We start from the raw sequence: 57,671 nt of genomic DNA, 5'->3' as shown, positions 1-57,671 counted from the left end.
AAGATTACTTTCCCTTGGCATGGCTGCCGCAATGGTTTCCATGGGAGCCTGTGTCCAAGACGATGATGTAACACCTGAAGAAGAGGAAGAAGTAGAAGCTGATCGCTGGGTGACCCTAGCGGGAGCTTTTATGGGAGAAACTGCCGGAGATGGAAATGGCGGAACCAATATATACGCAGTTAGCTTTGAAGATGCCATCAATCCAGAGACAGAAATAGATGTATTCAATGATGGAGAACCGGTAAAATCAAATAGAACTGCCAGATTGCAGGTTTCTCAAGATGGAGGTACTCTATTTAATATTGCATATGGTGGAGAAAATGGCGGAGAATATTCCAAATTTGATATACGTGGTGGTGCAAACTTTGTTCAGGAAGATGTTACAGTTAATATTTCACAGTATGCAGGAACTTCACCAAGATGGAGTAAACTCTACAATGGAGATAAAAATGGAATCGCTGTAAACGTAGCCAATATTGCTGCTAATAATTCAGAAGATGGAAATCCCGAAGAAGAATTTAAATATTATAGAGGAACAGCTACGGTTTTGGATTTGGATTTGCAAGAAACCCTTATCTCCGATTATAAGACCTATGAATTGCCTTTAACGGAAGAAGAAGAACTTGCCGGTCATGTAATCTTTAGGTTAGATGCTCCTGTATTGAATCAAGCCGGTGATAAATTGGTGATAGGTACTTGGATGAGAAAATATAATCCTGCTACAGGTTTAACTGAATCAGAATGGGATAGATTAGGTACCAAGTCCCTTGTTGTAGATTACCCTTCTTTGGAGAACCCAACTCTTATTACCTCAACTCAAGCCAATGGAGATTGCTCCGGCTATAGAAGTAATGTCAACCAACTTGCTGATGATGGTTACATTTACCAAGCTACTACCAGAGATACCAATGGTTCTCATATCTTGAGAATTGGTTCTGATAACCAATATGACAATACTTATGCCTTGAGTCTTGATGATGCACTTGGACTTACAGATACTTATGTAGATGCTTGGAAATATGTAAGCAACGGTATTGGTTATGCCTTGATACGTCATGGTGAAGAAGATCAGGGATATGTAGTTAGAATGGACCTTAATCAAAAAACTGCATCAATTGTTCAGGGACTTCCTGATGATCCTGATGTAAGATTTAATCAGTTCCAAAGTTTCTTGGTAAGTGGAAATGACTTGATTTTACCAATTTCACCACTTGGACAAGATGGAAACATTTATATCCTTCACAGTCAAACCAATGAGGTGACCAAAGGTGCTAAATTAATCAATCAACCTGGTAACCATTTTATCGGAGCATTTTAAGAATTAATTTTTTATCTAATAAAGGACCTGCATCTCCATTAGGATTTGCAGGTTTTTTTGTCCAATTTCCCCTAAGGAAAAGCAGTTGGTTTACCTCAAAATAGGCCATAAAACTTCTATTGTAGATAGAGCTCGCTTCAATATCAGTCACTGCGTGGTTACTTCCGGTTTAACCATAAATATCCTAGGCTAAATCCTATAGAAATTAGATTTTCTTGTGATTCCAAGCCTCTTGAAAGAACTCAGGGTATTGTTAACTAATCCGGGAATAAGAGCGGTTTCATGCCTTGAATAGGGTTACTTACCCTAGACTTTTTCGGGCTTAATGATTTGTATAGGCCAATAAATGGCACATTCCATTAATTTCACTATTAAAGTTTGAACTTTTTGCTACTTTCTCGGTAAAAATGTTATTTATTTGTCCCAATTGACGATTTCTTTACCTAAATTAATCTCGGATTTATGGTGTAACGGAAAATGAACCGTTGCTGAACACCTCAATGAAAGAATTTATTTCCATTTTCTAGGGTTAGAGACAAGGCTATTGCCTATTTTCTTTATTGTTAATACTAAGAAATAGCATAGCGGAAGAATTGAAGCCCAAACATAGGTATGGGCTTTTTCTTTCTTAGCTGCTATACTACTAACAACGAAAAATGATTAATCTGGACCAAATGAATACTATACCAACGGAATCAGTAGGAAGTGTTCCTCGATCCCAAGAATTACAAGAAGCTATAGTTGCCTTTTCGGAAGGTAATTTATCTGTAAGAGATATAAATACCTATTTAGATGAGGCGGTAAAGGAGACTGTCGAAGCCTTAGAAAATACAGGTTCCACCATCATTTCTGATGGTGAACAGGCCAAAACAAGCTTCGTTACTTATCCATTGGATGGGCTGGATAATTTGGCGGCAGGAGGGATTAACATTCCTTTTGAAGATGGGCACAGTCGTCAACTTCCAAAGTTGACCAAAGGGCCATTTTATTATTCCACCTTTGCGGGAAACTACCTTCCTCGAGCAAGAAAGTTTACCAAACTCCCTCTGAAACAGGCAGTAATTTCTGCTTCAGCACTTAGTCTCTTGTATCCCCAAGAAGGATTAACCGATTACTCACAATCTCAGTTTATTGAGGATTTAATAAACCAGTCAGAAGCAGACATAAGGAGCTGTTTTAACAATGGCGCCTATCATGTGCAGGTGGACTTTACCGAGGCAAGACTTTCTCTGAAATTGGATCCTTCAAAAGCACTTTTGAAGCAATTTATAGATCTGAACAATAAGGTTTTGAGTAGATTTACACATGAAGAAAGACAGCGGATTGGCTTTCATACCTGTCCCGGAGGTGACCATGACAGCACCCACAGTGCAGATGTAAGTTATACCGAATTAATTCCACTTTTTTTATCCCTTAATTGTGGAAACTTCTACATGCAAATGGCCAATGAAAAAGATGCACCGAAAGCCTTGAAAATGATAGGGGAAAATCTTGGTGCCAACCAAAGAGTGTATATTGGGGTCATTGATGTAATCAATGAAGTCGTAGAAACCCCTGAAATGGTATGTGATAGGATAATGACGGCTGCTGAATACATACCTGTAAGCCAATTGGGAACTACGGATGACTGTGGATTTTCACCTTTTGGAGATGATATAGCCACGAGTCGTGAGACTGCGTTTGCTAAAATAGCCGCACGGGTGGAAGGAACCAAGATGGCTTCGGAAAAATTAATGGTAAGTGCCTGAGTAATGAGTGGTTTATAGTAGTGGGAAGACTATAGTCGGATTACACGCCACAGTAAGTTATCCGGGTAAACCCTATTTTATTTTACAGAATCTTCCAAACTAAAAAAATCCAAATATGAAATGTGTTAATGTTTCATTTCCATGTTTATGAACAAGTTTGTAGGAAGGTTTTACCTCCATTTTAAAGAATAAAGAAGATTAAAAGGCTTCAACATTAATATACGTGCAGTGTCAACTTGCGGAAAATGGAATCAAACACCCATCGATTTTGGCGGTATTGTTGCCTTTTTTCGCAACAATCCTGACAAAATCACTACCTACCCATTCCCTATAGAAGACACGAATAAAGTCCTATGAATACACCAAGCCCCATAGTGGCGTAATAAATCAGCCAAGGGTGTCAGCCCTTGGAAAGTAAGATTATCCACATCTTGATTTTGGCGGTATTGTTGCCTTTTTTCTGCAACAATGCTGAGAAAGTCACTACCTACCCATTCCCTATAAAAGACGCAAATAAAGTCTTATGATATCACCAAGCCCCACGGGGCGAAATATCTCAGCCAAGGGTGTCAGCACTTGGTAAAGAAGATTATACACCTCCTGATTTTGGCGGTATTGTTGCTTTTTTCGCAACAATACTGACAAAATCTCAACTGAACTACCTTTAAAGGAAATCAAACGTTTATCTTGACATCATCCGAAAACCCCTTTAGAGGTGATATTTTTGTAGCCGGTGGCATTAGCCACCGGATTGATGATCTAAACGTAATCGATTTTGGCGGTATTGTTGCCTTTTTTCTGCAACAATGCTGACAAAATCACTACCAACCCATTCCCTATAGAAGACACGAATAAAGTCCTATGAATACACCAAGCCCCACGGGGCGAAATATCCTAGCCAAGGGTGTCAGCCCTTGGTAAAGAAGATTATACACCTCCTGATTTTGGCGGTATTGTTGCCTTTTTCGCAACAATACTGACAAAATCTCAACTGAACTACCTTTAAAGGAAATCAGACGTTTATCTTGACATCATCCGAAAACCCCTTTAGGGGTGATATTTTGTAGCCGGTGGCATTAGCCACCGGATTGATGATCTAAACGTAATCGATTTTGGCGGTATTGTTGCCTTTTTTTCTGCAACAATGCTGACAAAATCTTCTCGTTGTAAAACTTTTAATCATGTTTATTCGAAAAAACTTCCGGAATTAAGTCAACTTAATTAATTTACAAGAGATTTTTTGGTGATCGCTTAAATAGTGGATTGTAATAGGAGCAATCTAAAAAGACAACATAAAATATTAATCCTATTGATACATTTTTTAACCAAACTAAAGCACAATAATAATGGCAACAGATGAATCAAGAATTGAAGACAGTATGTGGGGCAGGTTATTGCCATGGGTATTAACAATTGCATGTTTGGCGATTTTATACATTATCGGTGATTTTTTAATTAAGAACATTGAATGGTACAAGCAGACTCTATTTGCCATAGAAATAGACGGAATTCAAGAACCAACCTATAGGATTCATGCTTACCATATCCATATGAGTATGATTAAAAGGTCTGTAGGTTTGTTTTCCGGTTTTGCCATTATGTTTTTAGGCTTAGGCGTTACGTTTTATAGTTTGAGAAACAAAACTGACTTAAAGCTATCTTCAAGTATTTGGTCATTAAATTTAGCCACAATGTCCCCGGGTATATTGGCCTTGGTAATGGGGGCTGTTCTTATAATGTATACCATTGGAAGCAAGGATGATTTTGCTCCTTATCCTATAATCTATAAAACTGTCAATGATTCTACACTCAATCAAGATGGAACCAATACCGATACTTTAACAATTGTAACCTCACCTTTTTAATATTTCAATACCATGAAAAACTTAATGCTATTATTTTTCATCTGTGTAAGCTTCAAGTGCCTTTCCCAAAATAATACAGAATTATTATCAACAGTAAAGGTGTTGGCACAGTTAAGTGAAGCAGCGCAGCGAGAAGGTGATAAGTCCTCAGTCTTGATTTACCAAAATACTTTCTATCAAATTTGGGAAGCCAATGTAAACCTTCATGGTTCTGATACCTTCCAAAAAGCATTTCAATTTTTTGACACCGTCAAAAAAAACAATCATTCGGCCATAAAAGAACAATGCTTTTCTTTAAATGGGAAGCTTCCGAAGGGAAGTGAAGGATTACCGAATATAGTTGTAGTGGATACTCCATCCGATGGATTGGCCAATAATGAGATACCATCTTTGCTCATAGAAAATTTTGACAAAGGGCTTATTTCCTCTTCTGATATAGAATATTTCACAAGTCTTAGAGCCATTAATGAACCAAGGAATAATGAGCAGGATTACCTGAAAAAAATAAAATTCTTCAGGATGCAATTTTACTTAGGGATAAGCAAATTAGGCTGAATAGTAATTTGAAGAAAAACGAGCTTAAACCCTATGATAAATTGATTAAATCGATTGAGGAAATCGAAAAGTCATCGATAGAACTTAACCATTCAAAACCTTAAATTTCTTGGCTGCAATGGTGTAGGTCAGGGAAAGAAGTGGTGAAGTAGATCAAGAAAAGCATTAATCAACTAACCAGTATTTACAATGGAAGTAAGGCTGAATAAAATTTTCATTTTGTTGCTTGTTATTGGGGCCTTTCTTGGGTCCAAACCCGGATATTCACAGCAAAGAGATGGCCCTCCGGAGGTAGCGCAAGAAGAACAAATAGACACTGTTGAAATTGATTTTGAAAATCAGAACATTGGATTTGTTTCAACCTTCGTCAGGACACCTTTTGTGATTTTTGTGTTTTTGGGAACGTTTTGCGGTGCTTTTTTCTCGATCGTTACTGAATTTCTAGTCAATATTTTTCAAGGGTTTGACAATGGTTACCCAAACACCAATTTGATTTGGGAATTGGGCTGGAATAAAATTATAAGTAGTTGGTGGTGGCAACCAAGTGTCTGGTGGCATTTGGCCATTGCTATTGTCTTTTGGTTACGAGTGATCAAAAGGTAAAATTTCTAAACGCAACCGATTGATCTATAGGTAGTAGAATGGCAGATGGTCAAAAAACTTGGTAGGAGTTTTAAAAACCCAATTCAGAAACTTCCGAATTCCATAACACCACAGGGGTACTTCAGAAGTACCCCCTTGCTCTTTCTTACTCCAATTTACTGACAGAGAACGGCTCCGGAGTACCTAAAACTGACAAGCTTGAATGTTTTTTATGGATCTTTGCAGGTAAAACCTTATATTTTCCACCTTAAACCTGATAATTTCGACCAAAAACTGACAATAAAATGCCCTAAAAACGGAAAATATGACAAAATTTCAGGAAAAGTCCGGAGATAGGCTCAAATTTTTGGTGTTCGGAAGTGGGCTGGGGTACTTCTGAACTCAATGATTTCAGCTTTTTTATTCAAGCTTCCATCTTTTTGCCGGAAAATATTAGGTTTTAACTGATAATTATTAGGTTTTTGCCGAAAAATTCCACCTTTGTGGCAGCTTTTATTAAGTTTTAGCTGATCAATTCGACCAAAAACTGACAAGAATTGACCTTTTATTCAAAACATTTTACCAATAGTTCGAAATAAAAATGCTGAGAGGTCGGAATTAAATGATTTTCGGTGCAATTTTTCATGTTTTCGAATGTTTTTAAACATCGTTCTGCTGAGCTTGAAATATACAATGATGCGCTTTTGCCTTTCGCCGACTTTTATGCCCTCTATTAATTGGAGTAGAGTAAGATAATATTTCAAAATTTCACAACACTTCATCCGGGGTATCCGTAATTAGCTGGGCATAAACTTTTCTGTTAATGTTTAAAAGGAATTGTTTACCTTTTGTAACATTATCCCGCATCGTCCAAAAGGATATTCGGGAGATAGCTAAAGGTAAGATAGTCAGTTTGCTTGAGGTGGTTTCAGCAAGAAAACCAAGCGTTTTTGTCTATATAGTGGTTAACCGGGGAAAGTAGTGTAGTCAAGCATAAATAGGATCCATGAAATTAAATTTTCGTAAGGCCGGTTCAGGAGACTTGGAATTTCTCCTGAACCTTGAGAGGGAATCATTTCCTGAATTCCAGCAAACCTCCGCTTCAAACCTCAAAAATGGACTGAAAAGTTCTTTTCAGGAGCTGATTATTGCTGAGAATGCAGCGGACAATCAGCCTGTGGCTTCGGCTGTGCTGTTTAAGTACAAGCACATGCTTCGCTTGTATTCTATCAGTGTAGCACTTCAATACAGAAAGGAAGGTATAGGCAATGCAATTATGGAATACATCAAGGCTTTTGCACTTTCTAATAACTTCAGGAGCATTACCCTGGAAGTGAGGGAAAGCCAAAGCAAGCTCACCGACTGGTATTTGTCCAAGGGGTTTGAAGTGATCAAAACATTGAAGAACTATTATCAGAACGGTGAAGATGCCTTGAAGATGGGCATGAAAATTAGGACAGAAGCAATAGATAAGGGAAATAAAAACCTGATCGTAATCGATCAACCTTACGTCTGGCAAAATACGGGATTAAAAGCCACCATAGTATCTGTAAAAGAGTATATCAATAATCCTTTGTATCAAAACAATGCCAATTTCAGGATTTTTAATCTCTGTAGTTCTTACAAATACCAAAGTTATGGTTACTATGTCTCTCTTTTGGCGTCCGCTCGGGGGCAAAGGGTGATACCAAGTACTTCTACCATCAAAGATGTGCAAATTGCCAATGTGGTGCAGGCACTTTCCTATGAGTTGAATGAACAAGTAAACCAAATCCTCAGCAAAGAAAAAGGCACTAACCTGTCTCTTGATTTGTATTTTGGACAAACGCCGCTGAAGGCTTACAAGGTGTTGGCTGCCAGGTTATATCAGGTTTTTGAAGTGCCCTTATTTACCATTAACTTTATTAAGGTAGATAAATGGATCATAAAAAATATTAAGGTCCTGACCTTCAAAAATCTGGATGAGGCACAAAAGGAAACCTTGTTTTATGCTGCAGAGCGGCACTTCAACAAAAAACGGTACAATTTCCCCAGACTTAATAATTACAGGTATGACCTGGCTATATTGATCAATCCCTTTGAAGCCAATCCGCCTTCAAACAAGGAAGCCCTTGAGAAATTCCGTAAGCTTGCCAATAAAAAAGGGGTGTACGTTACTTTTATCGGCAAAGAAGATATCAATAAAATCAACGAATTTGATGCTTTGTTTATCCGGGAAACCACCAATGTCAACCATTATACCTATGAACTCTCCCGCCTTGCTTTTGCTGAAGGTCTGGTGGTGATAGATGATCCCTGGTCTATACTGCGCTGCTCCAATAAAATTTACCAGCATGAATTGTTTAAGAAAAATAAAATCCGCACGCCTAAATCTTTCACTTTAACCAAGAACATGTTTGAAGACAATCTGCTGGACAATATCAGGTACCCGGCAGTACTCAAACAACCCGATAGTGCATTCTCTCTCGGGGTGATAAAAGTAAACAATAAGGAGGAGGCAAAGCGTGAACTAGGCATGCTCTTCAAGAAAACCGATATGGTAATTTGCCAGGAGTTTTTGTATTCTGCCTATGATTGGCGGATAGGGATACTGGACAATAAACCCATCTATGCCTGCAAATATTATATGACACAGGATCATTGGCAGATTTACAATTGGAACAGTGATGCGGAAGATAAATCCGGCAACCATGAGACAATAGCCATAGATCAGGTGCCGGAGGAAATAGTAAGCCTGGCAGTGAAAGCTTCTTCCCTGATAGGGGACGGACTCTATGGCGTGGATCTCAAATTTGTGGAGGATAAAGTATATGTAATTGAAGTCAATGACAACCCTAATATTGACTATGGTGTGGAAGATCAGGTGCTGGGAGATAAACTTTACCAGCTGATCATCGATTCCCTGATCAACCGCATAGAGATTATGAAAAATATCAGACACATCAACCTGATCAATAACAAACAGATCAATACCGGTAATCAGAATAAATAATGGATAAGCCAAACCTGTAAGGTTTTATATCTAGCAACTTTTTATTCATCACCTTAAATCCCCAAACCTCCCAGGTTTTGTTGATCATAAGATTTAAATGCTGGTAAAATTTGGTTTATTTGGTCAAGCAGTTCCCTCCCTAAAATAGACACAGAAAAAGCAGATAAGGTAAATCCCCTTTCTCCAAATGGGGACTAAAGGGGATTTTATCGCAGCCGCCACTAAAAACCAATCGATTAAAGAAATAGGCTACGGATTTTTAGGTGTTAACCTTCGGTTTCACCGGATGTTCTGGATTTTTGAAGGCGCTGTTTGAGGTCTTCATAGATGATTTTGGCATCGGCCACATTCAGTTTGGAGGCGTATTTTACGGAATTATAATAGCTCAGCGCACCCAAATAGGCTTCAGACCCAGCCACCATCACCGTGTCGTTGAGATTGCTTTCTAATTGCTGTATATCCCTAAGCATAGGGACCAAGTGCTTAACCGCATTCCAGTCTTTATGGACTTCATCCAAATCAGTATAGGGAGGAAGAAACTGTGCGTCTTCCCGTGCATAATCCATGGCCTTTTCCACAAAGGGAATGGTGCCATCACTCATTTTGGGTACCGCCTGCCGCTCTGAGGGAGTAATGGCAATCAAGTAAGGAGAGAGCTTATTTTTAAGGGTGGCAATGGCGTTATTGATTTCATTCCTCAAAGCGTAACGGATGTTTCTTACCAAGAATATATAGAAATGATTCCTAAAGAATTTTATTAATATAAGTAAGTTGCTATTTACTTAAAACCTTTCTAATCTAAAATATCATTTTGTAGAGGTGCTATTAAGGTTCGTTGAAGGTTTAAGATGGAGGTGGTTATAAGTATTTATTCACGCAGTTCTATCCATTTTATTATTTACAAAATAATTTTGTGAAAATTTCCATTAAGCCGGTTTCAGATTTGAAGCAGAAAAATTTTTTGTTGTTGTGGTATTAATACCTTACTGGAACCAAGTTGAATTAAACGTTAATAATCCCAACAATTCCCCTCCCCCAACTAGTCATAAACACCTCTTTTTGAGTAGTAAAAAGAAAAAGTTATGCAAATCAAGTTGTTTTCCAGCCTCTTTTTGGCATCCTTATTTCTAATAAGTTCATGTGGTAAAAATAATACTTCTGCAGAAGTACAAGAAACTGAGACCGAAACCCCGGCCAATTGGGCGGAAAGACTGGGGTATCCGGCAGGGAAGAAAGTCATCATGCTACATGCAGATGATATTGGCATGAGCCCTGAAGCCAATATTGCAGCCAAAGAAATGCTGATGGCCGGAGATATCCAATCTGCTGCTGCCATGCCTCCTTGTCCTAATTTTGAAGAGATCATTGCCTGGGCCATTGAGCATCCTGAAATAGACCTTGGTTTGCATCTGGCATTGACCAGTGAATGGAAAACCTGGCGTTGGTCTTCTGTTGCTCCGGCGGAGGAAGTACCCGGGCTTATTGATGATGAAGGCAAATTATGGCGCTCTGTAGAAGAGGTGGTTGCCCATGCTTCCGCCGAAGAAGTGGCTACAGAAGTTAGGGCACAGATCGAAAAATCCCTTGCCCTGGGTTACCGTCCTGATCATATCGATACCCATATGGGTACCTTATACGGCGATCCCAAGTATGCCATCCTTTACCTTAAAATGGCCATGGAATACGGTATTCCTGCCAATGCCATTGACCTTTCAAACCCTGAGGTGGTTGAGATTTTTAGACAGGGAGGTTACCCCATCACCGATGAGGTAGTAGATTTTATGGCTACTTACACCTTGCCCAAATTGGATTTCTTTACCAGTGCACCAAAGGCAGATACCTATGAAGAGAAAAAGGAAGCTTTTAAAGAATTGATCCGCTCACTGAAACCCGGATTGACAGAAATCATTTTCCACCCTTCTGCAGATACGGAACAGTTGAAAACCATCACCGGTTCTTGGCAACAAAGGATTTGGGAAGCGGAAATGTTTGCTGATCCGGATTTGAAACAATTCTTCGAAGATGAAGGTATCATCTTTACCGATTGGAAAGAAATCATGAAGCGTTTCAAATCCTGATCCTTCGAAAACTTTCCTTACCGGAACCAAGAAGTAATCTTTTATTAAAGTATTAAAACATGAGGTATTTAATCTAAATCATTTGCCTTACGATTACTCGGGACTTTGAGGTGAATATTTGGTGAAAATCCACTGATACTGAAGATTCAGACAAAATCTTCAGATTATTATCCGGATTTCTTTGATTGCTGATTAATGTATTCATTTTCATTTGTTTAGTGCTTTATAAAAAAAGTGTAAATAACATAGCTAAAATTATTCTATACTATCCAAATAACTTCCATAATCACAATAACTTAATTAATTTAGAGGGAGAGAAGGTGAGTTGGGTGCACAATGGACATGGTTGGTACGTTGTACTTCAGCTAGGTAGAATAGAGCTTTAAACTAATAATTACAGACATACCGCATGAGTTCACTCAGAAATAAGAAGGCGAAGATTAGACTCAATGTCGCAGTGTATGCGATACTTTTTGTATTAGCAACATCACTTTTTTTGGCCAGTTGGATTGAAGGAATGGACTCAACATGGATAGGCCTCTTGAATGGACTTTCAGTTGAGCTTCTGGGAGCTGTTGTTCTCTTCATTATAGCACAGTATTTCTTCATCTGGAATGAGGATTTAGAAGTAAGAAATGAAAGGCTCGACCAATTCTTGACAAGGAATGAACAAGACAGCTATAGTTCGGTATTTGTAATAGACAAAGATTCCAAGTCTAATGATAAGTTCTATGATTATTTAAATGATAGGATTAGTAGAGCTAAGTACGATATTTACGTATCAGGTGAGGGTTTTGATAGTGTGGGAAGTGAACCCCTTGCGGAAGATTATACTCAGGCAACTAAGGCTGCACTGAAAAATAAAGTGAGTATAGTTAGGCTTCAAACATCTTCAGAAATTTCAGTTTACTGGGCAAGACACCTCAGGGAGCTCTTAAAGGATGAATGTTTCACTTTGTATCTAACTGACAGTTCATGGAGTCGAGGTTCACTATGTAGCATTGACTACGTTGACCAAATAAATAACATTACTGAATATATGCTTTCTGTGTCGAGAAGCAGTGGGATGAATGAATCTAATATTGCGGGTTTGGCAGTATTTGTAAGGAATAATCACGACCTTGCTACGGATGTAATGCAAATGATAAAGACCAGATGTAAGGATGAAAATCTCTCCAAATGCATAACTTTAGAAAATTTTGACAAATACCTTAAAGTGAAGTGAAAAACAACTACGTACTATATTTTGCTTTCGGATCCAACATGCTCGAAACAAGGATGCTCAAGAGATGTCCCTCTGCTCTGTTGATAGACTCTATTGCAAAACTAGAAGACTACCAACTGGTTTTTAACAGGCAAGGTGACTATGAAGATGGGGGAGTAGCCAGTATCGAACAGAAGGCCGGAGCTGTAGTCTATGGACTTCTCTATGCGATGATTGTACCTGATATTGAGAATCTCGATAAAATTGAGAGCCCGAATGATGATGCATATAATCGAGAGGTAGTTACAGTTTCTACCCTTTCGAATCAAAATGTGGATTGCTTCACTTATATCGCCAGTCCTAAAGGGTCTTTTCTACCAACCAAGAAATATTTGGACTGGATTATTGAAGGGGCAACTATTGCAGGACTACCAGCTAGTTATATAAAAAAACTGCGAAATATTAAGTCCATATGATTGCAATAATGCAAATTCCTGACAGGCCAAAACACAAAAATGCTCAGGCTGACCAATACGAAATGAATCAGCCGGATCATTAATCTTTGGGTGTAGCCATCGTTGGGATTTTCTAATAATAGAGCAGTTCGAGGCCAAATACTCATTCCGGTTAGAGTTTAGTATCCCAGGACAAAAATAATAGGTTATAAGGCCAAAATTGATATGGATGTTATTATCGATAAATAAAGGAGCCCGCCAGGGCCCATATTCCTACCACGTTGGTCAGCCTGGGGATTTGTGAAATTTTCTTCCTTTGATTTTGGCGGTACTGTTTCTTTTTTCGCAACAATGCTGAAAAAGTCATTCTGATGACTTTTTTCTCCATTTCATGAATTGGCCTTAACACCTAGATTTTACGGGGATGGGGTGATTTTTCTGTATATCCATTGTTCATTTTTTTTTGATAAAAAAACGACCAAAAAAATCAAGGCTGTCAAATCTTATTTCAAATGATGGACAAGGTGTATGGAATATATTTCATTTACTTTACCATCATTTGATTTTTGGTGCAGAATTCCACGCTAAAAATGAGTGGATCTCCTTTTTGGAGCTAACTCATTTTTTAACGCCTTCCATCCTGCACCAAAAACCATAATCTTTGAAGGCCGAAAAATGTCTAAAATAACATGCTATCGTAAAGTTTAAGTCAACCAAACCAGCAATGTACTGGCTGAACCCTTAAACCATAAATTACCAATTCTTAATCAAAGAAGCGCACCAAGTCTTAGGATTACACCAAGCCCTGACTGGGCCCAATACCACAGCCAAGGGTATCAGCCCTTGGTGAGGAAGATTATATACATTTCGATTTTGGCGGTATTGTTGCCATTTTTTCGCAACAATGCTGACAAAATCATTCTGATGACTTTTTTCTCCATTTCATGAATTGGCCTTAACACCTAAATTTTACGGGGATGAGGTGATTTTTCTGTATATCCACTGTTCATTTTTTTCTTGATAAAAAAACGAACCAAAAAAATCAAGGCTGTCAAATCTTATTTCAAATGATGGACAAGGTGTATGGAATATATTTCATTTACTTACCATCATTTGATTTTTAGTGCAGGACTCCAGGCTAAAAATGAGTGGATCTACTTATTGGAGCTAACTCATTTTTTTAACGCCTTCCATCCTGCACCAAAAACCATAATCTTTGAAGGCCGGAAAATGGCTAAAATACCGTGTTGTCGTAAAGTATAATTTTACCAAACCATCAATTCACTGACTGACCCCTGAAACCATAACCTACCCATTCCTTACCAAAATCGTACACAAAGACCTATGATTACACCAAGCCCTGACGGGGCGCAATACCACAGCCAAGGGTGTCAGCCCTTGATGAGGAAGATTATACAAGTTTTGATTTTGGCGGTATTGTTGCCATTTTTTCGCAACAATGCTGACAAAATCATTCTGATGACTTTTTCTCCATTTCATGAATTGGCCTTAACACCTAGATTTTACGGGGATGGGGTGATTTTTTTGTATATCCACTGTTCATTTTTTTCTTGATAAAAAAACGAACCAAAAAATCAAGGCTGTCAAATCTTATTTCAAATGATGGACAAGGTGTATGGAATATATTTCATTTACTTTACCATCATTTGATTTTTGGTGCGGGACTCCAGGCTAAAAATGAGTGGATCTCCTTATTGGAGCTAACTCATTTTTTAACGCCTTCCATCCTGCACCAAAAACCATAATCTTTGAAGGCCAAAAAATGTCTAAAATAACATGCTATCGTAGATTTCAAGTCTACCAAACCAGCAATTCACTGACTGAACCCTGAAACCATAACCTACCCATTCCTTAGCAAAATCGTGCACCAACCTATAATTACCCGAAGCCCTACAGGGGCGTAATATATCAGCCAAGGAGTCAGCCCTTGGAAAGGAAGATTATACCCATCTTGATTTTGGCGGTATTGTTGCCTATTTCTAGCAACAATGCTGACAAAATCACAACGTTTCCATTCTCTAATTATACCAATAATAGCCTTTAAGAAACCAGAAACCCAGGTAGGGGTGATATTTTTGTAGCCAGTGGCTTCAACCACTGGTTTAGAAATGTAACGCCAAAATCTTCTTTTGCGGCTTGGTTTTAATATTTCTATTCGGATAATTACAATTTTAAATTTATTGTTCGGAAAAAACTGAAACAACAAGGTTGCACTAAAGGGCTACTTTTGTTATATTTAAGATGTGAAAAAGAAGCGTAGTATAGTCTTTTACGAAAACCACTTTCATGATTTTTTCATCAAACAAAATCAGAAAGTTAAGGATAAGATTATTTGGACCTTAGGATTGCTTGAAGAGCTGGATAGAATACCGGATACGTATCTGAAGTTTATCAAAAACACTAAAGGGCTTTATGAAATAAGAGTACAACAAGGGAACGATATTTTCAGGATATTTTGTTTTTTTGATGAAGATAAACTTGTTGTTTTAATGAATGGGTTTCAAAAAAGACTCAAAAAACGCCAAAGAATGAGATACTTAAGGCACTTAGTATAAAGATAGATTATGAAAGAAATAAAAAATGATTTAATGACGCTTGAAACGTTCAAGGAGGTGCATTATGGTAAAACCGGAACACCAAAAAGGGATGCACTCGAGGAAGGGTATAAGTCTTTCAAAATAGGAGCAATGCTTCATCAAGCAAGGATTGATAAAGGAATGACCCAGCAAGAATTAGCCGATAAGGTCGGAACTACTAAATCTTATATATCTAAGATTGAGAATAATTTAAAGGAAGTAAAAATATCAACACTCAAGAGAATTATTGAAAATGGATTGGGTGGAAAGTTGGAACTATCTGTAAAACTTTAATCAATTGTGTTGGTTGTTATTGTACCAAACGACTATTATTTACAGTTATTATTTTGAGAAAAAATGTTCGAGGGCTTTAAGTATAACGATAATGCCAGCACTAATAAGTCATTGCAAATGAACTTTACAAAATGATTTTTCTAAAGTTCGTGGCCATTGATAGAAAGGTGTAATTGCAAATTGCACCGAGTTGAGTATTTAAATGCATGATGCCAATTCATTCTCGAAGACTTATTATTTAGCATTATGGTATAACCAAGCCATGAGGGGCGCAATAAATCAGCCAAGTGTGTCAGCCCTTGGTATAAAATGATCAACTCATCTTGATCTTGGCGGTATTGTTGCTTTTTTCTGCAACAATGCTGACAAAATCTTCTACGACTTTCAGACCTATAAATTAATATTAATTTCTTACCGCTTTTGTATTTTAATGAAAACCTACCCCTGATTAAAAATGTTCGCCTTATTATTGTAAATTAATTTAATTCTATTACCAAAGGGAAAATACAATGAATATCATAAAATTATATCGTGCAGTGGGCTTACTATTAATTTTTCTCCTACAATATACCCCTATTGTCACCGCAACAACAAATCAGCTTAAAGACAATGAGCTTAGGCTTTATGTAGCGCCAAATGGAGATGACAAGAGTCCGGGCACCATAGACCAGCCGTTGGCCAGCCTTATAGGAGCTCGTGATTGGATAAGAAAGCACAAGAAAAACAATCCGAACTCTGGTTCGGTTACCGTACTTATTAGAGGGGGTGAATATAAGATGCTAGCAGCATTGGAGTTATATCCCGAAGATGGAGGATCAGCAGAAGCACCTGTAGTGTATAAAGCTTATGAAAGTGAAAAACCAGTATTTAGTGGTGGGGAAAAACTAAGTGGGTTTAAGGTAAACGACAAAGGAATCTGGGAATTGGATTTACTTGAAAGTCGCCTATACAAATGGCGGTTTGATCAACTTTATGTCAACGGTAAAAGGGCCACCTTGGCGCGTACCCCTAACGAAGATTTTATGTACATAGGGGCAGTGAAGCAAAATGATTGGATCAAGGGTTCAGGCAGGGTAGTAGAAAAAGCACAGCAAATCCTTACTTTTGATGAAGATAATTTCTCTCATCTTATGGGTATCCAAGCGGAAGAGTTAGGGAATGTGCGTTTCAGGGCCTATCATAAATGGGATTTCACTATGCGACACATTGATAATCTGGATAAGGATAGTGCCAGAGTGTATACCTCAGGAAAAGGGATGAAACCTTGGAATCCACTAAAGGAGGGAGGAAGGATCGTATTCGAAAATTTTGCTGCAGCACTGGATGAACCCGGAGAATGGTATCCAAATCCGAAAGGCACCCTTTTTTATATGCCACGACCGGGAGAGCGGCCTGAAGATGCGGAGGTATTTGCCCCTGTACTGGAAAATTTGATTTTGGTAAAAGGAGATCCTTCAAATGGTAAACCTGTTGAACATGTTCGTTTTGAAGGCCTTTCTTTTATGCATTGCCATTATGCAGTTCCTCCAACAGGTTCTGAACCTAATCAGGCTGCTGCCTTGATCAATGCCGCCGTGATGCTTGAAGGTGTAAATCATGTTGACTTTGTAGATTGCGAGATTTCAAAGACCGGTCAACACGCCTTATGGTATGGCAAGGCCTGCCATAATTCTACAGTGGAACACAGTTATTTACATGACCTAGGAGGAGGTGGGATTTACCTTGGGGACTTTAAGTCTAGAGAAGGGTTAGACCATACCTCTCATATTAAATTGCACAATAACATTATCCAATCAGGGGGCTTGGAATATCCTTCTGCAGTAGGGGTATGGGTAGGACATAGCTCAGACAATGAGGTTAGTAACAATGACATTGGAAATTTTTATTATACTGGAGTCTCTGTTGGTTGGGTGTGGGGATATGCTGAAAGCACTGCCAAAAGAAATAGGATCGCCAATAACCATATCCACCATATAGGTTGGACTTTGCTTAGTGATATGGCAGCCATTTATACCTTAGGCAAATCAGAAGGCACAGTAATCAGTAATAATATTGTTCATCACGTTCATGCCTATTCGTATGGTGGCTGGGGATTGTATACTGATGAGGGTTCATCTGATATTGTAATGGAAAATAACCTGGTTTACAGTACCAAAACAGGTGGTTTTCATCAGCATTACGGTGTAAACAATATCATTCGAAATAATATTTTCGCCTTTGCCAAGATGTATCAGGCGCAGTGTACTAGGGTGGAGGATCACCGATCTTTTGATTTCACCAATAATATCATCCTATTTGATGAGGGGGTAGTTTTGAAAGGTGCTTGGGAAAAGATTGATATTGCCATGGATAACAATATGTATTGGAATACGGGGGAGAGGAGTATGACTTCAACGGTAAAAGTTTTGCAGAATGGCAGAAGTTTGGGCACGATCAACACAGCCTTATTTTAGATCCCCGTTTCAAGGATGCGGAAAACTTCAATTTCGAGTTCAAAAACAAGCGTGCCATCAAACGCATAAATTTTGAGGTTTTTGACCTTGACAATATTGGTGTATATGGAGAGGATTCCTGGAAACAAAAAGCCAAGCTGCCTTCAAGTATATTGGAAGCCTTTGATGCGCAGGTAGCGAAGAATATGGAAAAGGAATAGAAAATCATTTTATCTTCTTTTCTAGATATTAGGTCTGAAACCTAAAATTGCTATAACCAGATTTCGGTGTTTTCAAAGGTTGGCGAGTGTCGTAACTGACCTTAAACTGAGGCAGCTCGTTTCAATTTCACCCACTCAGCATTCAATTTTAATTTCCACAAGTCTCCAAATGGTTTAGGGGGTATACGGAAAAGTAATTCTATTTCAACTTGATATTTTAGAAAGTTTGGGTCTGAAATCACTACTGACTTAGGTAGGGACAATCCCTTTACCCCTTTTTTTGGGTATATTTAGATTATTCTAAGGTTGATAAGTATCATTACAATAAAACAAAAGCCCTGACTACTTCTTAATGTAATCAGGGCTTTTTTGTGGAGCTGGTGGGAGTCGAACCCGCGTCCAGATAGGGAAACACCGTACCGTCTACATGCTTAGTTAACTATTGAATTGTAGACCGAAAGCCGTTGGTTGACACGCCTACTTCCAGCTTAATCACTAATCTTAGCCCTGCTTACTAGTCTCACAGGGAGCATCACTGTCAAGTCGACACCCAAGTCTTCGAATTCGGTTTTAAAAGGTAAAGTTCAGAAACTTTAGGAAATGGATTTAATTTTTTCGATCGATAATATATTAATCACAGGTACAGACATTAGAAAAATAGGCACATCATTTGGAGCTGGTTGAAAGATGTCTTCCTTTTTATCCAGGATTTGAAATTTGATGTTTACAGGTATGGGTTCCTGAGATACCACCCTAAATTCTTCTGGTAAGTTTTCAGGAAAATAAAGGTCGCCGTCGAATTCGATGAGAAACTGATACCCTCCCCTTGAAGCTACTGAGATGGCCACCTCGGCGGTACCCTCTCTATTTGGGCCAACGTTGTTTTCGCAGGAGAAAATCAGCAAGAGAAAAAATAGTAACGGTTTAACTTTATAAATCTTCATACATTTAAGACGAATGGTACCGAGAAAATGCTACAGTTTTCTCAATTGATTTAATCCCCTGTATAAACGGTGATGAAGATTACCGGGCATGCCGATTACAAAAATTTTCAACGGTATATTAAAGTTACTGAAGAAAGAAAATCAAACGAGGTGAAGAAAGCTTGGGGAGATCCTGAATGAATTAAGTAACCATGTGATTGAAAAGTTCGACACCAATACCCTTGTAACTTTTAAAAGATCCAAAAATAACTGCCAATGTTTGTTCTTAAAAGGTATGAAAAAATGGAACCATAACTTTTAAAAAAGAAACTAATGTGCAAAAAGAGTGCTATTATGTGATATTTAAACCATGGTAAAATACTCACTATCCTAAACAATCTCTTCTAATGCTGATTTCCATATTATAAATCCTTTTTTGTTATCTGAATAATCGTGCATAATTCTAGTAAAGTTTTCAGGATTATTTTCCAAAAATGCCTGTCTTCCTTTTTTCTAATAGTGCTTAATTGGCTGTCAATTTGTTTGACTTCTTCAATTAATGACGATTTATTTTTAGGGGCATGCCAAATGTAAGTTGCCTCTTCTGTGTCCAAGGTTTCCAAAACAATAAAATAACTTTGGTCTCCTGCAAGCAAAAATACAAATGAAAATGGATTGAGGACAAAACGAATTTTCATTATTGAACTCTCGTGTCTTTCTGCTAAATATTGAATGTGTTGAGAATGTTTGTATTGCTTATTTTTAAGAATTTCAGTCAATACCTCTTCTGCGTTTGAATAAATTTTATCCTGCTCTTGTAATTCATCAGAAGTCAAAATGTTTTGATTTTTGGTACTGAATTGTTTGAGCAAGCTTTTATTCAAAAATTGAAATTTCACTCCCTCAACCACTTCTTTATTGATGCGGTCAATATCAGTTGATAGTGCTAATTGAGAAACCAATTTTCCGTTTTCAAACTCGGCTAACAATTCTACGGTAATATTTTTTGACTTCAATCTTTTGATGAAATAGGGTTTAAGTACCTCAAATTCTGGTCTAATTTCAATGTTTTCAACTTGAAATTGAAGTTCGGTATTCATCTCAACAACTGCATATTTGAAGGCTAGACTTCCATAATGAAACTCCAATTCCTCAATTGGAACTTTAATTTTCTTTTCTATAGTTAAAACGTGTTTTGAAGTTGTGATTTCGTCCGTTGGTTCATCAAACAAGGTTGCCTGCTTGTCAATTTTTCGATAATAAGTATTTCGCTTTAAGAAAAGTTTGTTGAGATAATCAATCTTATAATCTCGATAATCATAAATGGTCGGATTTATTTCCGAGCGTTGCACCCTGCCGATATATTGGATTAGTTTTCCTTCAAAAGAAAACGGATAGACCAAAAACAAACAGCTAATATTTTGTAAATCTGTTCCTTCCCCAAAATATTGTCCTGTTGTAATTAAAACCTGAAAGTTCCCTTCTTGTAATGTTTTCCATTTGGCTTTCTTAGACGTTTTTGAATCTTCTCCGCTCAGCGTAATAGCTTCATACGATTGTTTTAAATATAAATACAGCGTATCAATATGCTCTTTTCGTTCGGTGATGATAACCGCTTTCTTACCCTGATTCAGTTCTGTTTTTACATCTTCCCATATCAGTTTGTTTCGAGCAGTATCGTGAACTAAAATTTTTGACAATGTTTCAAAACTATCTGTCTTAGAATTATATGGAACATTTAATGCAGTGTTGCGGATGATGATTTTCGCCTGTTTATAATTTTCAATTTCAGTGGGTTGAATATTGGCAATAATTTCTCCCAAATGGGTGAAAATCATTTTCCCATCATTGTACTTTCTGAAAGGGGTAGCAGTCAATCCATACAGATAATATGCTTGTAGTTTTTCAATTGTTTTCCTGAAAGTTTCGGCAGGAACGTGGTGGCATTCGTCCACTATGATAGTTCCAAATTGATTTTCAACAGATTCTATTTGTTTTGGCAAACTTTGAATTGTTGCCACGGTAATTTGTTTGCCTATTTTAGATTTTCCTTGACCGATAACTCCAATATCTCTTTTGGGAATGCCCAAAAATGCTTCAATCCGTTCTGTCCATTGCTCCAACAACTGTTTTCGGTGAACAATAATGAGTGCAGGTTGTCCTTTATCCCCAATTATTTTTAATCCAATCACTGTTTTTCCTGAACCTGGTGGTGCGACTATTACTCCGTAGTCCTTTTTAGAAACCGATTCTATTACTCCAAGTTGATGATTTCGCAAAGCAGCTTTAAACACAAAAGGAATAGTTGGTTTTAGCTTTCTTTCATCAACAAACCCAAATTCCATTTGTGATTCCTTGCAAAAGCGCAGTAGTCTTCCGATAAATCCTCGAGGAATGAAAACTTCACTTTCTGATTCCTCAATCAGTTTAAAATAACGAACTGTTTCCAAGGTGTTTCTTCTTGATTTCTTTTTGATGAAAAACTCAGAGTTTGCAAAATTTAATTCTTCTTTCAGAAAATGAGTAAGCGTTGGGGTTAATCCATTTCTGCTGATTCGAATCGTATTGTTTAAAGAAATGCCAAGTTTTTCATTTATTGGCTGCGATTTTATTATCGGAACATTAGGCGATAATGTTTTGCATAGCTCGTCTAAAAAATCTGTGGAAACCCTTTGAATATTTTTTAGGAAACCCCATTGGTCTGTGAATGGTTCAAATGTTTCTGGATCAATAAAGCAATTATTTCCCTTTTCAAAAGTTGGCTTAAAAAGCGGCAATGCAATCAAGTTTCCAAAACCTTTGCCTGAAAGAAAATCCTGATTGGGAAACAATCTATCAAAACTGGAGCTTTTATCAAACATTGAAAACGCTCCCGATTGTTCTAAAATTGAAATGAATATTTTGCGACTTCTTATGGCGGGATATTGTTTATCAAAAAATATCCAAACGTGTCCACCGTTACCTGAACGTGAACGCTCCAAGTAGGCAGGGATTTTTTTCTTTACAAGTATTAAGGAAAGTAACGGCTTCATCTTGCCAATTCGCTTTATCAAAATCTGCAGCTAAAAACCAAGTGGTATTGTCTTGAAATAGAGGGTAAATTCCAATATGATGAAAGCCGTCCAAATGCTTTTGGATTTGTTCATCTGTATATTTCAGATAAGACTTTTCGGTAAAATTCTGAAACGTCCCTCCATTCATTTTATGCGCCCTTAAACGATAAGGGTCATAAAAATAGGCTGGCATATAGCCTGATTTGTTTCCTTTCTCCCAACGAACGGCAAATATATCTTCACGCCCTTTGAATAGGGAGCGTAAAAGGTTGATATTTTCGTGATTGGAAACCATTTTATTGATAATACCTATTCCCAATCTTCAAATTCCCGTTGCTTCATTGGTGTTTTTCTGATTTCAGCAATATTGGATAGGGTTATGTTTAAAGTTTTTCTGAACGCATTTTCATTTACTTTTTGCCCAAAGAAAATACCATCAATAATATCTTCAAAATCATTCATTTGAAGCCAATCTTTTATTAAGGCTTCCGCTTGATTCAAATAGTCGTCATCATCTTTACAACTGGACACCAGAACACCAAATTGCAAAGTCAACTCGTGATTGAATTTTTCGGCTTCTAAAATGATTCCTTTATAAGTTGGTATTGATAAATCGTCTGTATCCATAGTTGATTATTATATGTCCCAAAATGTTCCACGTTTTTGTAACGTGTCCTAAAAACGTATAAATTGTCTCACGTTTTCAGGACGTGTCCCAAAATGTCCCACGTTATTTTTAGCCATTTTTCAGTAAATTATACAGTTTTTCATTTACGTATATAACCTCTTTTCCCTTTGAAAGTGACTTTAAAACGTCTATTTCTTTTAAATTATTCAAATGTCTGGAAGCTGCTTTACGTTCTAAGTTTAAATTTTTCACCAAAAACTCTATTTTACAATAAGGATGAACGAAAAGCTGCTCTATCAAATCTTTCGAATAGATTCTAGGTAATTTCTCCTGCACCAATTTTTGTGTTTCGTTGAACAGTTGATTGATTTTATTTATTTGCTCAATTGTACTCAGCGCTGTCTGCTCAATACCTTTGAGTATAAACAAAATCCAATCTTCCCAGTTATTTTTAGTCCGAACCTCCTGTAATAATCGATAGTAATCTCCCTTGTTATGGATAATATAAGAACTCAAATACAATACAGGTTCGTTTAATAAACCTTTCAAAATTAAATACAAGACATTGATAATCCTTCCAGTTCTACCATTACCATCATAAAAAGGATGGATGCTTTCAAATTGATAGTGTTGCATGGCTAACTTGATTAATGGAGAAACATCATCTTCATCAATGTTGATATACTCTTCAAGATTTTTCATTAAGCCACTAATCGAATCAAAATTATCAGGTGGTGTATAAATCACTTCATTAGTCAAGTCGTTGATTAATGCCGTTCCAGGAAGTTTTCTTAGTCCAGCATTATTTTCTTCCAATTCTTTCTGAATTGTAATTATTCCGTTTGTATTAAGAAATCTTTTTCTTTGATTAAAAGCGTACCCATCAGAAGTGCTTCTCTGTATCGTAAAACCTCTTTTGTTGCAACATCTGGTTTTGCTGATTTGGCGTATAACGCCTGATAAAGTTTGTCTTGGGTTGTAATCACGTTCTCAATTCCTGAACTCGCTTGAGCTTCTTTTAAAATAACAGCATTGATGAGAATATTTGGATTCGGTAATGTACTCGTAAGACCTTTTAATTCTGCCAGTGCAACTGCAGATTTACTTTCCTGTTTGAGAATAGCAATTGTCTCTACCAAAGATTGTTTTGGAGGAAGAAGAGGTAAATCGTTAAATGCTTTATGTGATTTTGTTGCCATAGCCTAAAATTAAAATGCGTATTCCTATATATTACAACTCATTGATCTCCTTTTCAATTAGCCGGTATTCATCCTTTCCATCTTCTCCTGAATAAAAGTCTCGCAAGTCCTTTTTGGTTAATTTTCATTATAGGATTTATTTTTCCAATTTTTTTAAAATTTCTTTGTTATTGTCAAATATCTTTGTCGATTTTGACTTCCTTCGTATTTAAAGCAATATTAATTCATTTACTATTGTAATTATACCTTTTCTTGATTTCATTCAAATAGTAACTTTCCTTTGCTGCTGAACTTACCAACTCTTCAAATACCCTTTCCGGTACATCAAAATACTGATAAACAGCCCATGGTTAAATTCTATTTCTAAAACCTTCTTTTCTGCATCATAGTCTACCGAGGCAATATTGGAAGACACTACAGGAATGCGTCCGGTTTTTCCTGTATTATCTTCTAAAATTAATAACAATTGCTTACCAAGTTCAGTGCTAAGATATTGCTGGTCTCTACTCCTGAATTTCTCAAGAACTGTGAGTTGAAGCCAAACTGCATCTATCAACAGGTTGAAATGGTCTCGAAAATTTTTGGTGTTATTGTATAATCCAATTTTATCGATAATTGCCTTCCTATACTTTGGTTCTATGCAATATTGAAGCAGCTGTTTGGCTTTAGTGGTAATGCTGTTTTTAATGGCTTCGTTGTCTCTGTCTCCAATTTCAGAGACAGAGAGCCTAATTTAAGGATTAATGTCAATTAAGCTATTGAATTCAATTGTTGACATAACCTTTGTTGACATACTATATCTAAAATTGGAAAAGATTTTTGAGATGTCATCACTTATTTTCTGTTATTTTACACAACAGTTGCTCTAACGTTTTGTTTATATCGCCCTCCCTGAGATATCGGTTCTTCTTGGGATCGGAGGAATTGAAAACTTGTTACCGTTTTCAAGGCTTTTTTGCAGGAATAATCTCTACTAGTAAAGGTGGGTTTTATTTGCTACTCTTTCTCTGGAAAAAGGGATACCTGCAGAGACGGTGATGAAGATTACCGGGCATGCCGATTACAAAAATTTTCAACGGTATATTAAAGTTACTGAAGAAAGAAAATCAAACGAGGTGAAGAAAGCTTGGGGAGATCCTGAATGAATTAAGTAACCATGTGATTGAAAAGTTCGACACCAATACCATTGTGACTTTAAAAACTCCAAAAATACCTACCAATTTGTGTAAGCGGTTCCTAAGAAAGATGGCCAATGAAATTAATAGATGCTTATTTTCTTCCTGAAAAAGAGGGTATTAAATCAAAGAATTAACTGATATCTATTTAAAGTACTTTTTTAGAGGGTATTCCCTTATGAGCCATTCTGCCGGTATTTTCAGTAACTGACTGAATTTTCTGATCATTGTCAATGACAGGGACTGCTTATAATTCAACACTTTGCTGATGGTCCCCTTGTCACCGTAGGCCTTTGCCAGGGTGGTAGCATTATAACCAAAATCGGCCATGCGGATTTTGATCATTTCGACAGGGTCCACTTCCGGCAAATCCCAAAGCTTTTTTCGTATTGGGCTATCAGATGGACCAAAAGCATTTTTTCTTTATGTGCTCCCGTACCTTTTTCTGCATCTTTCAACTGCTCATACCTTTTGCTTGCGGCCTCAAAATCAGCTTCTGATTCCAGTAAGAACCAATTATTATTTTTAAGCGTTTTCATTTTTGCTAAAGTTTAAATTGTTGTGGCATCTATCTTATCATATTGATCATGGGTTCCGATAAATCGAACTTCTACCGTTTTATCCTCAAAATTAACTTCGATGATCAAACGGTATTTATTTCCCACAATTTTAAAGCGTGCCCTACTGCCTTTAATGATCTTAGCAGTTGGGAAACTATCCAAAATATCCTGGTTTTTTTCCCAATTGGCATTTTCTACAATCACCTTCCAGGTGGTCAGACTTTTGGCCGAATCGGAATGCTTCTTTGTAAAAACAATCAACTTGGTCAAGTAGATAATTACCATGTTTTTTTATTTACTGTAAAATTACAAATATGTTGGTAAAATGCCAACATGTTAAATACCGCTCTTCACTTTTTTTAATGCCATTCACAAGATTTCTCTAAAACTTTCGTCAATTTTTTCTTATCAAATCAAAATTTTCTCTAAAAAGGGGTATAACATTAAACACAATCAACCTACTATTAACTACATATAGGTTTCAAATTAAAGAAAATCATGATCATCTCTTACATTTTTTATCGCGGCCAGTAAGCCTGAAGAAATGGGAACCGTGAAGAAATTAATTATTAGTGTGTGCTGAATAGAAACAGGTAATTGCTCCTCTTGAAATATTTTTCCAATTTTTTTGATCGTCGAAATTATGGAACAATAAAAAACCTTAGTCGGACCGTTAAAAACTGAAAATCCGCCCCATGCTTAAAAATAAAAACCCTAAATTACTATTTTTCAAGTATTTAGGGTTTTAGTTTGTGGAGCTGGCGGGAGTCGAACCCGCGTCCAGATAGGGAAACACCGTACCGTCTACATGCTTAGTCAACTATTGAATTGTAGACCGAAAGCCGCTGGTTGACACACCTACTTCCGGCTTAACCACTAATCTTAGCCCTGCTTAGTAGTCTCACAGGGAGCATCACTGTCAAGTCGACACCTCAATTCCATCCGGACAGCGCAACGGATGGTGAGATGTGGCCGGGGAGCATCTATCGAAGCTCAACCCTTTAAGCATTATCTAGTCCCCTAAGGGTAAGATTAGGCAGCCATGGCGTAATTAGATTCGCCAATTAGGATTTGTATGAATCTTTCAAGGCCGTACATACTCCAGCCTGCATGCGAGCCCAATCTTCACTCCTACTGTCAAAACCGGTCAGCCCCATTTGAATTAAGTTGACAAAACTAACACAAATTTGGTTCCAAAACCTAAAAATTTTTAATCAACAACTTTATCCACAATTTCTAGTGGTAAGTATAGGTCTAAAACTAGACCTATTATCGAATTTCCCTCTTCTTTTTAATCCAAAGAAAAAGGCCATGGAGTCGTAGCCATGGCCTTTGAAATATAAAGATGAAAAAATGATACTATCAGAAGTGTTATTGGAAGAGTTTTAAGCCTGTTAATTTTCCTATCACTACTGTTTTATTGAATATTTGATGACATGTACGCAGACACCTTGCTGTTTAGATTTTTCTTGTCTGTTTTTTTAATAATTTTTTTATTCGATCGGTACTTTAATAGGGTTTATAAATATTGGAAAACCTCAATGATAGGATAGTAGACCTTTGCGGTAAAGCTGTCGTAAGGTACTATGAAAAGTTACATTGCACTATAATTCCAAATTCAAAAGTATTACTGGCGTTATTCGTAAAGGGACTATTTATACATGGGAGATTTGTCTTGATTTTTTGTACCTAATCGTTTATGTATTCCACTTTTAGGTTTAAATTGCCACGTGGTTATCTCGGATCCAATTGGATATATCGATTACCCGCTCATTCGTGGGCTTAACCTTTTTTCATAAATTTCTAATTGAGCATGTTTGAAGCTGATTCTAGAAGTGGTGCCAGAAATCTATATAGGAAGCTTAAGTTGAATTGGATTTTCAGTACTTCTACATTTGTTGGGAATTTTTTAATTGCACTAATAATCAGCTATTTTTTTAGCAAGATAGGTTACGAGGCCCCAGTTAATTTTGTGTTTTTTATTAGTATTTTGGCGATAGGCTTATGGATATCCGAAGCTTTACCTCCTTTTGCTGTCGGAATCTTTATTATTGCTACCCTTTTACTAGGGTTCAGCACAGACTTCTTTTTGATAAAACCATGCCGCCGGAGCTCTATGTGAGTACTTGGACCAGTAATGTGATTTGGCTTTTACTCGGTGGTTTTTTTAGCAAAAGCCATGAGTTTGGTAGAATTAGATCGACAGCTTTTTCAGTTTACAGTTAGTAAATTCGGCCATAAACCTGAAGGTTTACTATTAGGGATGATGATGACCACGGCCATTGCCAGTATGGTCATGTCGAATACAGCAACCACTGCAATGATGATTTCTTCCATTTTACCTCTTGTTCGGATAATTGGAAAAGATTCAGCCTATGGAAAGGCTTTATTAACGGCAATACCGGCAGCTGCCTCGGTGGGAGGAGTTGGTACCATCATTGGCAGTACACCAAATGCAATTGCAGTAGGCGCTTTACAAGAGAAAGGCATAAACATTACTTTTATAGATTGGATGGTAGTAGGTTTTCCTACCGGGTTGATTTTGGTTTGGTTATTTTGGAAATTCCTTTGCAAAACCAGAGACTTTTCGAGGGTAACCCTTGACCTTTCTCTTCTTCCTAAAGCCAAAGGCGAAGTCAGGCCTTTTGAAAAAAATGCTGTTATTTTCACTTTAATGTTTACTGTTTTGATGTGGCTGACTGAGCCATTGCATGGCATACCTGTTGCAGCTACTTCTGCCATTCCCATTGTCCTCCTCACTATGACCCAGGTCATCCACTCAGAACATGTACGAAGCCTGCCTTGGGATACACTTATGTTGGTGGCCGGAGGGCTTGCCCTTGGCATTGCGCTGGTAGAAGTTGGACTAGCAGAAATAGTTATGGTGAAAATCAATGCTTTGCCCTTGCCAAAAGTATTTATAGCCATTATCTTTTGCTTGGTAGCGGTCTTACTCTCAAATGTAATGAGTAATACAGCTGCAGCTTCCATTTTGGTGCCCTTGAGTTTGGCCTTGCCGGGAATTTACGGAATTGCAGGCCCTGTGATGGTGGCCATAAGTTGTTCCTGCTCTTTATTGCTTCCTGTATCTACCCCTGCAAATGCCATCGCCTTTGCAACAGGCATGGTGGAACAAAAAGACTTCCGACCCGGAGGGGTGTTCTTTATTTTCTTGGGTCCAATATTGGCTTTTTTAGCAGTAATGGCCTGGGTACTTGTTTTACTTTAACTGTCTTTTTGCTATGAAAATTCACCTGCTATTTCCCTTACTCCTATTAATAGCCTGTAGTCAGGCTAAAGAAAAACAAAGGTTGACTCAATTGGAGGAAGAAATTAGAAAACTGATGAATGAAACTGAAGGGGATTTTGCTCTTGCTTTCAGATCAGTGGATGGCGAGGAAAGTGAATTATTTTTCAATGAAAAAGAAACGTTTCATGCTGCGAGTACGATGAAAACTCCGGTTATGGTTGCGCTTTTTGAACAGGAAGCAGCTGGTAAGTTTTCTTTACAAGATTCAATTTTGATTAGAAATTCTTTTAAAAGTATTCTTGACGGAAGTACCTACCAAATGGACTTGGGAGTAGATAGCCAAGAAGCATTGTATAAGCGGATAGGTGAAAATGCTACCCTGTACGAGTTGATGTATGAGATGATTGTTCGAAGTAGCAATTTGGCCACCAATATACTGATAGAGAAGGTAGGAGCGAAAAATGTTACCCAATTGATGCGTGAATTAGGGGCAGAAGACATACAAGTGCTTAGAGGTGTAGAGGATCTCAAAGCCTATGATGCTGGGCTGAGCAATACCACCACAGCCCTAGACATGATGCTGATTATGGAAGCCATTGCCAAGCATAAGGTGGCCGGGTCCCAAAAAATGATAGACATCCTATCGGATCAGCATTTCAATGATTTGATACCAAAATATTTGCCAAAGGAAGTGAAAATAGCACATAAAACAGGCGCTATTACGGGGGTGCAACACGACGCCGCCATAGTGGAGCTTCCTGATGGAAATCGGTATGTTTTGGTAATTCTAAGTAAAAACCTTACCGATGAGAAAGCAGGTAAAGAGTGTATCGCCAAAATTAGCCAAATGATTTATAACAATATAGAGAACCTATAGTTAAAGAGGGTATTTCGCTTGTATTCAGTCAATTCTCTTGCTAAAAAACCAAATAATATTTTAATTAAATATATTTTTAATATCTTTGCGCCTTATTTCCTCAATGGAAATCACCCAAATGCCTAATTTTTTAAATTAATTAAATTATTAATAACATCATCAATCTTACAGACCTATGACTCAGGCCTTTTACAACTTATTCAGACCAAAGGAAGCCAATATTAAAGATGAAGTGCTATCAGGCTTAACTGTTGCCTTGGCTTTGGTGCCGGAAGCAGTAGCATTTTCTTTAATTGCCGGGGTGAGTCCATTGATAGGCTTATACACTGCTTTTATCATTGGTTTGATTACATCAATCCTTGGAGGCAGACCGGGTATGATATCAGGAGCTACCGGAGCCATTGCTGTAGTAGTGGTGGCATTAGTGATTGATCATGGTGTGGAATACCTTTTCGCTGCTGTAGTCTTAATGGGGCTGATCCAGATATTGGTAGGGGTGTTAAAATTAGGAAAGCTGATTCGTTTGGTTCCGCACCCGGTAATGTTCGGATTCGTGAATGGTTTGGCAATTATCATTTTTACTGCTCAGTTTGCCCAATTTAAAACGGTAAATGCACAAGGAGTTACAGAATGGATGAGTGGTACCCCATTGTTCCTTATGTTGGCTTTGGTACTTGTAACCATGCTTATTATCAAATACCTTCCTATGTTAACCAAAGTAATACCTTCTGCTTTGGCAGCGATACTAGTGGTTACCTTAATTGTGATCTTTGGCGGATTGGATACCCGTACCGTAGGAGATATGGCATCTATTTCAGGAGGCTTGCCACAATTTCATATTCCTATGGTATCCCTGTCCATGGAGACATTTTGGATTATTTTACCTTATTCTGCGATAATGGCCGGCGTTGGGTTGATTGAAAGCTTACTTACACTTACCCTTGTAGATGAAATTACTGAAACCAGAGGAAGTGGGAATAAAGAATGTATTGCCCAAGGAGTAGCTAACGTTACTACCGGTTTTTTGGTGGAATGGGAGGTTGTGCCATGATCGGTCAATCCCTTATCAATGTAAATGCAGGAGGAAGAAATCGGCTTTCGGGTATAGTAGCAGCACTTGGTTTGCTTACCTTTATTTTATTCTTTTCTTCCTATATAGAAATGGTGCCGATGGCTGCGCTTGTCGGTCTAATGTTTATGGTGGCTATAGGAACTTTTGAATGGGCCTCTTTAAGGGTATTTAGAAAAGTGCCTAAATCAGACGTATTGGTAATGATTTTGGTAACCCTTGTCACGGTATTTTTACACAATCTTGCTTTGGCAGTGTTGATAGGGGTGATTATCGCTGCTTTGGTATTTGCATGGAAAAATTCAAAAATGATTCGTGCAAGAAAACGCATGGACGAAAATGGTATCAAACACTACGAAATTTTTGGACCTTTGTTCTTTGCTTCAGTAACCGCTTTCGGAGAGAAATTTGACCCAATAAATGATCCTGATGAGATTATTATTGATTTTGAGGAGAGTAGAATAGTGGATCATTCCGGCTTGGAGGCCGTACATAAGGTGACAGAGCGCTACAGTAAAGTAGGTAAAACTGTGTATGTGAGACATTTAGATTCTTCTAGTAAAGCATTGCTCCACAAGGCGAGTTCCATCATACATGTGAATTATAAGGAAGATGATCCAAATTTTATACATGCCGATGAAAAAGTGCTGAAATAGCATTATAATACCCTAAAATTATTGATCCGGATTGATTTACTCGATCCGGATTTTTTTATTTATACTCAATTAGATTACCCTGATATTGTTGTCTGTGTGGTATAATTTAAAAAAAATAGCCAATTTGAAGTCCGGATCATGGCATTTCAATGTCAGCAACAGCTAGGAGGAGAAAAATTTTGTAGTGATTAAATCGCACAAACGAAGACCTATTTCCTTTATCAGGTTTAAAACGCATAGGTTATAATTATAGGTATACATACTTGACCAATTATTTCAGCCTTAAAGGCAACTATTTTAAAATGTGCATTGAATGGATTATGGAGTTTAAAGCAGTTAACTTAAAGTTTTTCTTTAATCTACTATCAGGAGCACTTTAGTAGGATTCTCAGGGGCTAAATTTGATTTTTCGCAGTTTTTGAATAAAAAATAAAGCCAATGTTTGCATGAGATTTAAATATTTAGTTAATTATAATCTTTCCAAATATGCTTCAAAAAAATATTAACCATATAGCCAAATAAAGACATGAACAAAACACTCTTATTTTGTTCCTTAATTTTCTTTTTCTCCTGTGGTGAAGAAACCCAAGAGAAAGAGGAAATCCCCATGGAAACTTTTCGGGATGAAGTTCAAGCCACTTCTGTAAAGGTAGGATTATCTGAAAAAAGTCTTTTGATTACCTAATCAACGCGACAGGGAAAATTGAAGCTGAAAATCAGGTGATGTCTATTGTAGAACGAACTGGCTATTTAATAGATTTGAGGGTAGAGGAAGGGCAACTAGTTAAGGAAGGACAGGTAATTGCCCTATTGGATAAAACGGATAGTCAGCTTGAATGGGAGAAAGCTCAAGTAAACCTTCGTTCATCTCAGGCTGAGTATGAAAGCAGAAAAATTACTGCTAGCGTTGAAACTACTTTTTCTGAAGATTTGGATAAAGAGGCAAGGGATGAATATTGGAGAGCTTCCAGTGGCTTATTGGCTGCAGAAATTGCTGTAAGGGAGGCAGAGATTAATCTAGACAAGACGGAAGTTAAAGCCCCCATTTCCGGTGCAATTGCAGATTTGAAATTAAAAAAGGGTAGTCTGGTGAATGCAGGTGACGAAATTTGTTTGGTACTAAGCACTTCCTTATTGGAAATGAAAGTTAAAGTATTGGAGTCGGATATTTCTTTTGTCAAAAAGGGACAAAAGGCAGAAATATATCCGGTCTCCGGTTTAGGTGATAGCATTACTGGTACAGTTACCAGCATCAACCCAAAGGTGGATGAAAACGGATTGGTCCAAGTTACTTTAAAACTAAGTAAAGGAGGAAGTCTGCTGCCCGGGATGAATGCAAGGGCAGTAATAAGGGCTCCACAAAACAACAATTTGGTGGTGCCAAAAGAAGCAGTAGTTTATCGATCCGGTCGCCCGGTGGTCTTTACTATTGATAATAATGAAGCCATTTGGAATTATGTGGAGGTAGGAAAAGACAATGGAAGAGAAGTTGAGGTTTTGGATGGACTTGAAGCAGATCGAACCGTGATTGTAAGCAATAATGTTCAACTGGCCCATCAGGCTCCAGTGCAGGTTTCAACAGAATAGGATATGGTAAAGTTTTTACTCTCGCGTCCCATTGCTGTTGGCATGACCTTTTTGGCTTTGCTTATCTTCAGTGTGATAATGTTTAGGACACTGCCGATCTCTTTATTGCCCCCCATAGATGTGCCTCAAATAATCATAAAGGTTAATTATCCCAATACCTCTCCTGAGTCCATCGAACGCAATGTTCTCAAACCCATTCGAGAGGGTATGGTCACTTTAAATGGGCTTCAGGATATTGAGAGCAAGGCAGGTTCAGAAGTAGGAAATGTGCGTTTGACTTTTGATTTCCAGACCAAAATGGAATTGGCTTATATTGAAGTCAATGAAAAGATTGATCGACTGACCAATAGTTTGCCCGATGACATGCCAAGACCTCAAGTGGTCCGGATCAACTCCAACGATATTCCTATCGTTCGGCTTCAAATTATTCCGAAAGAAGGGGTAGATTATGCGGAGGTTTCTTTGCTGACCGAGAATGTAATAAAAAACGCTTAGAGCAACTGGATGGAGTGGCGCTTGTTGATATCAATGGACGTCAGGAAAGAGTCATAGCAGTAACACCCAATAAGCCCGTAATGTCAGGTTTGGGTTTTATGGAATCAGACTTAGTTCAGGCAATTCAGGACGGAAACCGTGAATTACCCGGGATTAGTGTAGAAGATGGACAGTTTAGGTATTATTTAAGGTTGGCAAGCAAGTTAGAAACAGCTGAAGATGTGGGGAATCTACCTGTAAGGGGGCCTGAGGGAAATACCGTTTTACTTTCAAAAATTGCAAAGGTTAATCATACCTTATCCAAGCCTACCGGGTATCATTTATTTAAAGGTAAAGAAAGCTTGGTGGTGACAGTACATAAACAGACTGCGGCCAAAATGAATGAAACCATGCCCCTGATTTATGAAGCGGTGGAATTGTTTAAAGAGGATTACCCACAGGTAGATTTTGAATTGACACAAGACCAATCTTCTCTTCTTAATGCGGGGATAAACAACCTACAAACCAGTTTGTTTTTTGGAGGCTTATTTGCTTTTGCTATTCTATTTGTGTTTATGGGCAATTACCGCATGCCCATAATCATAGGTATAAGTTTGCCAGCTTCTCTGGTGATTAGTTTTATGGTGTTTTATTTTTTTAATATCTCTATAAATGTGATTTCCCTAAGTGGACTTGCTTTGGGTTTAGGGATGCTTATAGACAATGCCATCATTGTTTTAGACAATATTAACCGAAAACGAGAGGAAGGGTTTTCTTTGTTTGAAGCCTGTGTGGTCGGAGTAAATGAGGTGCAGTCAGCACTTATAAGCTCTGTACTCACCACCTTGGCAGTATTTGTGCCATTAGTGTTTTTAAGTGGGGTGGCAGGGGCTTTGTTTTATGATCAGGCGGTATCTGTTGCAGCAATTTTGTCGGTCTCCTTATTGGTGGCGTTTATTCTACTCCCCTTATTGTATTTTCTTTTGTTTAAAAACAAAGACAAACAATCTGTTAAAGAGGATAGTCGACTTTTTAGAGGCATGTTAAAGGGGTATAAACTATTGTTTAAAAGGTTCTTCACTCGTCCGGGGCTGTCATTGATGGTATTGTTCCTATTAATACCTTTGCTTTTGGCATCCATTCAATTTTTGAAAGTAGAAGGTTTACCACCTGTTGAAAAGTTTGATGTTTTGATTTCGTTGGATTGGAATGAGCCGATCAATGCAAGTCAAAACAAAAACAGAATTCAACATTTGCTTGAGCAATTGGAGGGAAATTTACAGTGGCGGAAAGTGATATCGGTTTGAGACAATTTATATTGTATGAAGGTGAAAATGCCATTCAACAGGCGGATCTTTACCTAATGTTTGCCAATCAAACTGATAAAGAAAATGTTGCAAGGCAACTTCAACAATTCTTTATTAAGCAATTCCCTCAGGCCAGTATAGAGATAAAAGACGCCCCCAATGCTTTTGATCAGCTGTTTAGTTCAAATCGCCCCAACTTTGAGGTGCGATTTAAGAATACAGAAACCAAAAGGTCAGTAGGGCCCAGTCAAATGAATGCACTGATGGAAAATTTCCTGTGAAAGATTGGTCTAAAGGACCTGGATTGCAAGAGGGAGCTTCCGTAATTTTTAAAACAGATCTCGAAAAACTGGCACTCTATGGCTTAGAAGTAAACCAGTTGATTACCTCCATAGAAAGGTTGTTTGGAGATTACTTAATCACAGATATTCGACAATTCGGAGAAATAATCCCTATACGTTTAAGAAATGATCAACTGGATTTTCAATCCCTGCTGAAAAGAAATTTTATACATGGAGAAGCAGGGGTTGCTTATGCTTTAGATGAGTTTATTACTGCTAATTACGATACCCATTATAAGTTTGTAACAGCTGATAGGTCCGGTATATTTCAATCTGTAAACCTCAATATTACTGAACCGACAAGCTACGAAGATGAAATTCGTTCATGGGCAGTAAATGAAAACCTTACCGTAAATTTTGCAGGTCAATATTTCGAAGACCAAGAAACCATCAAGCAGCTAATGGGGATTTTAATGGTTTCGATTTTATTGTTATACTTTATTCTGGCAGCGCAGTTTGAAAGCTTTTTACAGCCTCTAATTGTGATATTTACTCTTCCCCTAGGAGTAGGAGGGGCTTTCTTGGTTTTATGGCTTACCGGAACTTCCCTAAATGTAATGTCAGCCATAGGTTTGGTGGTAATGCTTGGCATCATGGTCAATGATGCGATACTTAAAATAGATACCATCAATAGGCTAAGGGTAAATTATCGTGCGAATGGAATCGTAGGCAAAGAGGCCTTAACCAAGGCATTGTACCGTGCAGGAGAAATTAGACTCAAGCCCATAGTAATGACTTCTATCACTACAATTCTTGCTTTGGTACCGGTGGTATTCAGTGCGGGTTTGGGAGCAGATCTGCAAAGGCCGCTTGTCTTTTCAGTTATTGGCGGTCTTACCATAGGTACATTTACGGCACTGTATTTTGTGCCATTGGCCTATTATTTCTTATCCGGGGAAAGTGGATCGGTGAAATTCGGTGATGAAAGATGAATCTCTTAATTTTTGATTCTCCATAGTTTTATTTTATCCTTTTTTTAATTCGATTACAGTAATTTCCGGCCAAATACCTACTCTTCCGGCAAAGGCATGAAAGCCAAAACCTCTATTTACATAAAGGTATTTCCCTGCCTGCTCTGCAATACCTGCCCAGTTGGCATACCGGTACTGTGCCGGGCTCCAGCGGATAAACGGCGTCTCTATGCCCATTTGCATCCCATGGGTATGTCCACTAAGGGTCAAATGTATATTTTTAGGATGGTTTTTGACCTGTTCGTCCCAGTGGGTAGGGTCATGTGATAGCAAGATCTTAAAATCCTTTTCCGGTACATTTTGTAGGGATTTCTCAAGGTCTCCTTTAGATTGAAAACCAACTCCCCAGTTTTCTACGCCCAACAGGCTAATTTTTTGCCCGTCTTTTTCTATGGTTCTGCTTTCATCCAATAGCAAATCAAAACCCATCAAATGATGCTTGTTTTTTAGCGATTCTAGGTTTTGAATCTTTGCTTCAGGGCTAGGCCAAGAAGTGTAGTCTCCATAATCATGGTTGCCCAGAATAGAGAATTGGCCATATGGAGCTTTAATCTTTGAAAAAATATCCAACATCGGATCAATTTCATTGGCCTTGTGATTGACTAGATCTCCGGTAAATACAAAAAGATCAGACTGCTGAGCTGCTGCCATTTCTGCCCCTTTTTTACTGCTTCAAAGTCTTTGAAACTACCGGCATGAATGTCTGACAACTGGGTAATGGTAAATCCGTCAAAGGCCTCCGGCAAATCTTTAAAATATAGGGTTTTGCGGATTGTTCTAAAAGCATATTTTCCTTTGACAATCCCATAAATGAAGCCTGTCATAGGTATAACTGCCACAGCAAACGCCAGCTGGCTTACGAATTTCCTTCTAGAGGCCAACAATGTGCCATCCTGGGAAGAATTGGTAATGTATCGGTAAACTGAACCCAATCCCCTTATCAGATCTTCCCCAAATAAGAAAAGAACAATGGTTAATTGGGTAACAATAATAACCAAAAACCAATTGAGTGATTGCTGTGAGGTTGGAGATATTTTCCCCTCCTGCATAATGGTATAAAAAGTATACCCAAACCACAAAGCTATTGTGGCAGTAAGCACCCAATATATGGTTTTCCCCTGAGCTAAATAACCTGATGGTAAAATTGTTTTGATCCCTTGAAATACATACCAATCCAGAAAAAAATAACGGATAGTAAAATTAGAATGAATATTGTGCCTCCCACTTTTTTCATAGAATATTTGTGTTATTCTATTAAACTGAAAGGAGGCTAAAAAGGTTGATAAAATTTTGTTACAGGGGTAATTTTTTAATAAAAATAGATATTTGTTTTAAATTTGATGAATGCTCACAGAGGTTTGTAATGTTGAAGGTTTCAGGTTTTCTCCGCCATAGGTCCCGTGAACAGGAAGCGTGTTTTCCGGAAGGAAACTAGCTGCTAGAGGGATATAGTGTTTATCGGCCATCAGGCCCAAACTTGGATCTAGCCCTACCCACCCGGCTCCGGGTAAATAGGTTTCTACCCATGCATGAAGTTCATGCCCTTCTTCCAGTTCGGGGTTAAAAGCATAACCACTGACAAACCTTGCCGCCAATCCTACATGTCTCAACATTTCCATTAACATAAACGAAAGGTCTCTACAAGACCCTTTTCCCGCGGCAAAAGTTTTAGCAGCAGACCAGAGGTTTTCTTCTTCTCTAATGATATGGTGCCAATCGGCATGAATGGCTGCGTTTAGTTGGGTTAAAAATTGGATGGGATCATTGGTGTTTAATTTTCCCAGACTATAGCTTTTAAGCAAATTATTACCTGTATGATTTAAGTAAGGTTGTAAAATGGGCCTATCATTGGGCTCATAAGAAAAAGGGATGTCTGCTTCCGGGTTGAATTGCTGTAAAAACCATTGATCAATTAAAAACAGGAAAGGGTTGAAATGCCTTGTTTGTACTTGAAATTCTACTTGAATAATCATGCTTTCAGTTTCCCCTTTAAACCAAGCTTGAAAATATGGGTTGCCTTCTATACTGTACCTTTCATTCATTCCCTCAGGTTCCGGGACAATTTTTAGGGAATAAGTTTCTACTTCCAAATAATTCCTTTGGAGAGGCTTTAAGTAAAAATGATGAGGGTTTAAACTGATTAGTTTTTGGTAATTATAAGTTGTGTTATGTTGTATTTTCAGGCGCATTTTTGCTTGTTATTTAATTGAGAAAAGACAACAATTTCTATTTTACTTAATCATATTCCTTTTTATTTTCCGCAGAAAAAGCTTTTTTAAGAATATCTGCCGGAAGGTCATGGATGACTTTTTTAATGAATCATTCCAAAATTCAGAAATGTGATTCAATTCGTGTTGCTCGAATCGATTTTCCACTATATTGTAACTGTTATTTTCTAATACCACCGTGTCCACCGGATAATCCACATCGTTGGAACTGATCCTAGTTGCATCGAAGGCTAGAAATGCACTTTTCAATGCAAGCAATAGTGGTTCATCATATTTAAGTGACCTTCTAAGCACTGGGTTGCCAAACCCGGTGTTTCCAATAATGACAAATGGGGTCCCCTGTCTGATCTCTATCCAATTACCCTGAGGGTAGAGCAAGTAAAGTTTGGGTTCCTTGTCCTCTTCAAGTTGTCCGCCAATGATGGAAAATAAATTAAAGTAAAACCCTGATTTTTCTAATGAGTCTTTGTCTTCCCCTGCTACGCGTTTTACTTGATCGGCAAAGCCGTTGACAGCTTTATACAATTTGTCATAGGTTGAATCGTTTTTTTCAATTAATTCTCCAAAATAAGTAATGGCTTTGTCTCGAACAGAGCGAAGGCCGGAGGTCATAATAAAGAAGGAATGGTTTCTTCTATTGACTGTATATACTTTTTTAGAAGTGGTTGTATCATTTCCGGATGTAATCCTAGTGTCCGATAAACCTAATATTCCATGTTTTGTTTTTATTCCAATGCAGAAAGTCATTCTTGTACCATAGTTTGGCTGGCAAAGTTATCTTTTATTTGGAAATAATTGTCGTTTATTTTATTTGAGATATTATTAATTTTGATTTGAAGTTGCTCGATGTATTCATGTAAGCCATTGGAAATAATATCGTTGACATCGTCAAACTCAAGCTTTGAACGCAATTCTCCCATGGCCTTTTCTGCACTATTGGAATAACCTTCACCGTTAGAGTTAGAAATTTTATACAAACATGTCTCTGCTTCCTTCAAACAAAAGAAAACGGACCTGGGAAAGTATTTATTTAAGACAAGAAATTCTACAACTCCCGAAGGTGAAATGTTTCCATAAAGTCTTCGGTAGGTATTGAACGCAGTAACGGACTTAAGCAACGCCATCCAGTGTAGAAAATCCAATGGAGACCCAACTTCCTCAGGAGAAGGAAGTAGAATATGGTATTTAACATCCAGAATTCTGGAGGTTTTGTCAGCTCTTTCCAAATACTGCCCTAACTGTCTGAAATGCCAGCCCTCTGTACGTGCCACCGTATTGTCTGCGAGACCGTAAAGCAGGAGTATTTGTGCTTTAACTTCTTCAAAGAAATTTCTTGGATCGGCTTTTTCCACACTTTCCCTTCAGAGGCTTTGTTTACAAAATGGTAGGTCTCATTTAATTTTTCCCATGTCTCTTTGGTGAGGTTTTCCCTGATCATCCTTGCATTTTCTCTGGCTTTGGAAATTGAGGAAATTATAGAATTGGGATTGCTATGGTCAAATGCCAAAAAATAAATCACTTCATGCATGTCAAAGGATTGATTCCGAGTTTTGTACAGTTCGTGATCGCCGGTGGCCATTATTAAAGGTTCCCACTGCTCTTTTAAGTCAGGAGGAGAGTCCAGCATAAGGTTGAAATTTACATTGATAAATCTGGCATAGTTTTCTGCCCTTTCGGTATATCTTCCTAGCCAGTAAATCGAATTTGCTACTCTACTTAACATATTATCGCTTTTGCTTTTAGATTAATATAGCACCCAAGTGTCTTTACTTCCACCACCCTGAGAACTATTGACTACAAGAGATCCTTTTTTTAATGCGACCCGGGTAAGTGCCCCTGGTATTACTTCCACCTCATTCCCATACAATACATAAGGCCTTAAATCTACGTGACGCCCTTCTATTGTTTTATGATCCACTAAGGACGGAACTGTTGAAAGGGATAAAGTAGGCTGTGCAATATAGTTGTTGGGATTATCTTTGATCAGTTGCCTGAATTTCTGATGTTCTGATGCATCAACTTTAGGTCCGATCATCATTCCATAACCTCCTGCAGCATTGGTTTCTTTGACCACAAGGTCTGCAATATTTTCTAAAACATGCTTCCTGTCTTTTTCCTCTCTACATAGGTAAGTCGGAACATTATTGAGAATGGGATCTTGATCCAAGTAATATTTAATTATTTTGGGTACATAAGCATACACAGCTTTGTCGTCGGCTACGCCCGTCCCTGGAGCATTTGCAAGAGCTATATTGCCTGCCTTATAAGCCTCAAAGAGCCCCGGAATCCCAAGCATTGAGTTGGGGTTAAACGCCAAAGGGTCGAGGAAAGTATCATCGATTCTTCTGTACAGTACATCTATCTGTTCAATACCTTGAGTGGTTTGCATGTAAACCTTTTTGTCTTGAACGAGTAAATCCATTCCGGAAACAAGTTCTGCCCCCATTTGTTGAGCGAGGTAGGAGTGCTCGAAGTAGGCAGAATTATAAACTCCGGGAGTCAATACCCCGATTACCGGCCTGGGTTTATCGGACAAATATTGTAACATGTCCAAAAGTTTGGTAGGATAATCTGAAACGGGTCTTACCCCTAGTTTATTGAATAAATTAGGAAAGGCACGTTTAATAATTTCACGGCTCTCCAGCATATAAGAAACACCTGAAGGACAACGTAAATTATCCTCCAATATATAAAATTCCCCATCATTGTTCCGTACTAGGTCTGTTCCTGTAATATGGCACCAAATGCCTTTTGGAGGTGTCATGCCCATACATGGTTTTAAAAGTCTTTGCTTCCCAGAATTAAGTCAGCAGGTACCACCTTATCTTTTAGAATCTTTTGTTCGTTGTAAATATCCTGGAGAAATAAGTTTAAGGCAGTGATTCTTTGTTTTAACCCCTCATTGATCTTCTGCCAATCATTGCCGGGAATTATTCTAGGGATGATATCCAAATGTAGAATTTTTCCAAACCTTCTTTGTCATGATAAACATTAAAGGTCATTCCCATGGCCATCTGAGCCTTATCAGCAGAGAATTGTAACTGGTTTAGTTTTTTTGCTGAAATGGTATCAATGAATGCTCCAAAGCTGGAATAATGTTCCCTTAATGTGCGATCTCCATCATACATTTCATCATAAAAAGAGTGTTGTGAATCGTGGTTTACGTTCATATTGTCTAATTAATTCAGTTGGATCAAAGATTAAAAAAATATAATTTTTATAAAAAATAGGTAAAATATTTTAATAATACAAAAAAATGGGGGTGGTTGTTGGTGTTTTAGAAAAATTCCCTTAGGATTCTACTCCCACTTGTTAATTATTTTGTTTTAATGTCAATCATAAGTCTGGGGCTTGTTTGAAAATAATTTTGTCTCCGCTTAAAAAGCTGCTTTAAATCCAAATTAGAGGCTATAAAATAAATACTTTGGCAAAATTGTAAATGCAAGTTAGAATAACTAAATTATCAGGTATAAAAATTATGCTTAAGTATTATTAAGCATTGGCTTTAGGGTTCAATGACTTAAAATTTCAGCATCTTAAGAAGGTAGAGGTAGGGCGGAAAAACAAATTCAGTGAAAAGGGTAAAACTTGGAAGTAGGACCATCACATTTATAATAACAGCCACATGGGCAGAAGACAAAATACATTAGACAAATACAAGCTATACAAAATCTCTGGATTCATAGTAATGATTTTAGCGATGGTTTTTGGATGTGAAAAGGATGAAAAGGGTAAAGCTATAGTGCTAAAAAATTAGTTCAATCCTCCAATTCAATAAGAATACCGATTGATTCATTGACAGATAATAGAAGCATGCAGTTGGCATATCATCAGGGTTCTAAAGGTTGGTTTTTTAATCTTAACCCGAAAACGAATGAGATTCAGATGTATGACATGGAGAATAAAACCCTACATAAAAGGTTAAGGTTTTCTGTTGAAGGCAACAATAGCGTAGGTCGGATATTTTCATTCTACATCCATAAGTTAGACAGTATCTTTCTTTTCCAGCAATTTAGTCCAAATATATATTTAACAGACACAAGCGGGTCGGTCAGAAAAAAAATCACAGTTCAGGTACCAGAGATGCATACTTCCCCTTTTGTCCACTTAACGTATTTTTCTTCTCCGGCGGTGCTAGTTGGAGAGGATTTAGTGGTAAAAACCCGTCCTGCGGATGTCCATAACCAAATTACAAATGATGTGCTGTCCAAAAGACATTTGACTTATAGCATCAACCTTAACAATGGAGAGACAGAGCTTTTGTCCCACAAATTTCCCAATAACTATTTGGTAGATGGGTATAGGTTTTTCGATTTCAGCTTTGCAAAAGGGTTAGACAAATGGGTTTATTCTTTTCATTCCGACCATGACTTGTATTATTCAGATGCAAGGAATACTTCTTTAGCTTCAGTTACTGCAAAAAGTAATTACATTAACGGCTTTCGAAACTTCGATTTGTCAGGTTCTAGAGAGGAGAATTACAGGTATTTTGCTAGTGCACCGAATTATAAAAGCATCTTTTACGATAAATTCAAGAATGTCTATTATAGGGTTTGTTATCCGGAAATAGAATTAACTAGTGAGGAGGAAATAATGAAGTATAGATTCGTTCCAAAGATGTTTTCCATATTAATTTTAGACAGCGAGTTGAATGTTATAGGAGAAACCCTATTTGAAAAGGAGAAATTTTTACCGGACAATCTGTTCATTACTGAAGCAGGAGTGTATTTGTCAAAAAACCACCCGGATAATCCGGATTTGGAAGAAGACTACCTGTCTTTTGCTTTATTTGAACTATTGGATCTAAAGTAAAATTCATGTTGATCAAACCCAAAGTATGTAAACCCCTTGCAAGCAGGGGATGCATATTCTTTCTTGGATTAGGAACAGGTATTTCCCCTAACTAAGCTCCGGATGGAGGAAACTTATGTTACTACAAGGGATAAAAAAAGCCTGTTGAAAGGAACAACAGGCTTAATAGAGTTTATGATTTTACTTTAGGTCAATTTTCCACAAGAGATAAAATAAAGGCATATTCCATGGCCAATTCCTTCAACGAGTTAAAACGACCGGAAGCGCCACCATGACCGGCCTCCATATTGGTGTGAAGTAAAAGTAAATTGTTGTTGGTGCGTAATGCACGAAGTTTTGCTACCCACTTGGTAGGTTCCCAGTATTGTACCTGACTGTCGTGTAAGCCTGAAGTCACTAGTAAATGTGGGTAATCCTGCTCTTTCACATTGTCATATGGAGAGTAAGAAAGCATGTAGTCAAAATAGCGTTTTTCTTTTGGATTGCCCCATTCATTAAATTCACCTGTAGTTAAAGGGATGCTTTCGTCCAACATGGTGGTTACCACATCTACAAAGGGAACTGCAGCCACTACTCCGTAAAAAAGGTCCGGACGTTGATTGATTACAGCCCCTACAAGCAGTCCTCCGGCACTTCCCCCCATGGCAAAAAGTTTATTTGGATGAGCATATTTTTCACGAATTAAAAAATCTCCACAAGCAATAAAGTCTTCAAAGGTGTTTTTTTTTTTAGCATCTTGCCTTCTTCATACCAATGTCTCCCCATTTCTTGACCCCCTCTGATATGGGCAATTGCAAAGACAAAACCTCTGTCCAACAAACTCAGTCTACTTGAACTAAAATAAGGGTCTGAGCTTAGTCCATAGGAGCCATAACCGTATAGAAGTACCGGGTTTTGTCCTTCTTTGGCAAATAATTCTTTTTATAGACTAAAGATATAGGAATATCAGTACCATCCTTAGAACTTGCCCAAACACGTTCGGATTGGTAATCTTCCGGATTATGGCCTCCCACGACTTCTTGGCGCTTCATAAGTGTCTTCTCTCGTGTTTCCATGTGGTAATCAAAGACTGAAGCAGGAGTGGTGAGCGAATTGTAGCCATACCTAAGTACTTCAGTATAAAATTCAGGGTTGGTGCCGATCCAGACTGTATAAGCCGGGTCTTCCATTTTAATGGTATGCTTTTTCTCTCCATCCCATGACCTGATTTCCAATCGCTGCAATCCATTGAATCGATTGGCAATGACCAAGTGATGCTTGAATACTTCAAATTCCTCTAAGAAAACGTTTTCTCTCACAGGAATAATGTCTTCCCAATTTTCTTTTTCTGTCTGGTCTATAGGGGTTTTAACCAATTTAAAATTCTTGGCTTGATCTGCATTGGTAAGGATAATAAAATAGTTACCATAATGATCTACTTCATACTCTAAGTTGGCTTGCCTTTCCTGAAGTATTTTCCAGCTTTCATTTGGCTTATCTACCGGAAGAAACCGGTACTCTGAAGAGATTGTGCTTTGGCTAACAATAAATAGAAATTCTCTGGACTTTGATTTTTTTAAGCCTACCGTAAAAGTCTCATCCTTTTCTTCATATACCAATTCGTCAGTTTCTTGAGCAGTTCCCACAACATGCCGGAAAATTTTATTAGGACGAAGGGTCTCCGGATCCTGCTGTGAATAGAAAACTGTTTGATTATCTGCTGCCCAAACAATACTCCCCGTGACAGCTATTAGTTGATCTTCTAAAATACGATCACTGTCGAGCATTTTGAAATAAATATTGTAAATCCTTCTGCCAACTGTGTCGAGGGAATAAGCCAGGAGTTTGTTGTTTTCGGAAATAGCCAATGCATTGACATTGGTGTATTCATTGCCTTCAGCCAATTCATTTACATTCAATAGGGTTAGTTCTTCTGCTTCTAAATGCCCTTCTTTTCTACAGTATATGGGGTATTCTTTGCCATTTTCAAAGCGACTATAATAGAAATATCCATTTTTAAAATAGGGAACACTACTGTCTTCTTCCTTGATTCTCCCTTTCATTTCTTCGAAAAGGGACGCTTGTAAGTCCTCAGTTTCTTTTAGTTGGCTGTCGGTGTATTTATTCTCTTCCTCTAAATATTGAATAACCTCAGGGTTTTCTCTATTATTCATCCAGTAATAGTTGTCTGTCCTACCGGTTTCATGAGAGACTAGGGTTTTGGGATGAATTGGCGCAATTGGTTGATTTATATGTTTTATTTTGGACATGCCTGATTTGTTGAAATAGTGTTTGGGATATAATTATTTTGCAATAATCATAGAATTTTTCTTATATTGAACGGCTTATTAAATTTATTTATAGAACCATTAACCAACAAAAGTATGGGATTGATTAAAGAATTCAAGGATTTTGCCGTAAAAGGTAATGTCGTAGATTTAGCAGTTGCAGTTATTATTGGCGCTGCATTTGGGAAGGTTGTTTCTTCCTTAGTAAATGATATTATCATGCCACCTATCGGACTTCTTGTCGGGGGAGTAGATTTCACAGATTTAGTAGTTGTTCTCAAGGAAGCCTATATTGATCCGGCCGGAGAAGAAATAAATGCAGTAACCATTAATTATGGCACGTTTATTCAATTTGCCGTGGATTTTACAATAGTGGCTTTTGCCGTATTTATGATTGTTAAGGTGATTAATAATTTGAAAAAGAAAGAAGAAGCTGCACCAACACCACCGCCACCAACTGTCAATAAAACAGAAGTATTGTTGGAACAAATCAGGGATTTGCTGAAAGAAAAATAAGATTTAATGTTAGAGATTTAACCGATAAGCCTTGGACTTGCTTATCGGTTAAATTGATATCTCAATTGGAAAGTGGTCTCAACCATTTTATTTCCTGCGATTTCTTGCAATCCGGATCCAATTTGCTCTCGGTTGGTATAGTTGGTTTTAGCCCACCTCCCCCAAATTGTCAACCTAGGGTTTACTTTATACTGCACCAATAAATAGGTTCTTATTCCTTGATCGTAAAAATTGGGTATAGAAAAAGCCCACAAAACATTTTTTTCATAAAGGTACTGTCTGTTTTCGTAATCATTAGTGTCAAATAAAGCAAGACTTCCCGAAAATTTCCAAGCCCCTGCCTCTCCGGATATACTCTGTGCAATTAAAAATCCTTTTGATTTTTCCCCGGCAAATTTATAAAAACTTTGTTGAACCCTTGATTTTAACTGCCAGCTTCGGTTGGGATGATAATTAAGACTCCATACCATATTTTGTCTTTTTCCTTGAGCGAGTAAATACTGGCTGCTTGGCTGGTCTTCAGATAATAAATTCCTGCTTTTTATTTCTTCTCGGAATTGAATAAACAGTGTAAGTTGCTTGTTGGGTTGAAATTTAAACCTACTTAGCCATTCATGGCCAATAGAAGGTGCATACACCCTAAAACGCATCCAAGGAAAACTGAAATAGTCATAATAGGCAGACCAACTGAATTTTCTATTGGGTTTAAAATAAACCCCCATATACAAGCCTTCTTCATTGATGGGGCGTGAGCCCTCTGAAAAAGCATTTCCATAAAAGGTATGAAAGTGTCGATCGTATTTTCGCCATACCAATGAAAAATCTAATTTGCTATTGAGGCTACTCATAAAGCCTGCGACATGGCCCATTCCCCCACTTTTAGAAAGAGCTGTTTCACCAAAGAAATAATGATTTCTAAAATTGTAAGTGAAATATATACTATGAACTGTGTTGCTTTTACCTTTAAATTCGAATTGATTGTAAACCCTTTCTGTTGGATAAATGGGCTGACTGTATCCGGTATACAAGGAGTTTACACCAACTTTAAGCGTTTTATCGAAATTCTGGTAGCCCAAATTTACACCTAAATTTTGTTCGTTTGCTTGTGCTTTTTTTGGATTTCATTTTTTGTACGATGCAGACCTGATAATACCAAGGAAGATAAATAGGAGGAGGAATTGTCTAAACTATCTATCGTGGTCTGAATATTTGCATCCCTTGATTTGTTGGAAAGCATAAATGTCATATCTAATCTACCCATAGAATAAGTTGCTGCTAGACCCCTAAAATAGCCTGCCTCCAGAACAGAGGTGTAAGGCCTTACGCCTATAGAACTTCTTTTTACTGTGGTAATTGTTTCAGCTCCTTTTCCGACGGAAAATCCTGAACCAAAAACTAATCCCTGTCCGTATTGTAATTGGTAATCCCCTAGAGATAGCATTTTTAAGCGTCCCTTGTTGTACAAAGTGTAATGGAAAGAAAGAAAATTAAACCCATATCGTTTGGTTTGAGGATCCCAAGTAAATAATTCACCGGCATCTTTATCTAAAGTCAGTCCGATACTAAAATCTGAAGGTTGTTGCAGGCGAAACCTTAGGTAAAGGTTATTTGGATCTCCCATATACCTGCTACTCAACGTTCCATTGGCCAATGTGTCCGGGAGAGAAAATCCCTTTCTTTCTTGCCATACTCTATTATGACGTAAAAGTAAATAGGCATTTTCCGCTTTTGCCATGCGCTTAAAACCCGGGAGGCTTTGGTTAGGGTTGGAGGAATTGATGATCACAAAAGGTAAGAGGTTTTCGATGGTTGTTAAAGTCCAATCAGGAATTGCCTGTAGTTCATATAGGGATACAAAGTTGCCCAATTGATTCCTGTAATTGATGAAAGATTCTATTTGTTTCGGACTTAACAGATAGAGGGATTGCAAGTCTGTGCTTGTAGCCTTTTGAAGGTCCAAAGGCTGAAAGTAATGTTGAAGAAGGCTTTCGTAGAGGTCTTCATATGGGATGTCTTCTTCCTGAAAGGCAAACCTTTCCTCTATAAATGCTTCTATATCAAGTTCGGTTTTTGGTATTTGTTGGGCGTAAAGCCCCATAGTGGCTACCAATAAGGCTAGGCCGGTGATTGCCTTGCCTTTCATTGAGCAGAAAGGTTATAGTTTAAAGAAAAATGGTGGGTGAAACCCAGTAAATAATTTCGTGATAAAGCATAATCTACCTGATACCTTCTAGGTCGAAATCCAATGCCAAAATACAAATTATTGGGCTGACTTGTTATTCCTGTTCGTGCCCAGAATTTCTCTTCAAAACTATAGGCTATACCGGCTTTGAATTGGGCAGGGGAGGAAAGTTCTTTTTCAGTTTCAATGTTGACCATCAGGTTATCAGATGGTCGATATGAAATACCGGTTTTTACAATTGTTGGCAGGTAATTTAAACTGGCCTTGCTAATGGCTGCTCGAGTGATATTGTAAAGATGGGCCCCAAAAAATACGCCGGGGAAAAGTTCTGCGGTGCCTCCAAGTTCCAAAACCGGCCTGGCACTTCTGCCAAAACCTTCAATATTGGTTTGGAAATAATTAATTTTTAGGCCTAAGCTGGCCAGTCCCATCTGTTTTGCCAGTCCAATGCCGATCTGTTGTTGGTTAAACAATTCTCCACCGTAAGAGGAAACTCCTACCCCTAAAATGCCTAAATTTTCTGTAGGGATTGTTATTCCGGCTGCCAAAGTGGTTAGTTCATTTAGGCCTAGTCGGTGGTCATATCCTACTACGGCTAAAATATCTGTCGTTCCTTTGCCTAAAGCGCCTATATTGTTAAAAATTGCCCAAGGTTCGTGGAGGGTTACACTGGCATTTCCTAGGCCAAGGCTTTGCGCTCCTTTTGGGAAATGGTCCATGCCATTTTGGCCCCAAGAAGTCCCGGTAAAAAGCAAAATTGAACCAACTAGCACCCATTTCTCCATAACCAAAAAAGAAAGAAAAAATAAAGTATTACTGGAATATACTAAAAATCCATGTAATCGAAAAAAATAACGAATTATATAGGAGCCTTCACATTGACAAAGAAACTGCCTGTCCCCATGTTATTTACGGAATATTCAAATCTAAAAACGGCGTCATACATACCGATTAGGTCAAGCCCCAAACCATATCCTAACAAATATTTATTAGTTAGTGCGGCGTTTAAAGGAAGGCGATTGGCATCTCTAACATAACCATGATCAAAATTGCCACTGAGGTAAAGTTTTATTGGGAACACCGAAAATTCATCAATCGGCATAATGTCAGAAATATCATAGGCTATGTCTAGTATTTCATAACGCAAGCTGTTCTTGTGGGCGATTAATTGTTGGCCTTCGATAACATTGAGTTCATAGCCCCTGATAAAATCCGGTTTATAACCTATACCGCGAACCAGTGTATAAGGCTGATTATCGCTAAAAAAAGCAGAGCCTGAAATTCCTGTAGCAAAGTGAAATTTATCTCCTAGTTTGTTGTACTTGCTGGCCATTATACTAAATTCCAACTCATCGATGTCATCGTTTCCAAACATTCCATATTTGGTAAGGCTGGCATCCAACATGGTTCCATGGGTTGCATAAGAGACATTGTCACGGTTGTCATGACGGTACCGATAAGAGGCGAGAAAGTATTTTAATTTTTGGTCATCGTGGGTAAAGTAGTTGGGTTTTTCTTGGATAACATCTTTATGAATCCAAGTGTTGTGGTAGCCTGCCGTAAAGTAATGGAAATTATAGAAACTACCTCTGAAACTATAAGTTAGGGAGGCAGCGAGTGTCTTTTTTAAAATATCCTCATCAGGATTTCTGTAAAAATACTGTTTGTTTCCAACTGATTTTATAGGGATGTTTTTGTTTGTATTGTAGCTAAATTTGGCTGCCAAGCCATGTAGTTGATTTTTATCAAAATAGGGGATGGTATAATTCAGGAGAATGGCTTGTGTAAAGCCCACCTGACCAATTACTCGAAGTTTTTCATTTCTTCCTCCGATATTATTGTGATCCAATTTAATCCCATAGTTTACCCTGGAAAAATCCCTATTTTGATTGGACCACCATTCAGAGAAATTTCGATCTGCCAAATTAAAAATTATGCTGGGAAGGATGTACCACCTTTCTTTGACGGAGACTAAAATTTCAACTTGTTCTTCGCCTACAAAAAGTGGGGTGACAGTGGCAGTAGTGAAAAGCCGTAGGTTGTAGATTTTTTTTTGGTCGGCTGTGACCAAAGCTACAAATTCCTCCCAGTTATAGGTCATGTTTTCGGCAAGGTTCATCTCCCGAAGGATGATGTTCTTGCGTGTTTTTTCATTGCCAACAATAAAAATATTATTAATTGTAACTTGCTTGGGAGTACTGGTATTATTGGGGCTAATGTATAAACTGTCACTATTTTGGGCAAACAAAATTTTACCACCTGTTCCCAGGATGCATATCAGTAATAAAAGCCGGTAAAATAGCTGTTTTAGGTTCAAGAGAATCTAAATTTTGATGTAAGAAATAGAACTTTATTTATATAAATTAACTTGTTTAATGTAAATACGAAAAAGTGAAGAAAATAGTGAAAAATATTGCTGTATTTCCAATATTGATTTATCAATATGCTATTTCTCCCTTGATACCGAGGTCCTGCCGTTATTACCCAACCTGTAGTCAATATACCAAAGAGGCCATTTTGAAACATGGTGTTTTGAAAGGTGGATGGTTGGGAATCAAGCGAATAGGTAGGTGTCATCCATGGGGAGGACAGGGCCATGACCCTGTCCCTTAATTTAGTTTTTATGGGGTGCTTTTCCCTTTTTTATTTTTCAAGGAATAAACGATCAAGCCTAAACCTATAATTACCAGTGGAATACTTAAAGCTTGCCCCATATTGAATGTGAGATTATCTTCAAAATCAACTTGATTTTCCTTGAAAAATTCCCAAACAAAGCGCATTCCGAAAACTGAGATTAAGAATAATCCCAGGTATAAACCTTCAGGTATTTTTCTTTGTATTTTCTCCAGCCTAGGAACAACAATAGGAAAATGAGAAAATAGGTTATAGATTCATAAATTTGAGTAGGGTGTTTGGCAAGGCCAAAGGTTTTAACTACAGCCAAGTAATGATCCCCTTGATCTTTAATTACCAGATTTAATGGAGCCTCAGGGTCTTCGGCCATGTATTTTTTGGAACTTGCAAACCTTGTCAATGCATATTTAACATCACGCTCCAGTACAGATTTTAGATTCGATTCATCAAAACCACCCTTTTCAATTTCAATGTCAAAATTTACCGGTACACGACCATCTCCTGAAAGCTCTCCTTGGCGATCTTCCGGTTTATAAGCATTGATCGAAATTATGGGAAGATTCATGGTAGCTAGAATTTCTTCAGTTTCTCTAGCAAATACAAAGCCACTGTCTGTACCTGTTGCTTTTCCACCAATTTCTGAATTCATTAAATTTCCGAAACGAATCAAAGCTCCGGTTAGGGCCACTACAATAACAATTCTGTCTACAACCCACAAATAAGATTGGCCGGGTGTTCTCTTAGCATAAAGCCATAAGGCGAAAAGGATGGCGATAGCAGCGCCGTGGCTGGCAAGACCTCCTTCCCAAACTTTTAAAATATCTATAGGGTTGCTTAGGTAGCGCTGGGGTTCATAAAATAGAACGTGACCCAATCTTGCTCCAATAATGGTAGCCAGTACCATATAAATGGTCAATTTGTCAACCAAGTTTTCATCATGTCCTTCCTTTTTAAAGAAATGGATCATGAATTGTTGAGAGATTATAAACCCCATAGCAAACAACAAGCTGTACCAACGCAACCTGTCAAATCCTGAAAAAATCGAAGGATTGGGACTCCAAACGACGTAATACAAAATACTGTTAATCATGGTTTATTCTTTTTGATGATAGTCGTTGATTTATTCTTCAAGTTTTTCCATTAAAGCCAATTCTTCCCGATACCCACCGGATAAAACCGGAAACCTGTACCATGTTTTTGGGTCAACATTGAACTCATCCAAATGAAAAGAAACAGCCAATCTCTCCCTCTTCCATTGATTAATTGACCATAACCTAAAGAATTTGGCAATGTAACCTTTTAATACAGATGGTTCAAGAGAAATTTCTTCTTTCAAAATAAGGTATACATCCATAGGTGATCTCCTGTCTCTGATAGCCAGTTTTTCTATGGCAGAAATAATGGGGTAAGGCATAAGATCATCTTCATCTGTCTGGCTACGTTCCTGTGGCCTTAATTCAGCAGTAGGTTGCAAAGAGTTGACATAACTTAAACCCTCATAAGCTTTTTCCTTTTCTGCCCACCTTAACCATTGCAAAATAAAATCTTTGCTGACCGCTGCAATAGGTGAAATGCTGCCACTAGTATCCCCGTCCATTGTTGCATAGCCAAGATCTCCCTCACTTCGATTAGAAGTGCTAAGTAGTAAGAAATTTTTAATATTGGCCAGCATCCAAATAATGGGGGACCTTGCTCTTGCCTGAATATTTTGAAGGGCAATGTCGTCTTTTTCCCAGCTGAGCTTTCTGCCTAGTGCATTTTCTATTTTATGGGTATAGGAAGAAACTTCTTCATCTATTGTCCAATGGTGGAAAGTGGCACCCAAGCTTTTGGCAAGATTTTGTGCACTGTTTAACGTGGCAGTTGAAGAGTTTCTTGTTCCTTGATAAGCTGTGGTGAAAATTTCCTTTATGATTTCTTTGGTATTGCTGCTTGGGCTGATGTCATTCTCTCTATGGATTTTTTTCAGAAACAATGGGGCTCCAAACATCTCCACACCTCTTTTTACCATATCTGCAACCAATATGGCTATGGTGGAGGAGTCTGCGCCACCACTTAGGGAAAGGACAAACCCCCTGCTTCGACTCTTTCTGAGGTAGTCAAAAAGCGCCAATGTGCAGGCTGCCATAAATTCCTCGTTTTTAGTTTGGGAATTGTGTGTCAACTGTAAAGGTTTGGCACCTTTGGCCGGGAAATGAAAAGTTTGAAGTTGAACAGATTGGAAGGAAAGCAATTTGTTTTTTAGCAAAACTTCTCCCTCCTCAGCGTAAAGTACTTCCCCATCAAAAATCATTCGGCCACTTTCATTGCCCAATAAATTGACATAAAAATAGGCCACACCTAATTCCTTGGAACTCTCTTTTACCAGTAATTCTCTTTGTTCACTTTTGCCCATGGCAAAATGACTTGCACTGGGATTAAATATAATGTCTACCCCTCTTTTTTAAGGCGATGTCCGGGTCTTTTGCTCCCCTCCAAGCATCTTCACAGATTTCGAAACCGTATTTATGACCATGTTTATCGAAAATAATGTCTCCGAATGGGTATTTGCCATCAAAGCATTCAATGGTGGTTACCTCTCCTGCTTTCCAGGGGTAAACCACCTGCCTTCATAATGGACTCCATCTATGGCTAAAAATTGTTTGGCTACAAAGCCAAGAATTTCCCTGTCTTCTAATACTGCCATGCAATTGTACAATTGACTGTGGATTCTGCAGGGCAGGCCCACCAAAACGGTAATGTCTTGGGTATAAGGAAGGATTTTTTGTAGACTGTCCAGTGCTTTCTTAGGGTACCAATAGCTCAAAAATAGGTCTTCACTTCCGTACCCTGTAATACTTAATTCCGGCAAGCACAGGAGGTCAACATTTTTTTCTTTGGCCATAGCAATGGCCTGAATAATATTGTCTAGGTTACCTTCCCAGTCCAATGGAGTTTGATTGAGCGTGGCACCAGCGAGAAGTATTGGAGACATGAGGATATTTTTTTTAAGACCGGTTTAGGAATGCTTTTATTTAGGGGATTATCTGTAGTTTTTCGCAGGCTATTCTTGCAGCTTCCTGTTCAGCTTTTTCTTGGTAGCCCCTTTCCCTTCTGAGAAAGGTGTACCATTGATGTTCAATTCTACTTTAAACTCCTTGAAACGTTGGCTGCCTTCTACAGATTTTAGTTTAAAGTCTATTTCTTTATTGTCTTTTTGAGACCACTCTATAATTTTGCTTTTAAAATTGGTTGTAGTGGCAATGATATTGTCCAAGTCAAAAAAAGGATTGATTAACCTACTGTTGATGAACTTTCTGCAAAAATAGTATCCTCGGTCTAAATAAATGGCACCGATCAGGGCTTCCAGCGTATCTCCATAAAGAGATTTGAAACTATAGGGTACTTTGTTGCCCATTTCGGATTCCACAATTTTAGGCAATCCGATTTTTTGACCCACTTGGTTCAGGGATTCTCTGTTGACAATTCTAGATCTTGTTTCGGTAAGAAAACCTTCGTCACGATAGGGGAATTTTTGGAAGAGGAATTCGGCCACAATGGTGCCCAATACTGCATCTCCCAGGTATTCAAGGCGCTCATTACTAATTTTTACACCGGCTTTAATTTCTTTCGATGCAGAAACATGTCTGAACGCAAGTCTATAGAGAGATAAATTTAAAGGCTTGCTACCCACTATGTTTTTAATAGCGTAAGCAAGCCTTTTATCTTTCTTATTATAAGTTAGCTCTTGAATTCTGAGCAACCGAAGTAATTTCAAATTTATTCTGCTATTTTTTTGAAAATGATAGAACAGTTATGTCCACCAAAACCAAAAGTGTTACTCAGTGCTACATTGACCTCTTTTTTCTGGGCTTTATTAAAAGTGAGGTTCAGTTTTTCATCCACTTCCTCATCATCAGTAAAATGATTGATGGTAGGTGGAATAAGACTGTTTCTCATAGCCAAAATGGATGCTATGGCTTCTACAGCACCTGCAGCTCCCAGAAGGTGACCTGTCATGGATTTTGTACTACTGATATTCAAATTGTACGCGTGATCACCAAAGATATTTTTAATGGCTTTTACTTCACTAAGATCTCCAAGAGGAGTGGAAGTACCATGCACATTAATATAATCTATGGCCTCAGGTTTTAAACCGGCATCTTCAAGAGCGAATTTCATCACGTTTGCTGCTCCTCGTCCTTCCGGATGTGGTGCAGTGATATGATGGGCATCGCCAGTCATTCCGCCACCGATTAATTCTGCATAAATTTTGGCACCCCGTGCTTTCGCATGTTCGTATTCTTCCAAAATTAATGCACCGGCACCTTCTCCCAATACAAAACCATCCCTGTCTTTGTCAAAAGGTCGGGAGGCAGTTGCTGGGTCCTCATTTCTTTGAGACAAAGCCTTCAAAGCATTAAACCCTCCTACACCTGCTTCAGTAACTGCTGCTTCTGATCCTCCGGATATAAATATGTTGGCTTTTCCTAGTCGGATGTAATTGAATGCATCTATCAAGGCGTTGGTAGCAGAGGCACAGGCTGAGACGGTTGCAAAATTAGGCCCTTGGAATCCATATTTAATGGAAATAAACCCTGCAGCGATATCAGCTATCATTTTAGGGATGAAAAAAGGGTTAAATCTTGGTGTACCATCTCCTCCGGAAAAGCTTGTTACTTCATCCTGAAAGGTTTTCAATCCACCTATCCCAGATCCCCAGATTACTCCGGCTCTGGTAAGGTCTATCTTATCTAGGTCTAGCCCGGAGTCTTGCATGGCTTCAGCGACAGCTACCATTGCATATTGGGAATACGGATCAATTTTTCTGGACTCTTTTCGGTCCATAAATTGAAGTATGTCCAAATCTTTTACTTCGCAGGCAAATTGGGTTTTGAATTTTGAGGCATCAAAACGGGTAATAGGCGCAGCACCGCTTACACCATTCGACAAGCCGTCCCAGAATTCCGGGACAGTATTGCCGATTGGTGTAAGGGCACCTAAACCTGTTACTACAACTCTTCTTAAATTCATAAATGATTTTAAGTATGGGTTATTTTACGTTAGCTTCCAAATAGCTAACAGCCTGACCAACCGTACCGATCTGCTCAGCCTGGTCATCCGGAATAGAAATGTTGAATTCTTTTTCGAATTCCATGATAAGTTCCACTGTATCTAAAGAATCAGCACCAAGGTCATTGGTAAAGCTCGCTTCAGGAGTAACTTCAGATTCTTCGACGCCTAACTTATCAACGATAATGGCTTTTACTTTTTGTGCAATTTCAGACATTTTGTGATCAGTTTAGTTTAAACACACCGCAAAGAAAATTATTTAATACCTTAATGTCAAAAAAATGACAAACTAAATTAAGAACTTTCGCTCAAAGTTAGAAGTTGAAATAAAATTTTTACCTTTGAGCTTTTAAATTCTTCCTGAATGAAGAAAAGCAAGCTTCTTTATGAAACCACCTTCGATTTTGATCTTTTAGGCCTTGTAGCCCCTTTAAAGGACTATAAGTTAGCCTGGCTGATCAATACAACTTTGGGGATTCGTTTAAAAAAGACTGAAGATTATCACTTGGAATTCTTGAATCAACCGGATTTAATTATTTCTCAATTTATGTTAAAAAAGAACACGGATTTATTCAACTACTCAAAAATAAGTCATATCCGGTAGGCGGAGGCTCAAGATACCTGATTCCGGAACTCCAGAGTATGGATTACTTTTTACTCTGCCAAGACTTTACAGATGAAGTGGATTTAAATACGTATATTGACGCCCTTTCTAATGCAAGAGGAATACACAGTATTGTGAAAATTGATACGATTAAGCTAAAATCAAAAGAAAACCTGTTAACATATTAAATATATAGAAAATGAGAGTACCTATTTTTAATAAAACCAAAATATTAGCTACTATTGGTCCTGCCAGTAATAATAAGGAAACCATTACGGAGCTTGTGATGGCCGGGGCTGATATTTTCAGGTTAAACTTCTCCCATGGCGATCATAGCATTCATGCGGCAGTCATTAAAACCATCCGTGAAATGAATGACAGCCTGAACCTTAGTACAGGGATATTGCAGGATCTCCAGGGACCAAAAATTAGAGTGGGTGAGGTGGAAAATAATGAGGTGCTGATTAAGCCCGGAGATCCCATTACCATTACAAACGACCCTGTGGTGGGGACAGCCAGTTTGGTGAGCACAGTTTACCAAAATTTGCCCAATGATGTGGTCAAAGGTGACCGTATCCTTATCGATGATGGAAATTTGGAATTGGTAGTGCTTAAAACAGATGGAAAAAATGTGGATTGTACCGTAGTACATGGTGGCATTTTGAAATCCAGAAAGGGTATCAACCTTCCCAATACAAAAATTAGCGCACCATCTCTTACAGAAAAAGACTTGGTTGACCTTGAGTTTGGCTTGGAAAATGAAGTAGATTGGATTGCCCTTTCTTTTGTAAGAAGTGCCGATGATATTCTGGACCTTAGGGAAAGAATTAAAAAACCGGTAAATCTTGTAAAATTGTTGCCAAAATAGAAAAGCCTGAAGCACTGGAGAACATTGATGAAATCATTAATGCTACAGATGCAATTATGGTGGCTAGGGGAGACCTTGGCGTAGAAGTGCCTATGGA

At 38.0% G+C, this 57,671-nt stretch carries 46 protein-coding genes, 1 other RNA gene and 11 pseudogenes (2 of these 58 only partly in view); 26 read left to right on the top strand and 32 right to left on the bottom strand.

The features are described 5' to 3' along the window. The 6 genes from WG932_RS13470 to WG932_RS13445 all read left to right on the top strand — a co-directional run. Window positions 1-1,318, top strand: partial view of a hypothetical protein gene (locus WG932_RS13470; RefSeq protein ID WP_041934926.1) — the 3' portion only. The gene continues 26 nt to the left of window position 1, outside the view; the window shows 1,318 of its 1,344 coding nt (coding positions 27-1,344); its start codon lies off the left edge, out of view; the stop codon is at window positions 1,316-1,318. Window positions 1,319-1,992: 674 nt separating this feature from the next. Continuing rightward, window positions 1,993-3,066 carry a uroporphyrinogen decarboxylase/cobalamine-independent methonine synthase family protein gene (locus tag WG932_RS13465; RefSeq protein WP_483088280.1) on the top strand — a complete coding sequence of 358 codons (1,074 nt, stop codon included), beginning with the start codon at window positions 1,993-1,995 and terminating at the stop codon, window positions 3,064-3,066. A 1,346-nt stretch (window positions 3,067-4,412) separates the two neighbouring features. Beyond that, window positions 4,413-4,931, top strand: a complete 519-nt coding sequence (locus WG932_RS13460) for a hypothetical protein (protein WP_483088279.1) — start codon at window positions 4,413-4,415, stop codon at window positions 4,929-4,931. 12 nt (window positions 4,932-4,943) lie between these two features. Continuing rightward, window positions 4,944-5,486: a hypothetical protein gene (locus tag WG932_RS13455; RefSeq protein WP_483088278.1), complete on the top strand. Its 543-nt coding sequence runs from the start codon at window positions 4,944-4,946 to the stop codon at window positions 5,484-5,486. Window positions 5,487-5,675: 189 nt separating this feature from the next. After that, window positions 5,676-6,089: a hypothetical protein gene (locus WG932_RS13450; protein ID WP_483088277.1), complete on the top strand. Its 414-nt coding sequence runs from the start codon at window positions 5,676-5,678 to the stop codon at window positions 6,087-6,089. A gap of 985 nt (window positions 6,090-7,074) precedes the next feature. Then, window positions 7,075-9,060, top strand: coding sequence for a GNAT family N-acetyltransferase (locus tag WG932_RS13445; protein ID WP_483088276.1), 1,986 nt, complete (start codon window positions 7,075-7,077; stop codon window positions 9,058-9,060). Between the two features lie 266 nt (window positions 9,061-9,326). Here WG932_RS13445 and WG932_RS13440 read toward each other — a convergent pair whose 3' ends face one another. Beyond that, window positions 9,327-9,785 (bottom strand): hypothetical protein, encoded by a 459-nt coding sequence (locus WG932_RS13440; protein ID WP_483088275.1) that lies wholly within the window; start codon window positions 9,783-9,785, stop codon window positions 9,327-9,329. Between the two features lie 357 nt (window positions 9,786-10,142). Here WG932_RS13440 and WG932_RS13435 point away from each other — a divergent pair, with 357 nt between their 5' ends. The 3 genes from WG932_RS13435 to WG932_RS13425 all read left to right on the top strand — a co-directional run bounded on the left by WG932_RS13435 (window position 10,143) and on the right by WG932_RS13425 (window position 12,818). Further along, complete coding sequence (locus WG932_RS13435; RefSeq protein ID WP_483088274.1) at window positions 10,143-11,138, top strand: polysaccharide deacetylase family protein; 996 nt, start codon at window positions 10,143-10,145, stop codon at window positions 11,136-11,138. A gap of 409 nt (window positions 11,139-11,547) precedes the next feature. Then, complete coding sequence (locus tag WG932_RS13430) at window positions 11,548-12,363, top strand: hypothetical protein (protein WP_014018683.1); 816 nt, start codon at window positions 11,548-11,550, stop codon at window positions 12,361-12,363. Then, entirely contained in the window at window positions 12,360-12,818 is a 459-nt protein-coding gene (locus WG932_RS13425; protein ID WP_014018682.1) for a gamma-glutamylcyclotransferase family protein, read from the top strand. Before WG932_RS13430 ends, WG932_RS13425 begins: the two co-directional genes overlap by 4 nt. Before the next feature lie 1,287 nt (window positions 12,819-14,105). On the opposite strand, the gene WG932_RS13420 is transcribed toward WG932_RS13425, so the two are convergent. Next, a complete protein-coding gene (locus WG932_RS13420; protein WP_483088273.1) occupies window positions 14,106-14,297 on the bottom strand; it encodes a hypothetical protein in 192 nt (63 codons plus the stop codon). Window positions 14,298-14,658: 361 nt separating this feature from the next. Further along, window positions 14,659-14,916: a hypothetical protein gene (locus WG932_RS13415; RefSeq protein ID WP_483088272.1), complete on the bottom strand. Its 258-nt coding sequence runs from the start codon at window positions 14,914-14,916 to the stop codon at window positions 14,659-14,661. Window positions 14,917-15,061: 145 nt separating this feature from the next. Between WG932_RS13415 and WG932_RS13410 the strand changes: the two genes are divergently transcribed. From WG932_RS13410 to WG932_RS13395, 4 genes are all read left to right on the top strand, one after another. After that, a complete protein-coding gene (locus WG932_RS13410) occupies window positions 15,062-15,373 on the top strand; it encodes a type II toxin-antitoxin system RelE/ParE family toxin (RefSeq protein WP_483088271.1) in 312 nt (103 codons plus the stop codon). A gap of 9 nt (window positions 15,374-15,382) precedes the next feature. Further along, a complete protein-coding gene (locus WG932_RS13405) occupies window positions 15,383-15,688 on the top strand; it encodes a helix-turn-helix domain-containing protein (protein ID WP_483088270.1) in 306 nt (101 codons plus the stop codon). Between the two features lie 509 nt (window positions 15,689-16,197). Next, window positions 16,198-18,141, top strand: a complete 1,944-nt coding sequence (locus WG932_RS13400; protein ID WP_483088269.1) for a right-handed parallel beta-helix repeat-containing protein — start codon at window positions 16,198-16,200, stop codon at window positions 18,139-18,141. Next, a complete protein-coding gene (locus WG932_RS13395; RefSeq protein ID WP_483088268.1) occupies window positions 18,051-18,341 on the top strand; it encodes a hypothetical protein in 291 nt (96 codons plus the stop codon). The genes WG932_RS13400 and WG932_RS13395 overlap by 91 nt, the downstream gene beginning before the upstream one ends. Window positions 18,342-18,934: 593 nt before the next feature. On the opposite strand, the gene WG932_RS13390 is transcribed toward WG932_RS13395, so the two are convergent. From WG932_RS13390 to ssrA, 11 genes and pseudogenes are all read right to left on the bottom strand, one after another. Then, window positions 18,935-19,285 carry a dihydrofolate reductase family protein gene (locus tag WG932_RS13390; RefSeq protein WP_014018679.1) on the bottom strand — a complete coding sequence of 117 codons (351 nt, stop codon included), beginning with the start codon at window positions 19,283-19,285 and terminating at the stop codon, window positions 18,935-18,937. Window positions 19,286-19,686: 401 nt separating this feature from the next. Continuing rightward, window positions 19,687-21,609 carry a DEAD/DEAH box helicase gene (locus WG932_RS13385; protein WP_483088641.1) on the bottom strand — a complete coding sequence of 641 codons (1,923 nt, stop codon included), beginning with the start codon at window positions 21,607-21,609 and terminating at the stop codon, window positions 19,687-19,689. Window positions 21,610-21,969: 360 nt separating this feature from the next. Then, a pseudogene (locus tag WG932_RS13380) lies at window positions 21,970-22,612 on the bottom strand (TOTE conflict system archaeo-eukaryotic primase domain-containing protein); the annotation flags it as partial. Between the two features lie 14 nt (window positions 22,613-22,626). Beyond that, a complete protein-coding gene (locus WG932_RS13375; protein WP_483088267.1) occupies window positions 22,627-22,944 on the bottom strand; it encodes a hypothetical protein in 318 nt (105 codons plus the stop codon). Between the two features lie 109 nt (window positions 22,945-23,053). Then, window positions 23,054-23,761 carry a Fic family protein gene (locus WG932_RS13370; protein ID WP_483088266.1) on the bottom strand — a complete coding sequence of 236 codons (708 nt, stop codon included), beginning with the start codon at window positions 23,759-23,761 and terminating at the stop codon, window positions 23,054-23,056. A 17-nt stretch (window positions 23,762-23,778) separates the two neighbouring features. Then, window positions 23,779-24,144: a Fic/DOC family N-terminal domain-containing protein gene (locus WG932_RS13365; protein ID WP_483088265.1), complete on the bottom strand. Its 366-nt coding sequence runs from the start codon at window positions 24,142-24,144 to the stop codon at window positions 23,779-23,781. A gap of 224 nt (window positions 24,145-24,368) precedes the next feature. After that, a pseudogene (locus WG932_RS13360) lies at window positions 24,369-24,559 on the bottom strand (KTSC domain-containing protein). A 904-nt stretch (window positions 24,560-25,463) separates the two neighbouring features. Continuing rightward, complete coding sequence (locus WG932_RS13355; RefSeq protein WP_483088640.1) at window positions 25,464-25,679, bottom strand: helix-turn-helix domain-containing protein; 216 nt, start codon at window positions 25,677-25,679, stop codon at window positions 25,464-25,466. Continuing rightward, on the bottom strand, window positions 25,661-25,858 hold the full coding sequence (locus tag WG932_RS13350) for a hypothetical protein (protein WP_483088264.1): 198 nt from the start codon (window positions 25,856-25,858) through the stop codon (window positions 25,661-25,663). The genes WG932_RS13355 and WG932_RS13350 overlap by 19 nt, the downstream gene beginning before the upstream one ends. A gap of 12 nt (window positions 25,859-25,870) precedes the next feature. Further along, the gene (locus tag WG932_RS13345; RefSeq protein ID WP_149392633.1) at window positions 25,871-26,164 is read right to left on the bottom strand and encodes a type II toxin-antitoxin system HigB family toxin; all 294 of its coding nucleotides are present in this window, start codon (window positions 26,162-26,164) and stop codon (window positions 25,871-25,873) included. Between the two features lie 465 nt (window positions 26,165-26,629). After that, window positions 26,630-27,034, bottom strand: a transfer-messenger RNA (tmRNA) gene (gene ssrA, locus WG932_RS13340). A gap of 1,024 nt (window positions 27,035-28,058) precedes the next feature. On the opposite strand from ssrA, the gene WG932_RS13335 reads away from it, so the two are divergent. The 8 genes and pseudogenes from WG932_RS13335 to WG932_RS13300 all read left to right on the top strand — a co-directional run bounded on the left by WG932_RS13335 (window position 28,059) and on the right by WG932_RS13300 (window position 36,372). Beyond that, window positions 28,059-29,108: an SLC13 family permease gene (locus WG932_RS13335; RefSeq protein WP_483088263.1), complete on the top strand. Its 1,050-nt coding sequence runs from the start codon at window positions 28,059-28,061 to the stop codon at window positions 29,106-29,108. Window positions 29,109-29,121: 13 nt separating this feature from the next. After that, window positions 29,122-30,006: a serine hydrolase gene (locus WG932_RS13330; RefSeq protein ID WP_483088262.1), complete on the top strand. Its 885-nt coding sequence runs from the start codon at window positions 29,122-29,124 to the stop codon at window positions 30,004-30,006. Between the two features lie 175 nt (window positions 30,007-30,181). Next, window positions 30,182-31,731, top strand: a pseudogene (locus tag WG932_RS13325) (SulP family inorganic anion transporter). Window positions 31,732-32,257: 526 nt separating this feature from the next. Then, window positions 32,258-32,416, top strand: a complete 159-nt coding sequence (locus WG932_RS13320; protein ID WP_483088261.1) for a hypothetical protein — start codon at window positions 32,258-32,260, stop codon at window positions 32,414-32,416. Window positions 32,417-32,454: 38 nt separating this feature from the next. Continuing rightward, complete coding sequence (locus tag WG932_RS13315; RefSeq protein WP_483088260.1) at window positions 32,455-33,318, top strand: efflux RND transporter periplasmic adaptor subunit; 864 nt, start codon at window positions 32,455-32,457, stop codon at window positions 33,316-33,318. Between the two features lie 3 nt (window positions 33,319-33,321). Beyond that, window positions 33,322-35,099 (top strand): annotated as a pseudogene (locus tag WG932_RS13310) (efflux RND transporter permease subunit). Further along, window positions 35,096-35,380, top strand: coding sequence for a hypothetical protein (locus tag WG932_RS13305; RefSeq protein ID WP_483088259.1), 285 nt, complete (start codon window positions 35,096-35,098; stop codon window positions 35,378-35,380). Before WG932_RS13310 ends, WG932_RS13305 begins: the two are co-directional and overlap by 4 nt. Then, window positions 35,377-36,372: an efflux RND transporter permease subunit gene (locus WG932_RS13300; protein WP_483088258.1), complete on the top strand. Its 996-nt coding sequence runs from the start codon at window positions 35,377-35,379 to the stop codon at window positions 36,370-36,372. The genes WG932_RS13305 and WG932_RS13300 overlap by 4 nt, the downstream gene beginning before the upstream one ends. Before the next feature lie 33 nt (window positions 36,373-36,405). Here the strand turns inward: WG932_RS13300 and WG932_RS13295 are convergent, their stop codons facing one another. The 6 genes and pseudogenes from WG932_RS13295 to WG932_RS13270 all read right to left on the bottom strand — a co-directional run bounded on the left by WG932_RS13295 (window position 36,406) and on the right by WG932_RS13270 (window position 41,809). Next, window positions 36,406-37,062, bottom strand: coding sequence for a metallophosphoesterase (locus tag WG932_RS13295; protein WP_483088257.1), 657 nt, complete (start codon window positions 37,060-37,062; stop codon window positions 36,406-36,408). Continuing rightward, entirely contained in the window at window positions 37,014-37,511 is a 498-nt protein-coding gene (locus WG932_RS13290) for a hypothetical protein (protein ID WP_483088256.1), read from the bottom strand. Before WG932_RS13290 ends, WG932_RS13295 begins: the two co-directional genes overlap by 49 nt. A 231-nt stretch (window positions 37,512-37,742) precedes the next feature. After that, window positions 37,743-38,600, bottom strand: coding sequence for a transglutaminase family protein (locus WG932_RS13285; RefSeq protein ID WP_483088255.1), 858 nt, complete (start codon window positions 38,598-38,600; stop codon window positions 37,743-37,745). 42 nt (window positions 38,601-38,642) lie between these two features. After that, entirely contained in the window at window positions 38,643-39,386 is a 744-nt protein-coding gene (locus WG932_RS13280; RefSeq protein WP_483088254.1) for a proteasome-type protease, read from the bottom strand. Beyond that, a pseudogene (locus tag WG932_RS13275) lies at window positions 39,383-40,362 on the bottom strand (alpha-E domain-containing protein). Before WG932_RS13275 ends, WG932_RS13280 begins: the two are co-directional and overlap by 4 nt. Window positions 40,363-40,383: 21 nt before the next feature. Further along, window positions 40,384-41,809: pseudogene (locus WG932_RS13270) on the bottom strand (circularly permuted type 2 ATP-grasp protein). Between the two features lie 604 nt (window positions 41,810-42,413). Between WG932_RS13270 and WG932_RS13265 the strand changes: the two are divergent. After that, complete coding sequence (locus tag WG932_RS13265) at window positions 42,414-43,451, top strand: DUF4221 family protein (RefSeq protein WP_483088639.1); 1,038 nt, start codon at window positions 42,414-42,416, stop codon at window positions 43,449-43,451. 190 nt (window positions 43,452-43,641) lie between these two features. Here the strand turns inward: WG932_RS13265 and WG932_RS13260 are convergent. Beyond that, a pseudogene (locus WG932_RS13260) lies at window positions 43,642-45,700 on the bottom strand (S9 family peptidase). A 114-nt stretch (window positions 45,701-45,814) separates the two neighbouring features. Between WG932_RS13260 and mscL the strand changes: the two are divergent. Further along, window positions 45,815-46,234: a large-conductance mechanosensitive channel protein MscL gene (gene mscL / locus WG932_RS13255; RefSeq protein ID WP_014018617.1), complete on the top strand. Its 420-nt coding sequence runs from the start codon at window positions 45,815-45,817 to the stop codon at window positions 46,232-46,234. Between the two features lie 41 nt (window positions 46,235-46,275). On the opposite strand, the gene WG932_RS13250 is transcribed toward mscL, so the two are convergent. From WG932_RS13250 to WG932_RS13235, 4 genes are all read right to left on the bottom strand, one after another. Beyond that, window positions 46,276-47,310, bottom strand: coding sequence for a hypothetical protein (locus tag WG932_RS13250; protein ID WP_483088253.1), 1,035 nt, complete (start codon window positions 47,308-47,310; stop codon window positions 46,276-46,278). Window positions 47,311-47,318: 8 nt separating this feature from the next. Then, window positions 47,319-48,377, bottom strand: coding sequence for a ComEA family DNA-binding protein (locus WG932_RS13245; protein WP_483088252.1), 1,059 nt, complete (start codon window positions 48,375-48,377; stop codon window positions 47,319-47,321). Then, window positions 48,374-49,201 carry a PorV/PorQ family protein gene (locus WG932_RS13240; protein ID WP_483088251.1) on the bottom strand — a complete coding sequence of 276 codons (828 nt, stop codon included), beginning with the start codon at window positions 49,199-49,201 and terminating at the stop codon, window positions 48,374-48,376. Before WG932_RS13240 ends, WG932_RS13245 begins: the two co-directional genes overlap by 4 nt. 74 nt (window positions 49,202-49,275) lie before the next feature. Further along, the gene (locus tag WG932_RS13235; RefSeq protein WP_149392619.1) at window positions 49,276-50,733 is read right to left on the bottom strand and encodes a BamA/TamA family outer membrane protein; all 1,458 of its coding nucleotides are present in this window, start codon (window positions 50,731-50,733) and stop codon (window positions 49,276-49,278) included. Between the two features lie 74 nt (window positions 50,734-50,807). Here WG932_RS13235 and yidD point away from each other — a divergent pair, with 74 nt between their 5' ends. Beyond that, window positions 50,808-51,029 (top strand): membrane protein insertion efficiency factor YidD, encoded by a 222-nt coding sequence (yidD, locus tag WG932_RS13230; protein WP_041934531.1) that lies wholly within the window; start codon window positions 50,808-50,810, stop codon window positions 51,027-51,029. Between the two features lie 8 nt (window positions 51,030-51,037). Here the strand turns inward: yidD and WG932_RS13225 are convergent. From WG932_RS13225 to WG932_RS13195, 7 genes and pseudogenes are all read right to left on the bottom strand, one after another. Further along, window positions 51,038-52,140, bottom strand: a pseudogene (locus WG932_RS13225) (prolipoprotein diacylglyceryl transferase). Between the two features lie 30 nt (window positions 52,141-52,170). Next, window positions 52,171-53,445 carry an NAD(+) synthase gene (gene nadE, locus WG932_RS13220; protein ID WP_483088250.1) on the bottom strand — a complete coding sequence of 425 codons (1,275 nt, stop codon included), beginning with the start codon at window positions 53,443-53,445 and terminating at the stop codon, window positions 52,171-52,173. A 22-nt stretch (window positions 53,446-53,467) separates the two neighbouring features. Continuing rightward, complete coding sequence (locus tag WG932_RS13215; protein ID WP_483088249.1) at window positions 53,468-53,653, bottom strand: hypothetical protein; 186 nt, start codon at window positions 53,651-53,653, stop codon at window positions 53,468-53,470. Then, window positions 53,623-54,024 (bottom strand): nitrilase-related carbon-nitrogen hydrolase, encoded by a 402-nt coding sequence (locus WG932_RS13210; RefSeq protein ID WP_483088248.1) that lies wholly within the window; start codon window positions 54,022-54,024, stop codon window positions 53,623-53,625. The genes WG932_RS13215 and WG932_RS13210 overlap by 31 nt, the downstream gene beginning before the upstream one ends. Window positions 54,025-54,064: 40 nt before the next feature. Continuing rightward, window positions 54,065-54,807, bottom strand: a pseudogene (gene rnc / locus WG932_RS13205) (ribonuclease III). Window positions 54,808-54,809: 2 nt separating this feature from the next. Beyond that, the gene (gene fabF / locus WG932_RS13200) at window positions 54,810-56,063 is read right to left on the bottom strand and encodes a beta-ketoacyl-ACP synthase II (RefSeq protein ID WP_014018609.1); all 1,254 of its coding nucleotides are present in this window, start codon (window positions 56,061-56,063) and stop codon (window positions 54,810-54,812) included. A 19-nt stretch (window positions 56,064-56,082) separates the two neighbouring features. Continuing rightward, window positions 56,083-56,319 carry an acyl carrier protein gene (locus WG932_RS13195; RefSeq protein ID WP_010855324.1) on the bottom strand — a complete coding sequence of 79 codons (237 nt, stop codon included), beginning with the start codon at window positions 56,317-56,319 and terminating at the stop codon, window positions 56,083-56,085. Window positions 56,320-56,466: 147 nt separating this feature from the next. Between WG932_RS13195 and WG932_RS13190 the strand changes: the two are divergent. Continuing rightward, window positions 56,467-56,894: pseudogene (locus tag WG932_RS13190) on the top strand (IPExxxVDY family protein). 11 nt (window positions 56,895-56,905) lie between these two features. Beyond that, window positions 56,906-57,671 (top strand): annotated as a pseudogene (gene pyk / locus WG932_RS13185) (pyruvate kinase) (it continues 662 nt past the right edge of the window).

This window comes from Cyclobacterium sp. SOCE241 (assembly GCF_056867545.1).
Note: the sequence above shows the minus strand (reverse complement) of the source record. Positions and strands in the feature narration are given on the sequence as shown.

What these genes read in the sequence shown, in the direction of transcription:
- WG932_RS13315 (WP_483088260.1), top strand. Translation starts at nt 32,455, where the DNA reads ATGTCTATTGTAGAACGAACTGGCTATTTAATAGATTTGAGGGTAGAG.
- WG932_RS13345 (WP_149392633.1), bottom strand. Translation starts at nt 26,164, where the DNA reads ATGGTAATTATCTACTTGACCAAGTTGATTGTTTTTACAAAGAAGCAT.
- nadE (WP_483088250.1), bottom strand. Translation starts at nt 53,445, where the DNA reads ATGGGCAAAAGTGAACAAAGAGAATTACTGGTAAAAGAGAGTTCCAAG.
- WG932_RS13330 (WP_483088262.1), top strand. Translation starts at nt 29,122, where the DNA reads ATGAAAATTCACCTGCTATTTCCCTTACTCCTATTAATAGCCTGTAGT.
- WG932_RS13460 (WP_483088279.1), top strand. Translation starts at nt 4,413, where the DNA reads ATGGCAACAGATGAATCAAGAATTGAAGACAGTATGTGGGGCAGGTTA.
- WG932_RS13405 (WP_483088270.1), top strand. Translation starts at nt 15,383, where the DNA reads ATGAAAGAAATAAAAAATGATTTAATGACGCTTGAAACGTTCAAGGAG.
- WG932_RS13450 (WP_483088277.1), top strand. Translation starts at nt 5,676, where the DNA reads ATGGAAGTAAGGCTGAATAAAATTTTCATTTTGTTGCTTGTTATTGGG.
- mscL (WP_014018617.1), top strand. Translation starts at nt 45,815, where the DNA reads ATGGGATTGATTAAAGAATTCAAGGATTTTGCCGTAAAAGGTAATGTC.
- WG932_RS13465 (WP_483088280.1), top strand. Translation starts at nt 1,993, where the DNA reads ATGAATACTATACCAACGGAATCAGTAGGAAGTGTTCCTCGATCCCAA.
- WG932_RS13210 (WP_483088248.1), bottom strand. Translation starts at nt 54,024, where the DNA reads ATGTCTCCAATACTTCTCGCTGGTGCCACGCTCAATCAAACTCCATTG.
- WG932_RS13435 (WP_483088274.1), top strand. Translation starts at nt 10,143, where the DNA reads ATGCAAATCAAGTTGTTTTCCAGCCTCTTTTTGGCATCCTTATTTCTA.
- WG932_RS13455 (WP_483088278.1), top strand. Translation starts at nt 4,944, where the DNA reads ATGAAAAACTTAATGCTATTATTTTTCATCTGTGTAAGCTTCAAGTGC.
- WG932_RS13390 (WP_014018679.1), bottom strand. Translation starts at nt 19,285, where the DNA reads ATGAAGATTTATAAAGTTAAACCGTTACTATTTTTTCTCTTGCTGATT.
- WG932_RS13280 (WP_483088254.1), bottom strand. Translation starts at nt 39,386, where the DNA reads ATGACTTTCTGCATTGGAATAAAAACAAAACATGGAATATTAGGTTTA.
- WG932_RS13285 (WP_483088255.1), bottom strand. Translation starts at nt 38,600, where the DNA reads ATGCGCCTGAAAATACAACATAACACAACTTATAATTACCAAAAACTA.
- WG932_RS13430 (WP_014018683.1), top strand. Translation starts at nt 11,548, where the DNA reads ATGAGTTCACTCAGAAATAAGAAGGCGAAGATTAGACTCAATGTCGCA.
- WG932_RS13400 (WP_483088269.1), top strand. Translation starts at nt 16,198, where the DNA reads ATGAATATCATAAAATTATATCGTGCAGTGGGCTTACTATTAATTTTT.
- WG932_RS13350 (WP_483088264.1), bottom strand. Translation starts at nt 25,858, where the DNA reads ATGAAAACGCTTAAAAATAATAATTGGTTCTTACTGGAATCAGAAGCT.
- WG932_RS13320 (WP_483088261.1), top strand. Translation starts at nt 32,258, where the DNA reads ATGAACAAAACACTCTTATTTTGTTCCTTAATTTTCTTTTTCTCCTGT.
- WG932_RS13420 (WP_483088273.1), bottom strand. Translation starts at nt 14,297, where the DNA reads ATGAAATGGAGAAAAAGTCATCAGAATGATTTTGTCAGCATTGTTGCG.
- WG932_RS13335 (WP_483088263.1), top strand. Translation starts at nt 28,059, where the DNA reads ATGAGTTTGGTAGAATTAGATCGACAGCTTTTTCAGTTTACAGTTAGT.
- WG932_RS13240 (WP_483088251.1), bottom strand. Translation starts at nt 49,201, where the DNA reads ATGGAGAAATGGGTGCTAGTTGGTTCAATTTTGCTTTTTACCGGGACT.
- WG932_RS13385 (WP_483088641.1), bottom strand. Translation starts at nt 21,609, where the DNA reads ATGGAATTTGGGTTTGTTGATGAAAGAAAGCTAAAACCAACTATTCCT.
- WG932_RS13445 (WP_483088276.1), top strand. Translation starts at nt 7,075, where the DNA reads ATGAAATTAAATTTTCGTAAGGCCGGTTCAGGAGACTTGGAATTTCTC.
- WG932_RS13195 (WP_010855324.1), bottom strand. Translation starts at nt 56,319, where the DNA reads ATGTCTGAAATTGCACAAAAAGTAAAAGCCATTATCGTTGATAAGTTA.
- WG932_RS13245 (WP_483088252.1), bottom strand. Translation starts at nt 48,377, where the DNA reads ATGAAAGGCAAGGCAATCACCGGCCTAGCCTTATTGGTAGCCACTATG.
- WG932_RS13375 (WP_483088267.1), bottom strand. Translation starts at nt 22,944, where the DNA reads ATGGATACAGACGATTTATCAATACCAACTTATAAAGGAATCATTTTA.
- fabF (WP_014018609.1), bottom strand. Translation starts at nt 56,063, where the DNA reads ATGAATTTAAGAAGAGTTGTAGTAACAGGTTTAGGTGCCCTTACACCA.
- WG932_RS13365 (WP_483088265.1), bottom strand. Translation starts at nt 24,144, where the DNA reads ATGGCAACAAAATCACATAAAGCATTTAACGATTTACCTCTTCTTCCT.
- WG932_RS13295 (WP_483088257.1), bottom strand. Translation starts at nt 37,062, where the DNA reads ATGGCAGCAGCTCAGCAGTCTGATCTTTTTGTATTTACCGGAGATCTA.